Here is a 54,759-nt window from a genome sequence, read left to right as displayed (position 1 = left end):
CGCGGCCCCAGTCGCGGAACGGAATGCCGTGCACGCGCAGGCGCGCCACGCCGCCGTCCGGGTAGATGTTGAAGCGCAGGTGGCTGACCGGCTGGCCGAAGGCGATCGCATGGTAGTGGTGGCTGTTGCCCTGCAGCTCGACGGCCGGGAGAATTTCCGTCCACACGGTGTCGTCGCTCGGGTCGCCGTCAGCGATGAAGCAGGCTTCCAGCGAGGCGGACGGCGGGTAGTTGCCGGTGAAGTGGCTGGTGTCGATGTCCACGCCCTTGATCTGACCCGGCACGCCCAGGCGGATCAGCGCATGGTCGTAACCTTCGAAGCGCTTGCGGCGCGACTCCCAGCCGTCCATCCACTTGCCGTTGTCATCGAACACACCCTCCTTCCATACGGCCGGTGTCGGCTGGAACAACCGGTTGACGTCGGCGAACCAATCGTCGGTGACGGAGAGGGCACGGGTGCCCAGGCGGGCATCGGCCAGGTTGACGTATTTTTCGAAGGGTACGGCATAAGCTTTCATGGACTCGTCTGCCTTGGATGAGAAGCGGTTGCTGTCATTGCTGCCTTTGTTGCGGCTGGTGCGCGCTACATCGCCTGCAGGCGGAACAGGGCGATCGTGTTGATTTCCGCCAGCGCCCGGGCGAATTCCTGTTCGGGACTGTTGTGCATGCGTTCTTCGAGCGCGGCGAGGATCTGATGCCGGTTGCTGCCCTTGACCGCCATGATGAAGGGGAAGCCGAACCTGGCCTTGTAGGCCTCGTTGAGTTCGCTGAAGCGGGCGAACTCCTCCGGCGTGCATTCATGGATGCCGGCGCCGGCCTGTTCCGAGGTGCTGGAGGCGGTCAGCTCGCCACGCACGGCGGCCTTGCCGGCCAGGTCCGGGTGGGCGTTGACCAGTGCCAGCTGAGTGTCGCGGTCGGCGGCGAGCATCGCCTGGGACAGGCGGGTGTGCAGCACCTCGACGTCGTCCAGCGTCGCGTCGACGCCCGCCTGGTAGACGGTGTCAGCCACCCAGGGCGAGTGCTCGTAGACGTCGGCAAAGGCGGCGACGAAGGCGTCACGATCCAGCGTCGAGGGTTTGATCGTCTTGAACGGGGTCATCAGTTGCGCTCCGCGATAAAAGGGTGGGTGGCGTGCCAGTGGCGGGCGATGTCGACACGCCGGGCGTACCAGACCTTCTCGTGGCCCTTCACGTATTCGATGAAGCGGGCCAGCGACGCCAGGCGCGCCGGGCGTCCGAGCAGCCGGCAGTGCATGCCGATGGACAACATCTTCGGCGCGCCTTCGCAGCCTTCGGCGTAGAGCACGTCGAAGGCATCCTTCAGGTAGGTGAAGAAATCGTCGCCGCTGTTGAAGCCCTGCGCCTGGGTGAAGCGCATGTCGTTGGTGTCCAGCGTGTAGGGGATCAGCAGATGCGGCTTGTCCGGCGTCGACGCGGGGTCCCAGTAGGGCAGGTCGTCGTCGTAGCTGTCGGAGTCGTAGAGAAAGCCGCCTTCCTCGCGTACCAGGCGCCGGGTGTTCGGGCCGGTGCGGCCGGTGTACCAGCCGAGCGGGCGTTCACCGGTGATCTCGCCGAGAATGCGGATGGCTTGCTGCATGTGCTCGCGCTCCTGCGCCTCGTCCATGTACTGATAGTCGATCCAGCGGTAGCCGTGGCTGCAGATTTCGTGTCCGGCGCCAGCCATCGCCTTGATCAGCTCGGGATGACGCTCGGCAGCCATGGCCACGGCGAAGATGGTCAGCGGGATGTCGTGCTTGTCGAACAGCTTGAGCAGGCGCCAGACGCCGGCGCGACTGCCGTATTCGTAGAGCGATTCCATGCTCATGTGGCGCACGCCTTGCAGCGGCTGCGCGGCGACCATCTCGGAGAGGAAGGCTTCGGATTCCTTGTCGCCGTGCAGCACGCAGCGTTCGCCGCCTTCCTCGTAATTCAGCACGAAGGACAACGCGATACGCGCATCGCCCGGCCAGCGCGGGTGCGGTGGGTTGCTGGCGTAACCGATCAGGTCGCGTGGGTAGTCGGCGCTCACGGGGTGCTTCCTGTATGGCGGGTCGTCATGGCACGACCGGACGGCTGGATTGTATACAAATTTTTTGAGGCTTTGTAAATAGCAAATTTCATCCTTTCGCTATAGCTGTTCTCTGCCGTGTCGCGATCGGCCACGCTCAAGCCCTTCTGTGGCTTGCAGGTAACGGGCCAAACGATGCCTGGAAAATTGTATACAAAAATATCTGCAGATTGTCTTGAGCGATGTGGGCTGGATGGTTATGCTCGGGGCAGTTTTCATTCAGCAGAGCGGAGGTGCCCGTGGGCCGATTGACCACACACGTACTCGACGCCGCCCACGGTTGCCCGGGCAGCGGAATCAAGGTGGAGCTGTATCGCGTCGAGGGTCAGGCGCTGACCCCGGTCGCAACCCGAGAGACCAATGCCGACGGGCGCTGCGACAGTCCGCTGCTGGAAGGTGCGGATTACCTGTCCGGCGTCTATCAGCTGCAGTTCAGTGCCGGCGACTACTACCGCCGCCGCGGTGTGGTCCTGGCGGACCCTGCGTTTCTCGATGTGGTGGTGCTGCGCTTCGGGATCGATTCGGCGCAGGAGCAATACCACGTGCCGTTATTGGTATCGCCGTATAGCTATTCGACGTATCGGGGTAGCTGAGGTCGCCGGCCGCGCCTCGTAGGGGCGCGGCCGCACCGCGCCCATGCGCGAACCTGGCTCCCTGAGTCCCCGGCCCGCCTTTAATGGCGGTTTTCTTTGGGTTCAGAACGGCTTTCCGGCTCATGCGTTTGTATACAAGAGTTGCACAGCAAATCGGTGGTCTCGCGGAGTGCGCGTGGCCTCTGTGCGTTGAAAGATTCGGAAGGCGAAATCGTGGCGCTGTGTATTGTGCACAAGGTTAACGGTGTCAGTAGAGTAATTTGTCAGCGAACTGCCAGTAGCGGCGCGAACCCCGTAAAGTTCGGCCTTGCCGACCTCATTTGCGAGCCATCGATGAACGAACAGTTGCAACCCCTGAAGAAGCCGAACAAAACCGGCAAGACTCGCACCGGGACGCAGGACGATATCGTTTATGCGCACATCTTCGATGCCATCCTCGAGCAACGTCTGGCGCCGGGGACCAAGCTCAGCGAAGAGGCGCTAGGCGAGATATTCGGCGTCAGCCGCACCGTCATCCGTCGCGCGCTGTCGCGTCTGGCGCATGAGGGGGTGGTACTGCTGCGGCCCAATCGCGGCGCGGTGGTGGCCAGCCCGAGCGTCGACGAGGCGCGGCAGATCTTCTTCGCCCGCCGCCTGGTGGAGCGCGCCATCACCGAACTGGCCGTGCAGCACGTCAGCGACGCGCAACTCGCCGAGTTGCGGCAGATGGTGAGCGATGAGCATGATTGCTTCGACCGAGGCGATCGCGGGGCGGGCATCCGCCTGTCCGGCGAATTTCACCTCAAGCTGGCCGAGGCGGCGAACAACGCACCGCTGGTGAGCTTTCAGCGCAGCCTGGTTTCGCAGACCTCGCTGATCATCGCCCAGTACGAAAGCGGCAATCGCGCGCACTGCTCGTACGACGAACACAATGAACTGATCGACGCCATCGCTGCCCGCGACAGCGACAAGGCGGTGCGCCTGATGATGCACCACCTGGACCACATCGACAGCAAGCTCAACCTCGATGAAGACAGCGCCTCGGGTGACCTGCATGCGGTCTTCGCGAACATCGTAGCTAAAAAACGGAAAGCCGATAAAAGCGCTTGAGGCTGAGGGCTGGGACGGAAAGCGGAAGGCTGATAAAAACGCTGGAGGCTTGAGGCGGGACGCAAAAGCAGCTTTTTCGTCCAGCCTCCAGCGCTTTTATCGATTTTTATCGGCTTTCCCTTTTATGTACTGAAACCCCGGCGGCGAAGGTTTCCTTCACCGCGCGATCGTCGCCAAGGATCATCAGGGCGAAGAGCTTTTCCTGCAGCGTTGTGGCCTGGCTCAGGCGGTAGTCGATCAGCGGCGTCGCCTTGTAGTCGAGCACGGCGAAGTCGGCCTCCTTGCCCGGTTGCAGGTTGCCGATCCGGTCGTCCAGATACAGCGCCCGCGCGCCGCCAAGGGTGGCGAGATAGAGCGCCTTGAACGCATCGAGCTTCTGGCCCTGCAACTGCAACACCTTGTACGCCTCGTTGAGGCTGGCGAGCTGCGAGAAGCTGGTGCCGCCGCCGACGTCGGTGCCCAGGCCGACGCGTACGCCAAAGCCTTCGACCTTGGCCAGGTCGAACAGCCCGCTGCCGAGGAACAGGTTGGAGGTGGGGCAGAACGATACCGCCGAACCGGTCTCGCCGAGGCGCTTGCATTCGTCGTCGCACAGGTGGATGCCATGGGCGAACACCGCGCGCGGGCCGATCAGGCCGTGGTGGTCGTAGACGTCCAGATAGCCCTTGCGCGCGGGGAACAGCTCCTTGACCCATTCGACCTCCTGCCTGTTCTCGGAGATGTGGGTGTGCATGTACAGGTCAGTAAATTCGGCGAACAGCTTGCCGGCCAGGGTCAGCTGCTCCGGCGTGCTGGTCGGGGCGAAACGCGGGGTGACGGCGTAATGCAGGCGACCCTTGCCGTGCCAGCGCTCGATCAACTCCTTGCTGTCGGCATAGCCTGATTCGGCGGTGTCGGTGAGGAAATCCGGCGCATTGCGGTCCATCAGCACCTTGCCGGCGATCATGCGCAGATTGCGCTTCTCGCAGGCCTCGAAGAAGGCGTCCACCGATTGCTTGTGCACCGTGCCGAACACCAGCGCGGTGGTCGTACCGTTGCGCAGCAGCTCGCCGAGAAACAGCTCGGCCTGCTCGCGGGCGTGGGCCATGTCGCTGAAGCGGCCCTCGTTAGGGAAGGTGTAGGTTTCCAGCCAATCCAGCAACTGCGCGCCGTAGGAGCCGATTACGCCGACCTGCGGGTAGTGGATATGGGTATCGATGAAGCCTGGGGTGATCAGCGCGTCCGGGTATTCGATGACTTCGGTGCCCGCTGCCAGCGTCGGTAGCAGCTCGGCAGCGTGGCCGATGCGCGCGATCTTGCCGTCTTCGACCACCAGCAGGCCGTCCTCGAAGTATTCATGGGATTGCTCGATGCCCCCTTCGCGCGGGTCGGCGAGGCAGTGGAGCAGGGCGGCACGGTAGGCTTTGGCTTGGGACATGGTGGTTCTCAAAATCGTGGTGTAAGTGTTCCGGCCCGGAATCAACGGGTAATTCCAAAGGATTGGGTTCTATTCGTAGGAGCCAGCTTGCTGGCGATCCTGTCGCGTTGAGCTCATTCGTAGGCAATCGCGCGCTTACGCTGCGAGCTGTGGCATCGGCCCGGAATCATCCCAGAGGCTTTCGGTTCTATTCGTAGGAGCCAGCTTGCTGGCGATCCTGTCTCGTTGAGCTCATTCGTGGGCAATCGCGCGCTTACGCTGCGAGCTGTGCCGCCTTCCGATATCAGCCCATGCGCGACCGCCTTGATGCCGGAACCAGCATCGGCACCGGCTTTTCACCATCCGCAGTTTTTTCACCGCCCTTTTCACCGAAATGCGCGTTGTAGGTGGCGATCACCTCGCCGGCGATGGACACGGCGATCTCCACCGGCAGCTTGCCCTTCACCTCGGCGATGCCCATCGGGCAGCGCATGCGCTGCACCGTTTCGGCCTGGAAGCCGCGGTCCCGCAGGCGGTGTTCGAACCGGGCGCGTTTGCTCTTCGAGCCGATCAGCCCGTAGTAGGTGAAATCGTTGCGCGAGAGGATCGCGGCGGTCAGTTCCAGGTCGAGCTGATGATTGTGGGTCATGACGATGAAGTAGCTGCCGGCGGGCATGTTATCCACCTCCTCGACCGCATCGTCGTTGACCACCTTTTCCACGCCTCGCGGAATCTCGGCGGGGAATTCGTTTTCACGCGAATCGATCCAGCGCACCTTGCACGGCAGGCTGGCCAGCAGCGGCACCAGCGCGCGCCCGACATGCCCGGCACCGAACACGGCGATATGCGCCTGCGGCTGGCCCATGGGCTCGAACAGCAGCACCGTGGCGCCACCGCAGCACTGGCCGAGGCTGGCGCCGAGGGAGAAGCGCTCGAGGCGGGTGTCGCGGCTGCGCTTTTCCAGCATTTCGCGGGCGATCTGCTGGGCCTTGTATTCCAGATGGCCGCCGCCGATGGTGTCGTACAGGCGCTCACGGCTGACCACCATCTTCGAGCCGGCATTGCGCGGCGTCGAGCCGCGCTCCTCGATGATGGTCACCAGCACGCAGGGTTCGCCTTTGTGTTGCAGCTCGGCGAGTGCTTCGATCCAGTTGTGCATTTCGTTCTCCAGGGGCCGGAACAGCGTGGGGTTGCGCCGGCGCATCCGGGTTGCGGTCATGGTGCTTTGGTGGGCTGAAGCCCACCCTACGGGTCGTTTGCAGCGTGGCTCGTAGGGTGGGCTTTAGCCCACCATTGAGTTTCAGGCCGGTGCGCTTTCCGTGGCGCTTGACCCCGCCGCGGTCCGCTTTAACCTGCGCATCTGTTCCACGCCCCAGAGCACGCGCTCGGGGGTCGCCGGAGCATCGATCTGCGGCTGCGCCCGGTAGTCGGCCAGGCTGGCGACGGCGTCCTTGATCGCGCACCAGACCGAGATGCCGAGCATGAACGGCGGCTCGCCGACGGCCTTGGAGTGGAACACGGTGTCCTCGGGGTTCTTGCGGTTCTCCACCAGCTTCACGCGCAGATCCAGCGGCATGTCCGCCACCGCCGGGATCTTGTAACTGGCAGGGCCGTTGGTCATCAGCTTGCCCTTGTCGTTCCAGACCAGCTCTTCCATGGTCAGCCAGCCCAGGCCCTGGACGAAGCCGCCTTCGACCTGGCCGATATCGATGGCCGGGTTCAGCGAGGCGCCGACGTCATGCAGGATGTCGCTGCGCAGCATCCTGTATTCGCCGGTCAGGGTATCGACGATCACTTCCGAGCAGGCAGCGCCATAGGCGAAGTAGTAGAACGGCCGCCCGCGCGCCTGGCTGCGGTCGTAGTAGATCTTCGGCGTGCGGTAGAAGCCGGTGGACGACAGCGAGACCTGGCCGAAATAGGCCTGCTGGATCAGCTCCTCGAAGCTGATGTAGTGGTCGCGCAGGCGCACCTGGCCGTTCTTGAACTCGACGTCTTCCTCGAAGATCTGCCACTTGCGCGTGGCGAACTCCACCAGCCGCTGCTTGATGGTCTGCGCCGCGTTCTGCGCCGCCTTGCCGTTGAGGTCGGTGCCGCTGGAGGCCGCCGTCGGCGAAGTGTTGGGCACCTTGTCGGTATTGGTGGCGGTGATCTGGATGCGCTCGATATCCACCTGGAACACCTCGGCCACCACCTGCGCGACCTTGGTGTTCAGGCCCTGGCCCATCTCGGTGCCACCGTGGTTCAGGTGGATGCTGCCGTCGGTGTAGACGTGCACCAGTGCGCCGGCCTGGTTGAGGAAGCTCGCCGTGAAGCTGATGCCGAACTTCACCGGCGTCAGCGCCAGGCCCTTCTTCAGGATCGGGCTTGCGGCATTGAACGCGCGGATCGCTTCGCGTCGCTTTGCATAGTCGCTGCTGGCTTCCAGTTCGGCGGTCATCTCCTCGAGCATGTTGTGCTCGACGGTCTGGTAATAGTGGGTGACGTTGCGCTCGGTCTTGCCGTAGTAGTTGCGCTTGCGCACCTCGAGCGGGTCCTTGCCCAGCTCGCGGGCCACGGCATCCATGATCTCCTCGATGGCGACCATGCCCTGTGGGCCACCGAAGCCGCGGTAGGCGGTGTTCGAGGCGAGGTTGGTCTTGCAGCGATGGCCGTTGATGGTGGCGTCGCCCAGGTAGTAGGCGTTGTCGGAGTGGAACATGGCGCGGTCGACGATCGAGCCGGAGAGGTCCGGCGAATAGCCGCAGTTACCGGCCAGATCGATCTCGATACCGTGCAGCAGGCCGTCGTCATCGAAGCCGACGTCGTATTCGACGTAGAACGGGTGACGCTTGCCGGTCATGGTCATGTCTTCCATGCGCGGCAGGCGCATCTTGGTCGGGCGGCCGGTGAGGTGTGCGATCACTGCGCACATGCACGCCGGGCCGGCGGCCTGGGTTTCCTTGCCGCCGAAGCCGCCGCCCATGCGGCGCATGTCGATGACGATCTTGTTCATCGAAACGCCGAGCACTTCAGCCACCAGCTTCTGCACCTCGGTGGGGTTCTGCGTCGAGGTGTAGACGATCATGCCGCCATCTTCGGTGGGCATGACCGAGGACACCTGTGTCTCTAGGTAGAAGTGCTCCTGCCCGCCGATGTGCAGCGAACCCTGCAGCCGACGCGGCGCGCTGGCCAGGGCGGTGGCCGAGTCGCCGCGCTTGTGGGTGTGGCTGTCGAGCACGAAGTGCTTCTTGTGCAGCGCCTCGACCACGTCGAGCACCGGCTCCAGATCCTCGTATTCGATGATCGCGGCCATCGCCGCCTTGCGTGCGGTTTCCAGGCTGTCGGCAGCCACGGCGATCACCGGCTGGCCGATGAACTCGACCTTGCCGTCGGCCAGCAGCGGGTCGCCGGGCAGTACGGCGCCAATGTCCAGCTGCCCAGGTACATCCTGAGCGGTGATGGCGATGGCCACGCCCGGCACCTCATAGCACGGCGCCGTGTCGATGCGGACGATGCGGGCGTGGGCACGGTCGCTCATGCGTGCGTAGATATGCAGCTGGTTGGGAAACTCCAGGCGGTCGTCGACGTACACCGCCTCGCCGGAGACGTGCTTGGGCGCGCTGTCGTGCTTGACGCTGCGACCGACGCCGGTGACCAGATCCTGGGTGAACAGCGCCGCGATTTCTTCCTGGGTGCGGGTGGTTACGTGGTTAGACATAAGCGGTCACCCTCGTTTCGGTTTTCGGTGCGTGTTGTTCGAGGAAGCATTTGCGCAGCAGGTTCTGTGCGACCAGCAGGCGATACTCGCGACTGGCGCGGAAGTCGGTCAGCGGCGTGAAGTCCTCGGCCAGCGCATCGCAGGCCGCTTCCACGGTCTGCTGGTTCCAGGGCGCGCCGTTCAGGGTCGCCTCGCAGGCCGCGGCGCGCTTGGGAATCGCCGCCATGCCGCCAAAGGCGACGCGGGCATCGGCGACCACGCCATCGGTGATCTGCAGGTCGAACGCGGCGCAGACAGCGGAGATGTCGTCGTCCAGTCGCTTGGAAACCTTGTAGGCGCGGAACAGGCGAGCCGGCGAGGCGCGCGGCACGATGATCTTCTCGATGAACTCGCCAGGCTGGCGCGCGGTGACCTTGTAGTCGATGAAGTAATCTTCCAGCGGCAGGGTGCGGCTGCTGGCGCCCTTGCGCAGGATAATTTCGGCACCCAGGGCGATCAGCAGCGGCGGCGAGTCGCCGATGGGCGAGGCGTTGCCGATGTTGCCGCCCAGCGTGCCCTGGTTGCGGATCTGCAGCGAGGCGAAGCGCTGCAGCAGCTCGCCGAAATCCGGGTAGTCGGCGGCCAGCGCGGCGTAACAGTCGGTCAGCGGGGCGGCTGCACCGATCTCGATGCTGCTGGCTGTCACCTCGACCTTTTTCATCTCGGCGATATGGCCGACGTAGATCATTACCGGCAGTTCGCGATGGAACTGGGTGACTTCCAAGGCCAGGTCGGTGCCGCCGGCGAGCAGGCGTGCGTCCGGGTTGGCGCTGTAGATGTCGGCCAGGTCGCCTACCGTCAGCGGCGACAGGCAACGCTTTTCGCCGTCGCTGAGCTCGGCCATTTCACGCGGGGCGATGGCCTTGAGCTGGGCGATGGTCTCGGCTTCGCGGGCATCGAACTGGTCCGGCTGCTTGGCACAGCAGGCCTGTTCGGCGGCTTCGAGGATCGGCCGGTAGCCGGTGCAGCGGCAGAGGTTGCCGGCCAGGGCTTCGTGGGCCTGGTGCGGATCGTATTCATTGACCGCGCCGGCGTTCTTCTGCAAGGCGAACAGGCTCATGACGAACCCCGGGGTGCAGAAGCCGCATTGCGAGCCGTGGCAGTCGACCATGGCCTGCTGGACGCTGTGCAGCCGGCCCTGGTCCTTGAGGTCTTCGACGCTGATCAGTTGCTTGCCGTGCAGGGCGGAGACGAAGGTCAGGCAGGAGTTGAGGGTGCGGTAGCGCAGGCGATCACCGACGAGTTCGCCGACCACCACGGTGCAGGCGCCACAGTCGCCGGAGGCACAGCCTTCCTTGGCGCCCGTCTTGCCGCGGTATTCGCGCAGGTACTGCAGCACCGTGGTGTTGGGGTCGAGAGTCTGCTCGCGGCGCAGCTCACGATTGAGGAGAAACTGGATCACGGTTGCCTCCGGAAAGTTTTTCTGGGCTCTGGCGGTGGAAATTAGCCTTAGCTGACTTTTCGGTCAACTAATTCCTGACTCAAAAGTCAGTGCGGAGACGAGCGAACTTTTTCGCAGCAATGTGCATGCCGCTTTGGCTTGTCTGTCATATGTTGAGTGTGGCTCAGCCACACCAAGATTGCTGCTCGCCTCGACGGGCGCAAGGGGGTGGGCGGAGCGGCGAGTGAGCAACTCGCCGCGTTGTCAAGCGGGTCGAGGCTCGTGCCGTAACCTGGGTCTGTTGCGGCACGACGCCCCGTTAGGAGGCATCGTTCAGCCTGCGATCAGTGCCCGCGCAGCCTGACTGTGGTTGGCAATCAGTTCGGCTACGTCCAGACCTTCGATCTGGCCATCGATCACGCGCCACTTGCCGCCGACCATCACCCGGTCGGCTCGGTCGGCGGCGCACAGCAGCAGCGCGGCGACGGGATCGTGGCTGCCGGAGAAGCGCAGTTCGTCGAGCCTGAACAGGGCGAGGTCGGCCTGCTTGCCGACCGCCAGCTCGCCGATGTCGCTGCGCCCGAGCAGGCGCGCGGAACCGCGGGTCGCCCAGCCGAGAACCTTCTGCGAGGTGATCTTCTCGGCGCCGTAGCGCAGGCGCTGGATGAACAGCGCCTGGCGCGCCTCGAGCATCATGTTGGAGGCATCGTTGGAGGCCGAACCGTCGACGCCCAAGCCGATGATGGCGCCCTTGTCCTCGAGCTCCAGGGTGTGGCAGATGCCCGAGGCCAGGCGCATGTTGGAGCTTGGGCAATGGCAGATGCCCACACCGGCCGCGCCCAGGCGGTGAATCTCCACCTGGTTGAAATGGATGCCATGGGCCAGCCAGGTCCGCGGGCCGAGCCAGCCGACGCTCTGCAGATAGTCCACGGTGCGCATGCCGAAGCGCTTCGCGCAGAACTCCTGCTCGTCCAGGGTCTCGGCCAGGTGCGTATGCAGGCGCACGTCCCGCGCTTCGGCTATCTCGGCACAGGCACGCATGATCTCGGTGGTGACCGAGAACGGCGAACAGGGTGCCAGGGCAATCTGGGTCTGCGCACCGTCGCCGCGCTCATGGTAGCGGTCGATCAGCCGCTCGCTGTCGGCAAGAATCGTCTCGGCGTCCTGCACCACGCTCTTGCACGGGAGGCCACCGTTCTCCTTGGACAGGTTCATCGAACCGCGGGTGAGCATCGCGCGCATGCCCAGCGCGCGAACGGCCTCGACCTGGATATCGATGGCATCCTCGAGCCCGCCCGGAAACAGGTAGTGGTGATCCGCTGCCGTGGTGCAGCCGGACAGCAGCAATTCGGCCAGCGCCACCTTGCTCGCCAGCTGCAACGCCTGCGGCGTGAGCCGCGCCCAGACCGGGTAGAGGGTCAGCAGCCAGTTGAACAGTGGCTCGTTGACCGCCGGCCCCCAGGCGCGGGTGAGGGTCTGGTAGAAATGGTGATGGGTGTTGACCAGCCCCGGTAGCACCACGTGCTCGCGGGCGTCGAAGGTCTCGTCCACCGGCAGCGAGGGCGAGGCCCCGGCAGCGAGCATTTCGACGATGAGGCCGTTCTCGACCACCAGCCCGCCGGGGGCTTTCTGGTCGTTTGCGGTGAACAGGGCGAGGGGATTCTTGATCCAGATTCGATGAGCAGCCATGGCCGGCGTTCTCCTGAAGGGTTGAGTTCAGAGTAGCCAGCTCAGTTATGCCCTGTCTGCTGATCCAGGGAGACGCCTGGTCAGGGACGCCTACTAGTCAGGGATGCCTAGTCGGGAGACGCCTAGGAGACGCCTGGTCGGGAGACGGCTGGTCGGGAGACGTCTAGTCAGGGACGTCTACTAGTCGGGGACGCCTAGTCGGGGCGCTCGATCGGGCGCGCCTAATCGCACGCCTACCAAGGCGCGTGGAGCACCATAATGGCTCGCGGGCAGGTTGTCACTCTCTGCATTTATCTGCGTTTGCCTAAGGGAAGACGATGGGTTGCACCCATCTACCTGGGCGGTGCAACCGTAGGATGGGTGCAACCCATCGCTCCTGAGCGCCATACGGGACCCGTCCAGGGGAGGCCGATTAGCGTCCGAGCCCGCCGATCGGTGCGTCCGTGGAGTTGAATGGGTTTCACCCATCCTACGACAGGGCAATCGCAGCGCTTGCCGCTCGATGAGCCAGGTCCACGTGGGATGGATGCAACCTGTCGTGGCGTTCCCGGTTCCATGAGTTTGATCACGTAGGATGGGTGCTAACCCATCAAGGCAGTGCATCCATGAATGGAGCAGATACGCAACTGCGCAGGCGGAGCCCGTCATGACCTTGATGGGGCACCCATACTACCGCTGCGAGGGGTTTGTTCCAGGCATGAAAAAGCCGGGCTGGTGTCCGGCTTTGTCGGTTCCCTGATCAACCGCCCAGGTAAGCGTCGCGGACCTTGGGATCGCTCAACAGCGCTTCGCCGCTGCCCTGCATGACGATGTGCCCATTCTCCAGCACGTAGCCGCGGTCGGCCAGCTTGAGCGCCTGGTTGGCGTTCTGCTCGACCAGGAAGATGGTCACGCCGTCTTCACGCAGCTGCTCGATGATCTCGAAGATCTGCTGAATGATGATCGGCGCCAGCCCCAGCGACGGTTCGTCGAGCAGCAGCAGCTTGGGCTTGCTCATCAATGCCCGGGCGATGGCGAGCATCTGCTGCTCGCCGCCGGACATGGTGCCGCCGCGCTGCTGGAAGCGTTCCTTCAGGCGCGGGAACAACAGCAGCACCTTGTCCAGCTGCTCCTGAAAGTCCGTGCGGTTGGTGAAGAAGCCGCCCATGACGAGGTTTTCCTCCACGGTCAGGCGGGCGAAGATGCGCCGCCCTTCAGGCACCACGGCAATGTCTTTGCGCATGATGTCACAGGTCTGTTTGCCGACCAGCTCATCGCCTTCGAAGCGGATGCTGCCCGAAGACGCTTGCGGCGTACCGCACAGCGTCATCAGCAAGGTCGATTTGCCAGCACCGTTGGCACCGATCAAGGTGACGATCTCGCCCTTGCGGACCTCGACGTCGACGTTGTGCAGCGCCTGGATCTTGCCGTAGAAGGTCGAGACGCTTTCGAAATACAGCATGGTTACGCCTCCCCCAGATAGGCTTTGATCACGTCCGGATTGTCCCGAATCTGCTCCGGCGTGCCGTCAGCCAACGGGCAGCCCTGATTGATCACGACGATGTGGTCGGAAATGCTCATGACCAGTTTCATGTCGTGCTCGATGAGCAGCACCGTGACGTCATGGGTGTCGCGCAACATGCCGATCAGCGCCTTGAGGTCCTCGGTTTCCCGCGGGTTCAGGCCGGCTGCCGGCTCGTCGAGCATGAGGATGCGCGGGCGCGTCATCATGCAACGGGCGATCTCCAGGCGGCGCTGCTGGCCATAGGCGAGGGTGCCGGCCGGGCGGTTGGCCACGTCGGTGAGGTTGACCTGCTCGAGCCAATGGGCGGCGAAATCCATCGCCTCGTGCTCGCTCTTGCGAAACGCCTTGGTCTTCAACAGGCCGGACAGGAAGTTGGTGTTCAGGTGCCGGTGCTGAGCAACCAGCAGGTTTTCCACTGCGGTCATGTCCTTGAACAGGCGGACGTTCTGGAACGTCCGCACCACGCCCTTGCGGGCGATCTTGTGGCCCGGCAGGCCCTGGATCGCTTCGCCGTCGAGCAGGATCTTGCCGTCGGTAGGCTGGTAGAAGCCGGTCAGGCAGTTGAATACCGTGGTCTTGCCGGCGCCGTTGGGGCCGATCATCGAAACCACTTGTTTGTCCTGTACGCTCAGGCCCACCCCGTTGACGGCTAACAAGCCACCGAAGCGCATGGTCAGGCCGCGTACTTCAAGAATCGGGCGGCTCATCGCTTCAGCTCCAGGTAGGGGCGTTGCATGGGCAGCAGACCCTGCGGACGCCAGATCATCATCAGCACCATCAAGGCGCCGAACATCAGCATGCGGTACTCGCTGAACTCACGCATCAGCTCGGGCAACAGGATCATCACGACGGCGGCGAGTATCACCCCCAGCTGTGAACCCATGCCGCCGAGCACGACGATGGCGAGGATGATGGCTGATTCGATGAAGGTGAACGACTCCGGCGACACCAGGCCCTGACGGGCAGCGAAGAAGCTGCCGGCGAAACCGGCGAAGGTCGCGCCCAGTGTAAAGGCTGAGAGCTTGATCACGGTGGGGTTCATGCCCAGCGCGCGGCAGGCGATCTCGTCCTCGCGCAAGGCTTCCCAGGCACGGCCAATGGGCATACGCAGCAGCCGGTTGATCACGAACAGCGTCAGCAGCACCAGCAGCACGGCGATCAGGTAGAGAAAGATCACCTTGTTGATGGATTGATATTCCAGCCCGAAGAACTCATGGAAGGTCTGCATGCCCTCGGCAGCGCGACGGTCGAACGAGAGGCCGAACAGTGTGGGCTTGTCGATGCCGCTGATGCCGTTCGGACCACCGGTGAGATCGGTCATGTTGCGCAACAACAGACGGATGATCTCGCCGAAACCCAGGGTCACGATCGCCAGGTAGTCACCCCGCAGGCGCAGCACCGGGAAGCCCAGCAGGAAGCCGAACAGCGCCGCCATGGCGCCGGCAATCGGCAACGCCACCCAGAACCCGATCCCGTAGTAGTGCGAAAGCAGGGCATAGGTATAAGCGCCGACTGCGTAGAAACCGACGTAACCGAGATCCAGCAAGCCTGCAAGGCCGACGACGATGTTCAGGCCAAGACCCAGCATCACGTAGATCAGGATCAAGGTCGCGATGTCCACCGCGCCGCGCGAGCCGAAGAACGGCCAGGCGAGCGCCACCAGCACCAGTCCGATGATGATGTAGCGCTGGGTCGAGGGCAGGGTCAGGAAATTCCCTGCTCCGGCCGGTACCCGCGGCAAGTCAGGCGTCGCGGCCCAGCCGGCGGCGGCGTGATGACGGAACAGCTGCCAGAAGAACATGGCCACGGCGCAGGCGGCGATGATCCAGAAGGTATTCGCGTCGCTGCCATGGACTTCGAGGCGAATGCCGACGGTGGTGAGTTTCAGGCCGAACACCGGTACCGCTACGGCAAATACCAGCAGTGCGCTGAAAAACGCCGTGCGCAGATTGCGAGTCATACCTTTTCAACCTCCGGACGGCCGAGAATGCCAGTCGGACGGAACAGCAACACCAGCACCAGCAGGCTGAACGCAACCACGTCCTTGTATTGATCACCGAAAATGTCGGCGCCGAAGGCTTCTGCAACACCCAATACCAGGCCGCCCAGCATGGCGCCCGGGATGCTGCCGATACCGCCGAGTACCGCAGCGGTAAACGCCTTGATACCGGCGAGGAAGCCGATGTGCGGGTTGATCACGCCATATTGCATGCTGATCAGAACGGCCGCGACGGCTGCCAGCGCAGCGCCGATGACGAAGGTCAGGGCGATGATGCTGTTGGTGTTGATGCCTAGCAGGTTGGCCATTTTCAGGTCTTCGGCGCAGGCGCGGCAGGCACGGCCCAGGCGCGAGCGGGAAATGAACAGGGTCAGGCCCAGCATGGCGATGATGGTGACGACGAAGATCAGCACCTGCATGTAGGAAATCACCACCCCGTTCATGGCGCTTTCACCAAAGATGAAGTTGCCGGGCATCAGGTTGGGAATCGCCTTGTCCTTGGAGTCCTGGGCGAGCAGGACGACGTTCTGCAGGAAGATCGACATGCCGATCGCGGAGATCAGTGGGATCAGCCGGTTGCTTCCGCGTAGCGGTCGATAGGCGACCCGCTCGATGCTGTAGCCATAGGCGCTGGTGACGATCATGGCTGCTGCGAATGCGCCGATCATGAGGATGGGCAGCGAATCGAGCCCCATCATGGTCAGCCCGACGATGGCGATAAAGGTGACATACGAGCCGATCATGTACACCTCGCCGTGGGCGAAGTTGATCATGCCGATGATGCCGTAGACCATCGTGTAACCGATGGCTATCAAGGCATAAGTGCTGCCAACGGTCAGGCCATTGATCAGCTGTTGGAAGTAGTGGTAAAGCTCAGGCATTACATTCTCCTGAACACCCAGCAGCCCGTGCTCGACCGCCAAGGCGGACCTGCTTCGAACACGCTGCACGGAGAATGCGGCGCCAAGGGCTATGTGCGGATCACGCACGGGCCAGGTTCGAGGCGGGCCAGCTGTGCAGGCCACTCGCTTGGTTGAAGGTGTTACTGGGGCGTCCCGTGCTTGTGGCCGGGTTGGCCCCGATCAGCTAAAACAAAGCCCACAGCGGAGGCCGTGGGCTTCGGATCGGTTGGTTATGGGTTTACTTGGCTTCGGTCTTGGTGCCGTCCTGGTGCCATTCGTAAACCACGAAGTTGAAGTCTTTCAGGTCGCCCTTCTCGTCGAACGAGAGGTTGCCGGTCGGCGTATCAAAGGTGTTGCTGCGCAGCGCTTCGGCCACCTTGGCGGTGTCGGTGCTGCCGGCTTTCTCTATGCCTTCGGCAATGACCTGGACCGCGGCATAGGCCGGGAACACGAACGGGCCGCTTGGGTCCTGGTTCTTCGCCTTGAACGCGTCGACCAGCTGCTGGTTGCGTGGATCCTGATCGAACGACTTTGGCAGGGTAACCAGCAGGCCTTCGGAAGCCGGGCCGGCAATGGCGGAGATTTCCTTGTTGCCGACGCCTTCAGGACCCATGAAGCGGACGTTCAGGCCCTTCTCCTTGGCCTGGCGCAGCAGCAGGCCCAGTTCCGGGTGATAGCCGCCGTAGTAGACGAAATCGACGTCTGCCTGCTTGAGCTTGGAGATCATCGAGGAGAAATCCTTGTCGCCGGCGTTAATGCCTTCGAACAGGCCGACCTTGACGCCTTTCTCTTCCAGGGTCTGCTTCACCGCGGTGGCGATGCCTTCACCGTACTGCTGCTTGTCGTGGATGACGGCGACGTTCTTCGGCTTGACATGATCGGCGATGAAATTTCCGGCGGTGGGGCCCTGCAAGCTGTCCAGGCCGATGGTGCGGAAAATCAGCTCATAACCACGCGACGTGATGTCCGGGCTGGTCGAAGCCGCGGTGATCATCAGAATGCCTTCGTCTTCGTAGATATCCGATGCCGGTTGGGTCGAGCTGGAGCACAGATGGCCGACCACGAAGCTGATTTCGTCGTTGACGATCTTGTTGGCGACTGCGACCGCCTGTTTGGGGTCGCAAGCATCGTCATACACGACGCCCTCCAGTTGCTGCCCATTGACCCCGCCCTTCTTGTTGATCTGCTCGATGGCCATCCGGGCACCGATGAACTGCATGTCCCCGTACTGCGCGACAGCTCCGGTAACCGGACCGGCCAAGCCGATCCTGAGGTTGTCGGCGGCCAGCGTGTAGCTCGCTGCACCCGTCAAAGCGATAGCCGTGAATAGTTTCGAAAGACGCTGCTTGGTCTTCATATGCGCTCCGCTTGCATCATTATTTTCTAGGATTGTTCGGATCCTGCGCGCTGCAGTGTCGTCAAGGGCTCAGCGCCCCCAAACGGTACGGCAACTGTACCGGCACAGTGTAGAAGCGCCAGCACCCGTTTGCACGGTCAGGAATTCCATCCGATTGATGAGATTTACCCGAGCGCTATCATTGCGCCCTTTTCAGACTGGGTGAAGCTCATGCGCGAAGATTCAAGCACTCTCTATGCCAAGCTGCTGGGTGAGACAGCCTCGACTACCTGGCAGGAGCTGCAACCCTTCTTTGCTCGTGGCGCGCTGCTGCGGGTGGCCAGTGCCCTTGATCTGATCGCGGCGGCACAGGCGGTCGCTGAGGATGATCGGGAAAAAGTGACCGCATGGCTGGCAGAAGGCCATCTCGGCAAGCTTGAGGCAGAACAGGCCCAGGACTGGCTTGAGCGCGATCCGTCACTCTGGGCCGTTGTCGTTGCGCCCTGGGTGCTGGTCCAGGAACGCGGCCCGCAGCCGTCCCTGCACTGATCAGTCCTGCACATTTGAGGTGCAACTCAGGTGCAACGCGAAAACGCCTTCATTCATTGCGCCAGAGCAATTCCCAGGGCGTAGAATGGTTGCAGTTGCCGGCGGGCCTGGCAATCATCCGTCTCAGGCACGGCAGCGGGGGATACCGATATGGAGGCGCTGCTCGAAGGACAGGTCAGTACGGTACGTGGCGCGGTCGTCGACGTACTGTTCGGCGCGGGCTTGCCGGCCATCGGCGATGCGCTCGAGGTGTTGCGCGAAGACGCCGAGCCGCTGTTGATCGAGGTCCAGGCACATCTGTCCGAAACCGCCGTGCGGTGCATTGCGCTGGCCGCGACTGCGGGCCTGCAGCGCGGCGGTCGGGTACGCTCGCGCGGCGGGCCGTTGCAGGTTCCGGTGGGAGAGGCGGTGCTGGGTCGCTTGCTCGATGTCAGCGGTCGGGTCGGCGACAAGGGGCCGGCGCTGCCTGCCGATATTCCGCTTCGGCCGATCCTGCGTTCACCGCCTCCGCTTGCCGCACAGAGCGTCGGACGCGAGCTGTTTGCCACCGGTATCAAGGTCATCGACTTGCTCACGCCATTGGTCCAGGGCGGCAAGGCTGCAATGTTCGGCGGCGCCGGTGTCGGCAAGACGGTGCTGGTGATGGAGTTGATCCATGCCATGGCCGAGCGCTACCAGGGCCTCTCGGTGTTCGCTGGCGTGGGCGAGCGTTCGCGCGAGGGTCACGAGCTGCTGCAGGACATGCGCGATTCCGGCGTGCTCGACAAGACGGTGCTGGTCTACGGCCAGATGAGCGAACCGCCCGGCGCGCGATGGCGTGTCCCCTTGACCGCGTTGAGCATCGCCGAATACTTTCGTGACGAGCGCCGGCAGAACGTCCTGCTGCTGATGGACAACGTGTTTCGCTTCGTCCAGGCCGGTGCCGAGGTGTCCGGCTTGCTTGGCCGGCTGCCTTCGCGGGTGGGCTACCAGCCGACCCTGGCCGATGAGGTGGCGGCGCTGCAGGAGCGCATCGTATCGGTCGCTGGCGTGGCGGTTACCGCCATCGAGGCGGTGTATGTGCCGGCCGACGACTTCACCGACCCCGCCGTCACTGCCCTCGCTGTGCACATGGACAGCATGGTGGTGCTGTCGCGCGCGATGGCGGCCGAGGGTATGTACCCGGCCGTCGACCCGATCGCCTCGTCCTCGATCATGCTCGATCCGCTGGTGGTCGGTCAGGCGCACGTCGACACCGCCATCGAGGTGCGCCGCAGCATCGAGCACTATCGCAGCCTGCAGGACGTGATTTCACTGCTGGGCGTCGAGGAGTTGGGCGTCGAGGACCGCCGCATCGTCAACCGCGCACGGCGATTGCAACGCTTCCTGACGCAGCCGTTCACGGTCACCGAAGCCTTCACCGGCATGCCGGGCTGCTCGGTCAGCGTGGACGAGACGCTGGCTGGCTGCCAGGCGATCCTCGCCGGCAAATGTGACGACTGGCAGGAAAGCTCGCTATACATGGTCGGCACGCTGGATCAGGCCCGGGCCAAGGAACAGCAGCTGCGCGAGGAGCCCAGCGCATGAGTCGCTGCCTGCGCCTGCAGATCAGCACCCCGCGGGAGGTGCTGCTCGAGCTGAATGACGTGGTCGCATTTCGTGGTGAGGACGCCAGCGGGAGCTTCGGCCTGCTGGGCGGCCATGAAGACCTGCTCACCGTCCTGCAGCCCACCGTTCTGCGCTGGCAGCGCGCCGGCGGCGAGCGAGGGTATTGCGCGGTGCAGGGCGGGGTGCTGAGCCTCAGCGGGCAGGCCCTGCGGATTGCCTGCCGTGACGGCTTGATCGGCCCCCGACTCGAACAGCTCGAGGCAGGCATTCAGCGGGCGCAGCAGGCGCAGGTCGACAGCGAACGCCAGGCCCGTGTCGAGCACTTGCGTCTGCACACCCAGGCGGTGCGGCAACTGGTGCGCTACCTGCGTCCCGAAGCAGGGGGCGAATTACCCCAGGACTCCAGCGGAGGGTTGTCGTGACGGATCCGCACGAGGCGTTGCGCGAGGCGGCTCGGCGGGCGGCCAGCCGGGCCGAAGAGGCCGAGCGCGATCCCGAACCCTCGCTGGCGCGGCGTTTGGCGCAGATCGGTGTGCTCGGCTGGGCAATCGTCCTGCCGCTATTGCTGGGGTTGCTGTTGGGGCGCTGGCTTGACCGGCTGCTGGGGACGGGCGTGACCTTCGCCGCGGCGCTGCTCTGCTTGGGCGCAGCGCTCGGTTTGTGGTCGGCCTGGCGATGGATGCACCGCCAATGAACGCGGGCGCCGTTTTGACCCTGCTCTGGCCCCTCGGCTGCGGGCTGTTGGCCGGCGTGCTGGCCGGCGTGCTGCACTTCCATCTGCTGGCGCGAAATGTCCGCCTGTTCACGGCCGGCCGGGTCGGGCCGGGGCTGCTTCTGCAATTGGCGCGGCTGGCGGCGACGGGGACGGTGCTGGTGGCCTTGGCGCGTCTTGGCGCCGGTGCAGTCCTGGCCGGCGCAGTTGGGGTGCTGCTGGCGCGTCACCGCGCACTGCGCCGAGCCGGGAGCGAGGCCTCATGATCGGCTCGCCGCTCGACAGTCACATCCTCTTCCAGCTGGGGCCGGTCCCGATCAGCACCGCCGTAGCGGTGACCTGGGGCCTGTTACTGATGCTGGCGGCGACCAGCGCCTGGCTGACACGCCGGCTGGCGCTGCGTCCGACAGCGCTGCAAAGCCTGCTGGAACTGTTGATCGAAACCCTCGATGGTCAGATCCGCGACACCATGCAAACGGGTCCGGAACGATACCGCACGCTTGTCGGCACGCTGTTCGTGTTCATCTTGGCTGCCAACTGGTCATCACTGATACCGGGCATCGAGCCGCCCACTGCGGTGCTGGAAACCGACACCGCACTGGCGCTGATCGTGCTGCTGGCAAGTATTGGCTACGGCATCGTGGCCAAAGGCTGGACCGGCTACTTGCGGACCTTCGCCGAGCCGAGCTGGGTGATGATCCCGCTGAACATCGTCGAGCAGCTCACGCGCACCTTCTCGCTGATCGTGCGGCTGTTCGGAAACATCATGAGCGGCGTGTTCGTGGTCGGCATAGCGCTGTCGCTGGCCGGGCTGCTCGTACCCATCCCGTTCATGGCGCTGGACCTGCTCACCGGCGCCATCCAGGCCTATATTTTCAGCGTGCTGGCCATGGTTTTCATCGGCGCTGCCGTGGCGTCCTAGCGGCGTTCTGTATTGCGTTTCAACCGGAGGTGAACAGTGGACAACATGATCGAAATCGTCAGCATCATCGCAGCGGCACTTGCCGTTTCGTTCGGTGCGATCGGGCCGGCCCTGGCCGAGGGGCGCGCCGTGGCGGCGGCAATGGATGCCATCGCTCGCCAGCCCGAAGCCGCCGGCACCCTGTCGCGAACCTTGTTCGTCGGGCTGGCGATGATCGAGACGATGGCCATCTATTGCCTGGTCATCGCTGTGCTGGTGCTGTTCGCCAATCCGTTCATCCAGTGAGCGCGGTCGCCCGATGAAGCTCGACTGGTGGACCTTGGGGCTGCAGCTGATCAACGTGGCCGTGCTGATGTGGCTGCTGTCGCGTTTCCTGTTCAAGCCGGTGGCCGGGATCATTGCCGAGCGCCAGCGCGTGGCCGCCGAGCTGCTGGACCAGGCGGCAGCGGCCAAGGCCGAGGCCCAGGCGCTGGGCGACAGCGCGCAGGCGGCCCGCGACGAGCTGGCGCAGTCGCGCGCGGCCGCGCTGGAAGCGGTGCAGCAGGAGGCGGCGGCGTTGCGCAATCAGTTGCTCGAAGAGGCGCGCGCGGCCGCCGCGGAACACCGCGAGCAGGCGCAGCAGGCCTTGCAGGACCAGCAGCAGGCGGCCCGGCGGCGCACGGAGGCCGACGCTGCCCGGTTGGCACTCGACATCGCCCGCAAGCTGCTGGCCCGCCTGCCTGCCAGCGCGCAGGTCGGCGGCTTCGTCGATGGCCTGGTGGCGGGGCTGGCGCTGCTTCCGGAGGGTGTGCGGACCTGCTTGGGACAGGCGCCCCAGCACTTTGAGCTGCGGGCCCCGCGCCCTTTGGTCGACAGCGAGCTGGCCGAGATCCGTCAGGCACTCGCTGCCGCCCTGGGCCAGCCGGTCAGCCTCGAATTGGTGATCGATCCCGAGCTGGTCGCCGGGCTGGAGCTGAGTGGCGGCGCGGCGCTGGTGCGCAACAGCTTCCGTGCCGACCTGGAGCGTGTGCAACACGAGCTGCTGGATGTCGACCATGGCTGAGCGCGAAGCGAACGTCAGCGACTGGCTGGCCCGGAGCCGGGCCGCACTCGAGCGCACGCCGATCGGTGCCGAAGCGGGGGAGATCGGCCGGGTCGAGCAGGTTGGCGATGGCATCGCCCAGGTCTCCGGGCTGCCAGGGGCGCGCCTCAACGAGCTGCTGCGGTTCGGTGAGACCAGTTTCGGCTTCGTGCTGACGCTGGATGCCGAGCGTATCGCTGCCGTCCTGCTCGATGACCCCAGCGCCATTGCGGCGGGCACCGAAGTCCGTGGCACCGGCGAGGTGCTGCAGGTACCGGTCGGCCCGGAGCTGCTCGGGCGCGTCGTCGACTCCCTGGGCAGGCCGCTCGATGGCGGCGCGCCGGTCGAGGCCAAGCAATGGCTGCCCATCGAGCGCCCCGCGCCGGCGATCATCGATCGCGACCACGTCCGTGAACCGGTGGAGACCGGTGTGCTGATCGTCGATGCGCTGTTCGCCATCGGTCGTGGCCAGCGCGAGCTGATCATCGGTGACCGCGCCACTGGCAAGACCTCGTTGGCCATCGACGCCATCGTCAATCAGAAGCACTCCGAGCTGATTTGCGTGTATGTGGCGATCGGCCAGCGTGCCAGCGCGGTACAGCAGGTCATCGAGGCGGTGCGCGAGCACGGCGCGGCACAGCGCTGCATATTCGTGGTCGCGTCAGCATCCGCGGCGCCAGGCATGCAATGGGTGGCGCCCTTCGCCGGCTTCAGCATCGCCGAATATTTCCGCGACCGCGGCCAACATGCGCTGGTCGTGCTCGACGACTTGAGCAAGCATGCCGCTACCCATCGTGAGCTGGCGCTGCTGACCCACGAGGCGCCCGGCCGTGAGGCCTATCCGGGTGACATCTTTTACCTGCATGCGCGGTTGCTCGAGCGTGCCGCCAAGCTGTCCGTGGAGCTCGGTGGTGGCTCGCTGACCGCGCTCCCGATCGCCCAGACCGAGGCCGGCAGCCTGTCGGCGTACATCCCCACCAACCTCATCTCCATCACCGACGGCCAGATCGTGCTGGACAGTCACCTCGCTGCCGCCAACCAGCAACCGGCCGTGGACGTCGGGTTGTCGGTGAGCCGGGTCGGCGGCAAGGCGCAACCGCGGGTTCTGCGAGACGTGGCGGGGCGGGTGCGTCTTGATTACGCGCAGTTCCTCGAGCTGGAACTGTTTACCCGCTTCGGCGGGCTCAGTGACAGCCGGGTCAAGGCGCAGCTTCAGCGCGGTGAGCGCACCCGCGCAGTGTTCGCCCAGCCTCGGTTCGCTGCCTTGCGCCGGATCGACCAGGTGGCATTGCTGGCGGCCCTGTCCGAAGGTGTCTTCGACGCCTATCCGGCTACGTTGCTCAAGACCTTGCGCATACGCCTGCCGGCCTGGCTGGATGCGCGCGCCGCCGCGCTGGCGCAGGAGGCCCGGCGCAGCGGGCAATTGACCGATGCGCAGCGCACCGCGCTGGTCGCCGAAGTCGCGGCCCTGTGCGCCGAACTGGGCGGTACCGCGCCGTGAGCAGCCGCCTCGGCGAGCTGTCGCGCCATCTGGAGACCACCCGGGAACTGGCGGGGGTGATCGGCGCCATGCGCGGCATCGCCGCGGCCCGTTCGCGCGATGCCCAGCAACGCCTGGCGGGTGTACGCGCCTATGCCAGCACCCTGGGCCAGGCGATCGGCGAAGGCCTCGGCCTGCTCGACGAGATCGACCGTCCCGCGGCGCCGGGCAATGGCTTGCACGCCCACCTGCTGCTGGTGATCTGCGCCGAGCAGGGCTTCGTCGGCACCTTCAACGAGCGGCTCATCGAGGTGGCGGCCGAGCGGCTGCAGCAGCGGCCGGGTGATCTGCTGGTGGTCGGCGCACGCGGACAGATGAGCGCCGTCGAGCGTGGCCTGCACCCGGTCTGGGCGCAGCCGATGGCAGTGCATCCGGATGAAACCCAGGCCTTGGCCGGGCGCATCGCCGAGGCGCTCTACGCGCGCCTTGATCCGGTGCAGGCCATGCGGGTCTCGCTGGTACACGGCGTGCCGGGGCAGGCGGGCGCGCAGGCGATCGTCACCCGCTCGTTGCTGCCGTTCGATTATTCACGTTTCCCGGTGTCGCCCGGCCAGCGGGCACCGCGGGTGAATCTCGACCCCGGCCGGCTCGTCCAGCAGTTGGCCGAAGAGTACGTCTATGCCGAGTTGTGCGAGGCGCTGATGCTGTCCTGCGCCGCCGAGAACGAGGCGCGGATGCACGCCATGATCGCCGCCCAGGACAACATCGGGCGTCGCCGGGACACGCTGCAGGCGCAGTTCCGCCGCGTGCGCCAGGACGAGATCACCGACGAAATCATCGAACTCTCCTCCCAGCGGCTCTGAGCGTCGCCGCGGTCAGGGGCGCACCCAGCGCAGCCGGGCCCAGCCGCTCAGCGCGTCGACCGCCAGCACCATCAGCAGCATCGCCAGGATCACCGTTGCCGCCTGCGCTTCCTGGAACAGGCTGAGGCTCATGTAGAGCATTTGCCCCAGTCCGCCGGCGCCGACGAAACCCAGCACGCTGGCCATGCGGATGTTGTTTTCCCAGCGATACAGGCTGTACGCCACGAGTTGCGGCCACAAGCTTGGCAGCGTGCCGTAGAAGAAGGCGCCAACTCGCCCGCTTCCGGCCAGTCGCAATGCCTCGCTTGGCGCGCTCGGCGTATTCTCCAGCGCTTCGGCGAACAGCCGGCCCAGCACACCGGCGGTGTGCAGCGCCAGGGCCAGGGTGCCGGCATTTGGTCCCAGGCCCGCCGCCAGTACCATCAGTGCCGCCCAGACCAGTTCGGGTATCGCCCGAAGCGCATTGAGCAGCAGCCGTGAAGCGCCCTGGGTGACCAAGCCGAAGCGTCCGGCGGCTGGCAGCGCCAGTATCAAACCGAGCACAGCCGCGAGCAGCGTGCCGATGGCCGACATGGCCAGTGTTTCCAGGGCGCCGTTAGCGATTGCGCGCAGGTGCGGCGCTGACAGATCGGGGCTGAGGAAAGCAGCAGCGTATTCGGCCATTTGCGCCGCGCCATCACGGCTCATCAGGGCGCTGGTGTCGAGCTGCAAGTAGGCGAACGAAGCGACCACCGCCATGATTAGCAATAGTGGTAGCGCAGAGCGCGCCAGCGACTTCATACGAACCTCCTGCGCAGCAGCTGGCTGAACAGATCCGCCAGCAGCACCAGCAGGAGGAAGGTCAGCAACATGCTCGCCACTTCGCCGCCGGCGAACATGCGCATCGACAGGTCCATCTGCTGGCCCAGGCCGCCCGCACCGACAAAACCCATGACGACCGAGGCACGGATGGCGCACTCCCAGCGATAGACCGTGTAGGACAGCATCTCGCCCGTTGCCTGTGGCAGCACGCCGTAGGCAAAGGCCTGCAGACGTGAACCCCCCGCGCCGATCAATGCGCGCGTCGGCAGCGGATCGACCGACTCGAAGATTTCTGCGTAGACCTTGCCGAGCATGCCGGCGTAGGTGATGGCGATGGCCAGTACGCCAGCGGTTGGGCCAAGGCCGACGGCCCGCACGAAGAGCAGCGCCCAGACGATTTCCGGCACGCTGCGTAGCAGGATCAGCAGCCCGCGTACGGGCCAGCGAACGGCCTGCGCCCACCAGTGCGGACGGCCGCCGCGACTCAGGGCCGAAATCGACAGCGCGCGCGTTGCCAGAAGCGCACAGGGAATGGCCAGCGCCAGCGCCAGCGTCATACCCGCCGTGGCGATGGCGAGCGTTTCCAGCGTTGCACGCCCCAGCTGAAGTAGAAATGCCGTGTCATGTGCCGGAGGCCAGAAACCGGACAGGAAGGCGCCCATGGTGTCGGCGTTGCTGCCATCGATCAGCACGCTGAGGTCCAGCTCGCTCAATGACAATCCAGGCCAGAGCAGAGCCAGCGCTAGCAGCGTCAGCAACAGGCGTGAGCGAGCGGCAGGGTCGCGCCGGGTGAGGGTGGGGTTCAGCATCGGGGCATATGCAGGCTCTGGCCCGGTGTCGGCTCAACGGGTGCGAAGCCTTGCAACTGGTCGTTGGCATAGAGCGCATCGAGCTCGCCCGGCGTCACAGTGCTGGATGCTTTATCGAACAGGATTCGCCCGTCGCGCACTGCGATCACCCGAGGGAAATGCTCCAGCGCCAGCTCGACCGCGTGCAGGCTGGCTATGAGTGTGGCCTGGCCACGCGTGGCTTCGCGATTCAGTACGTTCAACGAATAAGCCGCCAGCACCGGGTCCATCGCGGATACCGGCTCGTCTGCCAGCATGAGCGTCGGGCTCTGGTACAGCGCACGGGCAATGCCGACGCGCTGCAACTGGCCACCTGACAGCTGATCGCAGCGCTCATAGAGCTTGTCTGCCAGATCCAGCTTACCCAGTACTTCGGTCGCGCCGTTCTTGTCCAGCGGGTAGACCAGACTGAGCAGGCTGCGGCCGAGCGACCATTGCCCCAGCCGCCCGGCCAGCACCGAGGTAATCACGCGTTGGCGAGGGGGCAGCGGCGGTGCCTGATGAATCAGGCCGATGCGACTGCGCAGCTTCTGCCGGGCACCGACTGATAACGTCCAGGGCTGGCAACCGAGCAGTTCGAACTCACCAGTGCTCGGCTGCAGGTGCGTGGCGAGCAAGCGCAACAAGGTGGTCTTGCCTGCGCCAGAGGGACCGATAAGCGCAACGCGTTCGCCTCTCGCGATCTGCAGGTCAACGTCGCGCAGCGCGACGTGACCGTTGGCATGGCAGTAGCTTACGCCGGACAGGCTCAGGGCCGGTTCGGTCTGGTTTGTTAGCGAAGTGCGCGGGCTCGAAGACAGCATCGACACGCTCATTCAAGCGTGCTCGCCTGGCACTGCCCGAGCGGTCCGCAGGGTCGCAGCGGACCGACTGGCATGACTCATTTCAACAGGCCAGCGGCACGCGCGGCTTCCTCGATGCCTTCGTAATTGTCCGGGCGCGTTTCGATGAAGCGCGTTGCGGCCTGCAGGTCGAGGATCTTCCTGTGTTCCGGGTGCTTCGGGTCGAGGTTGAGGAACGCGTTTTTGATCTTCTCGACCAGCGCCGGGTCGAGGTTACCGCGTACGGTCCAGTTGTAATCGTAGTAGGGCGGGGTGGTCGCGATGACCCGCACCTTGTCGGTGTCGACCTTGCCAGCCGCGACCAGCCTGTCCCAAACCGAGGCATTGAGTACGCCACCGTCGGCCTTGCCAGCCTGAACCCAGGCGGCCGTGGCGTCATGGGCGCCGGAATAGGCGATGCGCTTGAAGAACTGCTCGGGGTCGATGCCGTCCTTGATCATGAAGTAGCGTGGCATCAGGCTGCCGGAGGTCGAGGACACGGAGCCAAACGCAAAGGTCTTGCCCTTGAGATCCTGCAGCGTCTTGACCTCGGGATCGGCGGTGATGAATTTGCTGGTGAATCGCTCGTCCTGCTCACGCTGTACCAGCGGCATCGCATCGCCCGTTTTCAGGCGAGTCTGGACGAAGGTGAAACCGCCGAGCCAGGCCAGGTCGAGGCGGTCGGAAGCAAGTGCTTCGACAACTGCCGCGTAATCGGAGACCGGAGTGAATTTCACCGCCATGCCCAGTTCTTTTTCGAGGTATTGGCCCAGCGGTTCGAACTTGCGAATCAGCTCGGTCGGGGCTTCGTCGGGGATGGCCGATACGCGAAGCACGTCGGCGGCATGGGTGGTGGCAATAGACAACGAGAGGGCAAGGCCGGTGACGGCTGCCAGGGGGCGCTTCAGCATTGTGGTTCTCCGGTTCAATAGCGGAAAAAGCGCGCGGATTATAGAGGTAGAAGGCTGCGCCAACGCAAGCGTCTGGCCGAGATGGCGCTGCCGCTTGGCGAAACGGAGATGAACGCCTGGGTGTGGCAAGTTTGGTGCGCTGCCTGTCCGGTCGGGAACCCACATGGACGGCGCCAAGCCCGCGCGTCGGACCAGGTCGAAATGACATGGGTCAAATGATGCTCAGTTTGGAGCAGTGAATAGGCTTTTGCTCTAGCCTGCTGAAAACAGACATCGAAAACCGCCGGCACGACAACGCTGCGCCCTGACCGGCTCAACATGCGTGGATGCCTGCAAGCGAGCTGGCTGAAGGGGGACCCCATGCACAACTCAACCATGCGCCACGGCTTCATTCCGCCTTACATACTCAGCCGGATCATCGAGCACGGCTCCGCGCCACAGCGCGAACGAGCGCTCGGTACCCTGTCCCATATTCGTCATCTGCTGCCCAATCCCGGGCCACCCAACCGTCAGCCAATCGTCAGCGCGTTGCCTGAACGAGACCTGCCCGGTGAACCGCGACGCAGCATTCACGATGCAGGGCAGCAGATGTTGCTGCCTGGGGCACTGGCCAGAATCGAGGGACAGCCGCCGGTCGGTGATGCGGCGGTCGACGAGGCCTACGATGCGTTCGGCAAGGCCTACCAATGCTTCTGGCAGGTGTTCGGGCGCGACTCGATCGACAATCACGGTTTCCCGCTGATCGGCACGGTGCACTACGGTGTCGGCTACGAGAATGCCTTTTGGAACGGCGCACAGATGGTCTTCGGCGATGGCGACGGCGAGATATTCAATCGCTTCACGCGGTCTCTGGATGTCGTGGCGCACGAGCTGACTCATGGCGTCATCGAAAGCGAAGCCGGGCTGCTGTACGTCGATCAGTCCGGCGCCCTGAATGAATCGCTATCTGACGTGTTCGGCGTGTTGGTCAAGCAGTTCAGCCTCAAGCAGACAGCGAACCAGGCCGATTGGTTGATCGGCGCCGAGTTGCTGACCGACAAGGTGAGCGGTTCGGCACTGCGCTCAATGGCCAACCCGGGCAGCGCCTATGACGATCCGCTGTTGGGCAAGGACCCGCAGCCGGCACACATGCGCGACTTTATCGACACCCGTGACGACAATGGTGGGGTGCACTTGAACTCCGGCATTCCCAATCGCGCGTTCTATCTTGCCGCTCGGGCGCTCGGCGGTTACGCCTGGGAGAGGGCTGGGCGCATCTGGTATGACACCCTCTGCGATCGGCGTTTGGCCACGGATGCGGATTTCGTCGCGTTTGCTGGTTTGACGCTCGATAACGCGGTGATCCGCTTCGGTGCCGGCAGTAGCGAGGCGCAGGCGGTAAGGCAGGCATGGACAGATGTCGGTGTCCGTGTGCCGTAAACAGGCCCCAACGAGGAGACGTCATGAAACAGTTACCACCGTTGGACAAGGAAGCAACCGTTCGCCTTTCACGGCAGGGCGGGTTCGCCGCGATGCAGGCACTCGCCCGGCCGCGTGAGATCGATTTCGCCAGCTGTGACGAACGCCAACGCGGCCAGATTTGCTCCGTGCTGCAAGGCTGCCTTCCGTTGGCGAGTGCCGACGCCGGGCAGGGCGACCGTCGTTACTACCAGATCGAGCTTCACTACCGCGAAAACGAGCATGACGGCGAGATGCTGCTGCAGGTCCCCGAAGAGCGGGCGCCCGGGGAGCTGGTGCGCTTGTGGGACAAAGGCGAGCTGCTTTGAGGCCGGCTTGGCCATCGGCCCCTGAGCGGCGCTAGAATCCCGGCCCCGGTTTTAGAGGAACCACCCGCATGTCTGATTTGCCCATGATCGCTTTTGCCGGCATCGGCCTGATGGGCCTGCCAATGTGCCGCCGGCTGCTCGCTGCCGGCTATCGATTGACGGTCTGGAACCGTTCCCCCGAAAAATGTGCGCCCCTGATAGAGGCCGGCGCGCGGCAGGCCAGCAATCCGGCCGACCTGTGCAGCGCCGCAGACCTGGTGCTGCTTTGTCTGGCAGACACCGCGGTGGTACGTGAGGTGGTGTTTGGCTCGGGTGGCATCGTCGAGGGAGCGAAAGCGGGGCAATTGCTGGTCGATCATTCCAGTCTGGAGCCAACGGCCACGCGCGCCATGGCCGCCGAACTCGAATCCCGCAGCGGCATGCGCTGGGTCGATGCGCCGGTGTCCGGCGGTACGGCGGGTGCCGAGACGGGCAACCTGGCAATCATGGCAGGCGGGCGCGGCGAGGATGTCGAACGGGTTCGACCCGTGTTGGCACACCTCGGCCAGCGGTTGACCCACATGGGCGATGTCGGCGCCGGCCAGGTGACCAAAGCCTGTAACCAGATGATCGTCGCCTGTAATGCATTGGTCATCGCCGAAGTGGTGACTTTGGCCGAACGATCCGGGGTCGACGCCACTCTCATCGCGTCGGCACTGGCTGGCGGTTTCGCCGATTCCAAGCCGCTGCAGATCCTCGCGCCGCAGATGGCCCACAGCGAGTTCGAGCCGGTGAAGTGGCGCGTTCGCACCCTGCTCAAGGACCTCGACACGGCCGTGCAGCTCTCTCGTGAAGCAGGCGCAGCCACGCCCATGACCGGACTCGCCGCGCAGCTGATGCGCCTGCACGGCAGTCAGGGCGAGCTGGAAAATGACCCGTCCACGCTGGTCAGGATATTCCGGGAGCAAGATCGATGAAGATTGCAGCCAACCTGTCCATGTTGTTCACCGAACTGCCGTTGGCCGAGCGCATCATGGCCGCTCGGATTGCCGGGTTCGATGGTGTAGAAATCCAGTTTCCCTACGAGCTCCCTGCCCTGCAGCTAAAGGAGTTGCTGGAGCGTGCGGGTCTGCCGCTGGTGCTGATTAACCTGCCGGCTGGCGATTTCATGCTGGGCGGTGCGGGGCTGGCGGCGGTGCCGTCACGGCAGGCTGAGTTCGATGCGGCGCTTCAGGAAGGCCTGACCTATGCGGCCATGACGCGCCCACTGTGCGTCAACGTCTTGCCGGGCCGGCTGGCCGAAGGTGTCACGCGCGAGCAAGCCTTGGAAACCCTGACAGCCAACCTGCGCAAAAGCGCCGAGGCGTTCGCATTGCTTGGCGTTCGAGTGGTGTGCGAGGCGATCAATCCGCTCGACATGCCCGGCTTTCTGATCAATACACCCGCGCATCTGCAAGCGCTGCTGGAGCGTGTCGACCATCCTAATTGCCAGGCTCAGCTGGACCTCTATCACATGGCCCGTCAAGGGCTGGACGTCGCCACGGGTATCCGGCTGCTGGGATCGCGGATCGGTCATGTGCAGTTCGCCGACTGTCCCGGCCGTGGTGCGCCCGGCACGGGTTCGGTAGCGTTCGAACCGCTGCTCGAAGCGTTGCAAGCGGTGGGCTATTCCGGCTGGTTGGCGGCTGAATACCGTCCCGATAGCGCCGACACCTCAACCAGCCTTGGTTGGCTAGAGGCTTGGCGGCAGCGCTGACCCGTCGCATCGGCCGGCATCAGCGCACTGGTGGAGGCGTCGATCGCCACCGGCGTGATCGTCGGCTTGACCGGTTTGATCGGGCTGACCCTCGGCGGTTGGGTTGCCGACCAGATCCACCAGCGTTTCGCCCGTGGTCGGCTGATCTTCGCCGCCATCAGCATGGCGAACCGCGATGGCCCTGTTTTTTGCCGGTCTGTACCTGCTCGGCGGTGGCATGGGCACGGTGATGGTAGGGCTGTTGTCGGATCATTTTGCCGAAGCCGCAATGCTGGCCGCTGGCGCCAGCGAGATGAGCGAAGTCTTCCGCGCCGAAGGTCTACACGGTGCGATGTATCTGATCCCCGGCTCGCTGCTGCTCACCATGGTGTTCCTGTTCCAGGCCTCGCGCACCTTCTGTCACGACTCCAGGCGCATGACCGACGGCATGACCGACTCCGCCGCGGCTGCAGAGGCGGCGCTGGCCTGACCCTCCCTGATGCTGTGGTGAACAACCGCAGCATCAGGCGCAGCCGTGCCCTATCAAAACGACGATTGGCCTGCATTTGCCGGCGGGCTCGCATACACTGCGCGGCCGTTTTTGGCAGTCCGGACCGCACATGTATAACCCGTCCCCCGCCCGCGCCTGCGGCATCGACTTCGGTACCTCCAATTCCACCGTCGGTTGGTGGCGTCCTGACGCCGAGCCGCTGTTGGTGCTGGAAGACGATCAGCAGACCTTGCCCTCGGTGGTGTTCTTCAACACCGAAGAGTGTCGTCCGGTCTATGGTCGCCTGGCCTTGGCCGAATACCTGGAAGGCTACGAAGGGCGGCTGATGCGCTCGCTGAAAAGCCTGCTCGGGTCCAAGCTCCTCAAGAGTGAGACGACCGTGCTCGGCGGCGCGATGCCGTTCAAGGAGATCCTCGGGCTGTTCCTCGGGACGCTCAAGCAACGCGCCGAGATCCAGGCCGAGCGTTCGTTCGACGAGGTGGTACTGGGCCGTCCGGTGTTCTTCGTCGACGACGATCCGCAGGCGGACAGGGAAGCGGCGAATACACTCGCCGCGGCGGCCAACAGGATCGGTTTCAAGGACGTCTCCTTCCAGTACGAACCCATCGCCGCAGCGTTCGACTACGAGTCGCGCATCGAGCGGGAGGAGCGCGTGCTGATCGTCGACATCGGCGGCGGTACCTCGGACTTTTCACTGGTGCGGCTGGCACCGGAGCGGCGGCAGATCGATGACCGTCAGGACGACATCCTCGCCACCTCGGGCGTGCACATCGGCGGTACCGATTTCGACAAGCAGCTCAGCTTGCAGGGGGTAATGCCGCTGTTCGGCTACGGCAGCCGGATGAAAAGCGATGCACCCATGCCCACCAGCACTCATCTCAATCTGGCCACCTGGCACACCATCAACGCGGTCTACGCTCCAGCTTCGCTGCGTGCATTGCAGAGCATGCGCTACGACATCGTCGACCCCACCGGAATCGACCGGTTGTTCAGCCTGATCGAGCAACGCGCCGGGCATTGGCTGGCGATGCAGGTCGAGCAGGGCAAGATCGAATTGACCGAGCATGAGCGCTTCCTGATCGACTTCGCGCGAATCGAACCCGGCCTCGAAGCCACACTCACGCGTCCTGTATTCGAAACGGCGATCAGCCCCCTGCTCGAACGAATCCGCACCACTGTCAGTCAATTGCTCAGGAGTGCCGGGCTCAAGCACGAGGACATCGACACGGTCTTCTTCACGGGCGGCTCCAGTGCGATCCCGGCGCTGCGCCATAGCGTCGCCGCCTTGCTGCCACGGGCACGCCACGTTGAAGGCAACCGCTTCGGCAGTATCGGTAGCGGCCTGGCCATCGAGGCGCGCAAGCGCTACGGTTGAATCGCCCGTCATGCCTGCTGTGCGAGTGTGGCAGCGGGCCTGAACGGGAGGTGTCATGGGCTACAAGCTGCGTCCGCAAGACCCTGCCGCCGAGGTGCGAAAAGTCGCCCGGCAAGGCATCGACAAAGCCATCGAGGCGCTGAGCGTTGCACCCGAAGACCGCGCCGAGGGCGTGCATCAGGCGCGCAAACGGTTCAAGGAGCTGCGGGCGCTTCTGCGCCTGGTGCGCAAGCCGCTGGGAAACGAGTTTCAGCGAGAAAACCACCGTTTGCGGGATCTGGGGCGCGCCTTGGCCGAGTCGCGTGACGCTACTGCCATGCTGGAAAGCTGGGATGCGCTGGCGAAGCGTTTCCCCGACCTGTTCGCCGAGGCGGATTTCAAGCAGACCCGGCATCGCCTGCAGGCTCGGGCGAAGCAGGCCGAAAGTGGCGCTGCCGACCTCGATTCGCGCATCGGCAAAGTGATCGATGAGCTGAAAGCTGCGCGAAGCTGCATCGACACCTGGTCACTTCAAGCCAAGGGCTTCGACTTGCTGGCTGGCGGTGTCAAACGCACCTACTCGGACGGTTGCGCTGAGCTGGCCAAAACCAAGCACGATCTCAGCGACGAACAGCTCCACCAGTGGCGCAAGCGGGTCAAGGATCACTGGTACCAGACCAGGTTACTGACGCCGAGTTGGCCGAAGCTGATGCAGCTGCGCAGCGACTCGCTCAAGGATCTGGCGGATCAGCTGGGCGATGATCATGACCTGGCGGTGCTGACGGAGCTGACGCAGGCTCAGCCGGCATTGTTCGGCGACGACACCCTGCGTGAGCGACTCAACACTGCCATAGCAGAACGTCGTAGCGAGTTGCAGAGCGCCGCGCTCAAGCTGGGGGAGGACATTTATTCGGAGGCGCCGAAGGAGCTGGTGGCACGCTGGCAGCGCTATTGGGACGGCGCCGACGACTGATCAGGCTCAGCTGCACTGCACGGCGAGCCAGGCAGTCAGGCGGCCTGGCTGTTGATCTCGTGAATCTTGAGCATTTTTTTCAGCTCCGTGCGGATGAAATCATCGTTGCAGCCGGGCAGGTACTCACGCAGCTTGCGGATCACCCACTGCTGGCCGCGGTCAACGAAGGTCAGGCGCTCGTCCAGCGACTCGATGGCCATGGCCTTGGCGTAAAACGCACCGGTTTCGCGGTTGGGCTCGATGTTCAGATGATTCAGGCAGTTCAGGACCAGCCGGCAGCTGTCGACCTCGCCCTGGCGGATCTGCTCGAGCACCTTCTGCTGGGCTGGCTCCTTGCACTGCTGCAGGCTTTCACCGGCTACCTTGGCCCCGGCGCGCTCCGCGCTCAGCAACGCTTGAAGCAGTTGTGCTTCCCCTTCGGCGGTGTTCAGCATGTTCTGTTCACTCATGTCAGGTCTCCTGTTCAGCAGCCGGTGCACGGCGGGTGCCGTGCCCACTGTCGATTGACGTGGAAAGGTCAGAGTTTCTTCGCTGAGACAATCTTTACCGGCGTCAGCGGTACGTTCTGCATCATGCTGCGGTTGCCAGTCGGCACCTGGGCGATCTGGTCGACCACGTCCATGCCGCGCACCACCTTGGCGAATACCGCATAGCCGAAGTCGCGGCTGCCATGGTCAAGGAAGCCATTGTCACGGTGGTTGATGAAGAACTGACTGGTCGCCGAATCGACGTTCTGTGTGCGCGCCATGGCGAGGGTGCCACGTACGTTGTGCAGGCCGTTGTCGGCCTCGTTCTTGATCGGCTCACGGGTCTTCTTCTGGCTCAGGCCTTCGTTGAAGCCGCCGCCCTGGATCATGAAACCAGGGATCACGCGGTGGAAGACGGTGCCGTCGTAGAAGCCGCTTTCGACGTATTCGAGAAAGTTCTTCACGCTGACCGGGGCCTTTTCGGCCTCCAGCTCGATTTCGATTTCGCCCATGCTGGTATTCAGCAGTACGTGAGGATTCTCCGCGGCGAACAGGTTGCCGGCGAGCAGCAGTGAGCAGGCGGCGAGTGCGAGTCGTTTCATGGTCTATTCCTGGTATGGGTAAGCCTGGGTCAGCCCGTTCATGCAGGCCGGTTGCACAGGTGCTTCAGCCGTCGTGCTTGATGTTGCTCACCGGCTGAACAGGCGATTGCGCTTGTGCATCGTACGTGCTGATCAGGTCGATGAGAATCTGTGTGGCCGGACCGAGCGGTTTGTCGGGGTTCGTGTAGAGATAGAAAAACGGCCGGCGAACGCTGCCCTGGACCAGCGGCAGCGGCTTGAGGGCTCCTTCGGCCAGTTCGCGATTAATCATGTGCCGAGGTAGCCAGGCAAAGCCCAGGCCGCTGCTGACGAAGCCGACCGAAGTGGCCAGGCTGCCGACCGTCCAGCGCTGTTCGGCTCCCAGCCAGCCGCTGTCGCGCGGCTGACGCTGGCCGGAGTCGCGCACCACCACCTGCATCTGGCTTTGCAGATCCTGGACGCTGAGCTTGCGTTGCAGCTGATGCAGCGAGTGGTTGGGGTGCGCGACAGCGATGAACTCGACAGTGCCCAATTGTTGACCAAGGTAGCCGGTGATATCCAGACCGCTGATCGCCAGATCCGCTGTGCCGTCCTTGAGCACCTCTTCAACACCGGACAGCACTTCTTCACGCAACCGCACCCGGCAACCTCGGCTTTGCGGCATGAACGCGGTCAGCGCACGGATCAGCTTGGCATTGGGGTAGGCGGCATCGACCACCAGCCGCACTTCAGCTTCCCAGCCTTGCTCCATGTGGTGCGCCAACTCTTCCAGCTGCCCGGCCTGGTTGACCAGCTGCCGGGAGCGGCGCAAAAGCACCTCACCGGCATCGGTCAGTACCGCCTTGCGGCCGTCGATACGTAACAGGGGCACGCCTAATTGCGCTTGCATGCGCGCCACCGTATAGCTCACCGAGGATTGCGAACGATGCAGCATCTCAGCGGCCTGGGCGAAGCCGCCATGGTCGATCACCGCCTGCAGGGTTCGCCATTGATCAAGGGTCACACGGGGCACTTTCATTCCTTGTTTTCCGGTTGCGTCGGTCTGGTACGCTGGCGGTCGCCTATTCGAGGAGCCCCATAAAAAATGAAAAGACTCTGCTTCGCTGCGCTCGTCATATTCCCACTGAGTGCGCTTGCCGTCAGCTACCCCGTGGACCTCGAGCAGGAGCTCAACGGCGCCGAGGTGCTGGCAAGCACCGAGACTATCGACCGCGACATGGCTGGCCTGGTACTGCAGAACCTTGGGGACCGTCCGGTGGAGTGTACCGCCTCGTTTCGCAACGGGCCGGAAATGCCGCGCACCCGACGGGTCACGCTCGAGCCAGGGGAACGCAAGCCCATGACCGCCAAGTTCAAGCGTGATGTGATCCGCCTGCGCATCAAGCTGACCTGCGAGCCTCAGTGACGTTGGCCTGACTCGCGCTAGCCAACCAGACGGCGAGCGAAGCCAATGGCGTTTTTCACGGCCTGATCGTCCGGTTCCAGCTGCCGGTCAGCCTGTCGTCGCACAGAACAAAGACGACTCTGCGCGCGTCGGTCGGGTTACTCTATGCCACGTTTTTTTCGACTTGCTTGAGGTGTCACCCTTGTTTGACCAATTCGCCCTCCACGAACGCCTGCTCAAGGCGGTCGCCGAACTCAAATTCGTCGAGCCGACCCCGGTGCAGGTGGCGGCTATTCCCCCCGCGCTGGAAGGACGTGATCTGCGGGTGACGGCCCAGACCGGCAGTGGCAAGACCGCCGCCTTCGTGCTGCCGATGCTCAATCGGCTGATCGGCGATGCCGTGGTGCGTACCGATGTGCGTGCGCTGATCCTGCTTCCGACCCGTGAGCTGGCCCAGCAGACGCTCAAGGAAGTCGAACGCTTCTCGCAGTTCACCTTTATCAAGTCGGCGATGATCACCGGCGGCGAGGATTTCAAGGTCCAGGCGGCGGTTCTGCGCAAGGTGCCGGACATCCTCGTCGGCACACCAGGCCGCATGATCGAACATCTCAACGCCGGTACCCTGATTCTCAAGGATGTGGAATTGCTGATCCTTGACGAAGCCGACCGCATGCTCGACATGGGCTTCGCCGACGATGTGCAGCGCCTGGTGGGCGAATGCGCCAAGCGTCAGCAGACCCTGTTGTTCTCGGCTACCAGCGGGGGCGCCGCGCTGCGGGAAATGAGCGCCGCCGTGTTGCGTGATCCGCTGCACCTGCAGCTCAACCGCGTCAGCGAGCTCAACGAAGGTACGCGCCAGCAGATCATCACGGCCGAAAACACCGAGCACAAAGAAAAGCTGGTGCATTGGCTGCTGGCCAACGAGACCTACAAGAAAGCCGTGATTTTCACCAACACCCGCGTACAGGCAGACCGCCTCTATGGCCGGTTGGTGGCCGAAGGGGTGAAGGCCTTCGTCCTACATGGCGACAAGGATCAGAAGGACCGCAAACTGGCCATCGACCGGGTCAAGGAAGGTGGGGTCAAGGTGCTGGTGGCCACCGATGTGGCCGCGCGTGGGCTCGATATCGAAGGTCTGGATCTGGTGATCAACTTCGACATGCCGCGTTCGGGCGATGAATATGTACACCGGATCGGCCGCACCGGCCGCGCTGGGGCTGAAGGCTTGGCCATCTCGCTGGTCTGCCACAACGACTGGAATCTGATGTCGAGCATCGAGCGCTACCTCAAGCAGCGCTTCGAACACCGCGTCGTCAAGGGTCTGAAAGGCAGCTACATGGGGCCGAAGAATCTAAAGGCCTCGGGCAAGGCCGCCGGCACCAGGAAGAAAAAGGACGACAAGAAAAAAGCCGCGGACAAGAAGGGCAAGGCCGCCGCCAAGCCAGTAGCCAAGCGGCCAAAGAACGCCAGACGCGAAGCGCCGGCGTCACCGCTCGTCAGTCAGGACGGTCTCGCGCCTTTACGGCGAAAAAAGCCCGCCGCAGAGTGATCTGCAACAGCCGGGGCGGCATCGCTGCCCTGGTTCGCTCCCACGCCTAGCGCTTCTCGGCCGGTGCGATATCGGCCTGCTTCTCCGCCTGCTCCACATGCTTGATGCGCTTGTCGTAGGCTTCGCATTCGCTGCCCAACTGCTCGGCAGTCTGCTTGACCTCCATATCGCGCAATTCTTCATTGATCTCCGCGGCGCGCTTCGGATTGCTCTCCGTAAGGGCGTTGACTCGATCGGCGAGCGCCTTGGCCTTGGCATTGATCTCGTCGGTGGTGCATTGGTCGGCGAGCGCTGGCTGGCTGGCCAGCAGGGCGACGGTGAAAGGGATGATCAGGCGTTTCATGGCGCGCTCCTTCATTAACGACCTGTCTGGTGGATCGCCAGTGGCGCGCTTTAGTTCAGCCTTTTGCGGTTGCGCCGGATCGAACCATGCCGCGGCGGATGGGGTCCGAACAGCAATGGCCGCCTCCCCGAAGCGGCGCGACAGGAGAACGGACATGACCTACGACTGGGACTTGATGCTACGCCTGCTGCGCGAAGCGCAGAAATCCGGAAACGAGAGTTTCGCGCCACGTCAGTACGCTGACGAGCATGCCTTGGCGGCGGAAGAGGCCGGCCAGCCAATGCCCAACATGGATTCCTTGAAGGCTGAGGCGCAAAACTACGAGAGCCTGCTGTTCGAAGGTGGGTTCATGGTGACGCGTCCGGAGGAGCAAGGCGGCAATGGCGAGAATTTCGTACTGACCGATCGAGGCGTGCGCCTGATGGAGATGCTTGAGGGTGGGGCAGGTCGAACCGAGAACCGTCGCCGTCTGGACGAAAAAGGTGAGGCGGCTTTGACCCCGGAAGTATTCGACGGCTTGGCGGCAGCAGGCTAGTGCCGGTAAAAAGACGCCCCGCCGATGCGGGGCGCCGGTTGGGTCTTTACCGCAGCGGACCAACGGCCCGGCAGGATTTGTTAGCGGCGTGCTTCTGCGCTATCGGCAACTGAGGGCGAGGTTTGCCGCTTTTTACGTACAGCGACAGCGCATGGTCGCCCACCAAGGCCCGGCTGCCGCGGGCCACCGGCCGCGGCTCGTAGCGGTAGTGCCCGGCGAACGCCAGCAGGGTCGGGTGGAAGCGGACCGTATCGCCACGCCGTTCCAGCACCGCCGACTTCAGGTTGTCATACAGCAGCACCCGCGGCAGCGCATTCCAAGCGGTGCATGCCGCCTCGTGGCCGCGCAGGAAGTCCTCCATGCGCGCATCGAGGAAGAAGCGCAGGAAGATCCTCAGCGAGTACGACAGCACCATCACGAAGGCCATCAGTGGGCGCTCCGCGGCCAGCGGCAGCGAACGAACGGCGAGCAGGCATCGCCGCAGAGTGACAACGCACCGCCGCGGCAATCGCCGGCGCCGGCGGCTTTCTGAGCGGGGGATCAGCCAGCGCGGCGGCGGGCACCGAGGCCGCAGATGAAACCTCGGCCGGTGTCGCGACGGAACCCTGATGCGTCACTTTCTGTCGCCGGGCGCGGTACCGGCGCTGGCGTTCGGCATGCCTGAACCGGCCGGCGCGGCTGCGCTGATGGCGGGCGCCAGCGGACCGCCGCGACGCCGCACGCGCCGCCTGCGCGCACGCCGAATTCCTTCCTTTATGTGGGTGTTCGATTGCTGGTCGGCCGTGCGCTATGGTGCGGCTGAATTCCTTTGACAGTCGACAGGCGCATCCTTAGAATGCCGCGCTTATGTTGAAAGGACCAATACCTCCGCACGTAGATCCGCGCAAGCTCGCTGACCGAGCGGCTGCCCTGAAGGGCGAGCTGCAATTGTCTGGGCTGAAGCGGCTCGTCGATCCTCTTGAGGATGATCAGGGTGTGGTGCGCGCCAGTTTTGATTTTGGGCGCGACGAGCAGCGCACTGTGGTCATCCACAGTGCGCTGGATGTTGAGGTCACGATGATTTGCCAGCGCTGTCTGGAGCCGGTTGTTCTGCCTATTCACAGCGAATGCGACTATGCCGTGGTGAATGAAGGGTCGAGCAGCCAGCACCTGCCTAAGGGTTATGACGTGCTGGAAGTGGGAGAGGATCCTCTGGATCTGCTGGCGCTGGTTGAAGAGGAGCTTCTGCTCGCTCTTCCGATTGTTCCACTCCATGACCCAGAAGTTTGCCAGCCGCCGGCTGGGCCTGATGAGCCCGAGCCGAATGAGGACGAGGTATCGCGGTCCAACCCGTTCAGCGTACTGGCTCAGTTGAAGCGTGACCCAAACGTTTAGGAGTTGATCCCAATGGCTGTTCAGCAGAACAAAAAATCCCGTTCCGCCCGTGACATGCGTCGTTCGCACGATGCACTCGAGCCGAACGCCCTGTCCGTGGAAAAGAGCACCGGTGAAGTTCACCTGCGTCACCACGTTTCCCCGGAAGGTTTTTACCGTGGTCGCAAGGTGATCGACAAGGGCGCTGACGAGTAAACCTTGTCTGCTCCGATCATAGCGATCGATGCAATGGGTGGGGACTTCGGTCCCCACTGCATTGTTCCGGCCAGTGTCCAATGTCTGGCTGAAATCCCCTCGCTTCATCTGGCCCTGGTTGGCCAGTCCTCCCTGTTAGAAGAAATTATCGCTCGGCATCCAGCTGTGGATCGCGCTCGTCTGTCGATTGTCAATGCCGATGAGGTGATCGGCATGGATGAACGTCCAGCGCAGGCGTTGCGTGCCAAGCCCTGCTCGTCCATGCGCATCGCCCTGGAAATGGTGCGTGATGGGCAGGCTCAGGCGTGCGTCAGTGGCGGCAATACTGGTGCGCTGATGGCGCTTGCTCGGCAGGTATTGAAAACCCTGCCTGGGGTGGATCGCCCGGCGATGGTGACTGCGCTTCCTACGCTTGAGGGATCATGCCTGTTGCTTGACCTCGGCGCGAACGTGGATTGCACGGCCGAGCAGCTCTATCAATTCGCTGTCATGGGGTCGGTTGCAGCGCAAAGCCTTGGTATCGAGCAGCCGCGCGTCTCGTTGCTGAATATCGGTACCGAAGCAATCAAGGGCAATCAGCAGGTCAAGGCAGCGGCCGGGCTTTTGCAGCAGGCTAGCGGTATCAACTATCAAGGCTTCATCGAGGGTGACGGGCTGTTCCGCGGCGAGACTGACGTAGCGGTCTGTGATGGTTTCGTTGGCAACATTCTGCTCAAGTCCAGCGAAGGTTTGGCGCATATGGTAGCCCTGCGTGTCGAGCTGCTTTTCCGTCGCTCATTGATTTCACGCCTGGTCGGTGCGCTGGCTCTGCCCTTGCTGCGTCAGTTGCGGGCGGACCTGCGCCCGGCCCGGTACAACGGTGCCAGCTTCCTTGGGCTCCAGGGTATTGTCGTGAAGAGCCATGGTAGCGCAGGGGGCGAGGGGTTTCGGTCGGCTATCCGCCGTGCAGCACAGGATGTGGAGCGAAATCTTCCGGCGCAATTGCGCAGCCGTCTCGAGTACTTGCTTGTGACTGATCGGTCCACAAGCGACCCGGGTGATGTGACTGCACCCGGTGGATCGGCATCCAACTGAACAAGTCGTTGCGCCCTGGTGCGCATTCTTTTCTGACGAACAACCACAAGAGAGCTGTTTTCATGTCCGCATCACTTGCATTCGTCTTTCCAGGCCAGGGCTCCCAGGCCCTGGGCATGCTGGCCGAGCATGGCGCCCGGCAATCGCTGATCATCGATACCTTTGCCGAAGCCTCGTCTGTGTTGGGTTATGATCTGTGGGCACTTTGTCAGCAAGGTCCCGAGGATCGACTGAATCAGACCGACAAGACTCAGCCGGCCATTCTGACCGCTTCGATTGCATTGTGGCGTTTGTGGCTGGCTGAGGGCGGTGCGAAGCCGGCCTTCGTCGCGGGTCACAGTCTGGGCGAGTACTCGGCGCTGGTTGCAGCAGGTAGCCTTCCGTTTGCCGATGCGGTGAAACTGGTCGAGCTGCGGGGTCAGCTGATGCAGCAGGCTGTTCCGGCCGGCACCGGTGGCATGGCCGCGATTTTGGGTCTGGAGGATGCCGAGGTTTTGGCGGCGTGTGGCGAGGCGGCGCAGGGTGAGGTCGTCAGTGCGGTCAACTTCAACGCGCCAGGCCAGGTCGTGATTGCCGGCAACGCTGCGGCGGTCGAGCGAGCCATCGATGTGTGTAAATCCAAGGGTGCCAAGCGCGCGATGCCGCTGCCGGTCAGCGTGCCTTCTCATTGCGACCTGATGCGCCCTGCAGCCGAGCGGTTTGCCGCGGCCGTGACCGGCGCCGCCTGGCAGGCCCCCGAGATCCCATTGGTGCAAAATGTCAGTGCAGCAATCGTTTCGGATCTCGACTCGCTTAGACGCAATCTGCTGGCTCAGCTCTATAGTCCGGTTCGCTGGGTCGAGACTGTTGTTGTGTTAAGCGAACACGGTGTGACCGGTCTGGTCGAGTGCGGTCCGGGCAAGGTGCTTTCCGGTCTCAATAAGCGCTGCGTCAAAGGCGTCAGCACCTACAATCTGGACACCCCAGAAGGTTTTGCGGCCACCCGTGGCGCAGTGCTCTGAACAAGGAGATAGGTATGAATCTGCAAGGCAAGGTCGCGCTGGTCACAGGCGCCAGTCGTGGTATTGGTCAAGCCATTGCGCTTGAGCTTGGACGTCAAGGCGCCATCGTGATCGGCACGGCGACCTCATCGTCAGGGGCGGAGCGCATTGCCGAGACGCTCAAGGAGAACGGCATCGAAGGTGCTGGGCTGGTGTTGGACGTCACCAGTGATGAATCAGTTGCCATCACCCTGGAGCATATTCAGCAGCACCTCGGCCAGCCGGCTATTCTGGTCAATAACGCCGGCATCACGCGGGACAACCTGATGTTGCGGATGAAAGACGACGAATGGCACGAGGTGATCAATACCAATCTCAGCAGCCTTTATCGTTTGACCAAGGGTGTTCTGCGGGGCATGACGAAAGCCCGTTGGGGAAGAATTATCAGTATCGGTTCCGTGGTGGGTGCCATGGGTAACGCCGGGCAGGTAAACTACGCCGCCGCCAAAGCCGGGCTCGAAGGTTTCAGTCGTGCATTGGCACGTGAAGTCGGTTCGCGCGGTATCACGGTCAATGCCGTGGCTCCGGGCTTCATTGACACAGATATGACGCGCGAGCTGTCGAAAGCTCAGCGTGACGCATTGCTGGGGCAGATCCCGCTGGGTCGCCTCGGTCAGGCGGAAGAAATTGCCAAGGTCGTCGCCTTTCTAGCTTCTGACGGCGCCGCCTATGTCACTGGGGCCACTGTTCCAGTGAATGGTGGTATGTATATGAGCTAATGTGATGTCCAACGCATGTGTATGCAGCCATAATGGCTGATTGGTTTCATTATAAAATTGTGGTTTGTTTATAGACAGATGGTTGAATGCAGGTTCATGCTTGCCCGCTTTCAGCTTGAAATGCGGAAAACGCTTTCTATACACTACCGCGCAGACCAGCTGCCTGATTTTTCCATAGGAGTGAAAACAAGGTATGAGCACCATCGAAGAACGCGTCAAGAAAATCGTTGCCGAGCAACTTGGCGTCAAAGAAGAGGAAGTCACCAACAGCGCTTCCTTCGTCGAAGACTTGGGTGCCGACTCCCTTGACACCGTTGAGCTGGTGATGGCTCTGGAAGAGGAATTCGAGACCGAAATCCCGGACGAGCAAGCCGAGAAGATCACCACTGTTCAAGAAGCTATCGATTACATCAACGCGCACGCGCAGTAAGTCGTAGTCCTGCTTCGAACCAGTAAGCCGCACTGCCTCGAAAGGGCAGTGCGGCTTTTGTTTGAGTCAGTTGAATGCAGCTGGTCGTGCCCGTGGCCGACATCTGTGAAGGCGGCTCTCGTTCCGTTACAGATGCTGGCGGAACAGGTCGAGCCGAATGAATGCAAGGAGAATTGCTGTGTCGCGTAGACGCGTCGTAATTACCGGTATGGGCATGCTCTCACCGCTGGGTAACGATGTGCCAAGCAGCTGGCAGGGGATTCTCGCCGGTCGCAGTGGTATCGGCCTCATAGAGCATATGGACCTTTCCGCCTATTCCACTCGCTTTGGCGGATCAGTCAAGAATTTCGATGTCGAGCAATACCTGCCCGCCAAAGAGGCTCGCAAACTCGACCTTTTCATCCAGTACGGACTGGCCGCCAGTTTCCAGGCAGTACGTGATTCCGGGCTGGAAATCACCGATGCCAATCGCGAGCGTATCGGCGTCGTCATGGGCTCGGGCATTGGTGGCCTGACCAATATTGAAAACAGCTGCAAGGCATTGATCGAGCAGGGGCCGCGCCGTATATCGCCATTTTTCGTGCCGGGCTCGATCATCAACATGGTTTCGGGTTTTCTATCGATCCATCTAGGTCTGCAAGGCCCCAACTACGCCATTGCTACGGCCTGCACGACGGGTACCCATTGCATCGGTATGGCTGCGCGCAACATCGCCTATGGCGAGGCTGACGTGATGGTCGCTGGCGGGTCGGAAATGGCGGCCAGCGGGCTTGGAATAGGTGGGTTCGCCGCCGCTCGTGCGTTGTCCACCCGCAACGATGATCCCGCTTCAGCCAGCCGCCCGTGGGACAAGGACCGGGATGGCTTTGTGTTGTCCGATGGCGCGGGCGCGTTGGTCTTGGAGGAGCTCGAACATGCCAAGGCCCGCGGGGCGAGGATCTATGCCGAGCTGATTGGTTTCGGCATGAGCGCAGATGCGTTCCACATGACCTCACCGCCCGATAATGGCGCAGGTGCCACGCGCTGCATCCGTAACGCGATCCTGGACGCGCGGATCGATGCCGGACAGGTCGACTACATCAACGCCCATGGCACCTCGACGCCGGCCGGCGACAAGGCGGAAGCCGCTGCGATCAGAACCGTATTCGGTGATCACGCTTACGACCTGTCGGTCAGTTCGACCAAATCGATGGTCGGTCATCTGCTTGGTGCGGCAGGCGCTGTCGAGGCGATCTTCAGCGTGCTTGCCATACGCGACCAAGTGGCGCCGCCGACGATCAACCTTGATGAACCCGGCGACGGATGCGACCTCGATTTCGTCCCGCATGAGGCTAAGCCGCGGACAATCAATGTCGCTGTATCCAACTCCTTTGGTTTTGGTGGCACCAACGGGTCGCTGGTGTTCCGCCGGTTCGCCGAGTGACGTTGAGCTGGGTGGATGGGCGGCCGGCTGAAGGGCTGCCCATTCATGATCGAGCGCTTGCTTACGGCGACGGCCTGTTTGAAACGATCAAGGTGGTGGCCGGACGGCCCGAACTGCTCGATCGGCATTTGCAGCGGCTGGAACTTGGCTGCCAGCGTCTGGCGATCCCCTGCGACATCAATGGCGTAGGTAGCCAACTCATCGCTTTCAGTGCCGAGCTTGGAGCGGGTGTCGCTAAGCTCATCGTCAGTCGAGGGGAGGGCAAGAGAGGCTATGCTCCGCCCATCCCCTGTATGCCTCGAACGGTCCTTACCGGATCCCCCCTTCCAGACTACCCGAAAGCACATGCCGAACACGGCGTTCGCCTGTACCCCTGTACGACCCGTCTTGCCGAGCAGCCGATTCTGGCTGGCCTGAAGCACCTCAATCGGCTGGAGCAAGTGCTGGCCCGTGCCGAGTGGCAGGATCCTGGTTACGCCGAAGGTTTGATGCGCGACACCTCCGGGCGGGTCATTGAAGGCGTTTTCAGCAACCTGTTCATCGTCGAATCGGGCAGGTTGATGACGCCGTCCCTGGAGCGCTGCGGGGTCGCAGGGGTCATGCGCGAAGAAGTGCTGGAGCGCGCGCGGACTGCCGGCGTGCCGACCCAGGTCGGCGATCTTTCGCTAGGGCAGCTATATCGCGCTGACGAGGTCTTCGTTTGTAACAGCCTGTATGGCATTTGGCCTGTGCGCCAATTGGATGCCAGCGTATGGCCGGTGGGGCCTGTGACACGTAAACTGCAACGCCTGGTGGCTGATCTGTCGAGCAATACGTGATTCGAAAACTGTCTTTTGTGCTCCTTGGCGCCTTGCTGCTCGCTGCGCTGGCGCTCGGCCTGGTCTATTGGAAGCTTCACTCCGCCTTGGGGCAGCCGCTGCAGCTTGGCGCCGCGCAAACGCTTGAGGTTCAGCCTGGGAATACCCCCAGTGGCTTGTTGCAACGGCTGGAGCGAGACGGGGTATTGAGCGATTCGTTCTGGTTGCGGCTGCACTGGCGGCTGAAGCTCTCAGGACACACCTTGCACAGCGGCGAATATCAACTGCGGCCAGAGATGACTGCCCGCGACATGATCGGGCTCTGGCAGCGTGGCGAGGTTGTGCAACATACCCTGACCATCGTCGAAGGATGGAATTTTCGCCAGGTGCGCGCCGCGCTGGAGGCGCTGCCTACGGTACAGCAGACGATTGTTGGTCAGTCGGATGACGAGGTCATGACGCGTCTCGGTCAGGCCGGCTCGCACCCCGAGGGACGCTTTTTCCCTGACACCTACAGCTTCACCCGCGGTGTCACCGATCTCGACCTGCTCCAGCGCGCTTATTCACGACTGGAGACGGTGCTGGCCGAGGAATGGCAACGGCGTAGCGAAGGGTTGCCCTATCAGAACGCGTATGAGGCGCTGATCATGGCTTCAATCATCGAAAAGGAAACCGGGGTTCCGTCAGAGCGCGGCGAGATCGCTGGCGTTTTCGTTCGCCGGCTGGAGCAAGGCATGTTGCTACAGACAGACCCGACGGTGATCTATGGTATGGGCGAACAATACAGGGGTCGGATCACCCGCAGCGATCTGCTCAGGCCGACCCCCTACAACACCTATACCACCAACGGGTTGCCACCGACGCCGATCGCGATGGTTGGCCGGGAAGCGATTCACGCTGCTCTGCACCCGGTCGAAGGAAAAAGCCTCTACTTCGTCGCGCGGGGGGATGGCAGCCACGTGTTCAGTGATTCGTTGAGCGAACACAATCGCGCGGTGCGTGAATATCAACTCAAGCGTCGAGCAGACTATCGTTCCAGTCCACCGCCCCGGCAAGCCCCGGCGCCGATCGAGAATGCCCAGTGACAGGACTCTTCATTACATTGGAAGGACCCGAAGGTGCGGGCAAGAGCACCAACCGGGAGTACCTCGCGCAGCGCTTGCGTGAGCACGGCCTGGACCTCGTACTGACGCGCGAACCTGGCGGCACCCCTTTGGCTGAGCGCATTCGTGAACTGCTGTTGGCGCCTGCAGACGAGCCCATGAACAGCGATACGGAGCTGTTGTTGGTGTTCGCGGCACGCGCACAGCATCTTGCTCAGGTCATTCGGCCCGCGCTCGCGCGAGGCGCTGTAGTGCTGTGCGACCGGTTTACCGATGCCACCTACGCGTATCAGGGCGGTGGCCGCGGTCTCCCCACCCCGCGTATCGAGCAGCTTGAATGCTTTGTTCAGGGTGAGATGCGTCCGGATCTGACGCTGATCTTCGATTTGCCAGTAGAAATCGGCCTGAGCCGCGCCGCTGCACGGGGACGCCTTGATCGGTTCGAGCAGGAAGGGCTCGAATTCTTCGAGGCCGTGCGCAGTGCCTATCTCAATCGTGCGCAGCAGGACCGGCAGCGCTATCGTGTGGTCGATGCAGGCCAGTCGCTAGCCGCCGTGCAACAGAGTCTGGACAGGCTTCTGCCTGAGGTGTTGGAGCGTGCGCTTGGCTGACGGCATTCTTCCATGGCAGGTTGATCTCTGGCAGCTGCTGGCCGGTCATCAACAGCATGCTCATGCGTATTTGCTGCACGGTCCGGCGGGCATCGGCAAGCGTGCGTTAGCCGAACAGTTGATGGCGCTGTTGCTCTGTCAGCGACCGGCGGCGCACCGCGCTTGCGGCAGCTGCAAAGGCTGTCTGTTACTCGCCGCTCATACTCACCCAGACCATTACATTCTGGAGCCCGAGGAGGTCGACAAGGCCATCCGGGTCGACCAGGTTCGGCAACTGGTCGGGTTCGTTACCCAGACCGCTCAATTGGGCGGGCGCAAAGTCGTGCTGATCGAACCGGCCGAGGCGATGAATCTGAACGCTGCCAACGCGTTGCTCAAGAGTCTCGAGGAGCCGGCTGGCGATACCGTTCTGTTGCTGGTCAGTCATCAGCCCAGCCGGTTGCTAGCGACGGTCAAGAGTCGCTGCGTGCAACAAGGCTGCCCCTTGCCCGGGCGCCAGCAGAGCCTTGATTGGCTGGCGGCAAAACTTCCAGACATGTCGCCCGCGCAGCGTGAGGAGCTGCTTGCGTTGTCTGCCAATTCGCCATTGGCCGCGCTCAAGCTGCAGGGTGCGGGCGTACTCGACATGCGGGCGCAAGTCGTCGACGGGGTAAAGAAACTGCTCAAGCGGCAGCAGTCTCCCAGTCAGCTGGCTGAGGCCTGGAATTCACATTCGCTGATCCTGTTGTTCGATTGGTTTTGCGAATGGGCGCATCTGATATTGCGCTTTCAAATGACTGGCGATGAAGAAGGGCTTGGCGCCGCCGATATGCAGAAGGTGATTCAATACCTGGCGGAGAAGTCGTCACCCGACCGGCTGCTGGTGCTGCAAGATTGGTTGCTTGCCCATCGACAGAAGGTGCTGGCTAAAGCCAATCTTAATCGTGTCTTGCTTCTCGAAGCGCTTCTGGTGCAGTGGGCAAGCTTGCCCGGGCCAAGCTAGAATCCATCGAACTGTTGTTAGGAATGAATAGCGCATGAGCCTGCCTGCAAACCTTGGTCCGCGTAACGGCATTCTGTCTCTGACCATCAAGGACAAGTCGGTGCTCTATGCGGCGTACATGCCGTTCATCAAGCATGGCGGATTGTTCATCCCGACCAACAAGAGTTACAAGCTTGGCGACGAGGTGTTCATGCTGCTGAGCCTGATGGACGAGCCGGAAAAGATCCCTGTCGCCGGCAAGGTGGTGTGGATCACGCCCAAGGGCGCCCAAGGCAACCGGGCCGCAGGCGTCGGCGTGCAGTTCAATGAAGGCGACTCGACTGCTCGCAACAAGATTGAAACCTACCTGGCCGGCGCGATGAAATCAGACCGCCCGACGCACACCATGTAGGCGGTAAAGCGGAAAGACGATAAAAGCGCCTGAGGCTGGAAAGCAAGAGTAGATCGGGTCGCTCGTTGTCTATCCAGCAGGCGCAATCGAGCGAATATGACACAGACCTGGCGCCTACGCCTGGCCTCCAGCCTCCAGCCATTTTTCCCCTATAATGCACGGCCCATACGTAACTCGATGAATGGCGTGTCTGATGCTGGTCGATTCCCACTGTCACCTCGATCGTCTCGATCTTACCTTGCACGACAACTCCCTCGATGCCGCTCTGCATGCTGCGCGTCAGCGTGGCGTTGGGCATTTCCTTTGTATCGGTGTCAGCGCTGAGAACACGGCTGCGGTCAAAGCGCTTGCGCAGCGCTATGACGACGTCGATTGTTCGGTGGGGGTGCACCCGCTGGACCTCGAACCCGGTGCCGAACCTGCGCTGGACTGGTTGCTGAAGGAACTGGATGCGCCCGGTGTGGTGGCAATCGGCGAAACCGGGCTTGACTATCACTACGAGCCTGAAGCCGCCGAGCTGCAGCAGCAATCCTTCCGCATGCATCTCGATGCCGCACGGATCTGCGGCAAGCCGGTCATTGTTCATACCCGTGCGGCTCGTGCCGACACGCTGGCGCTGCTTCGCGAAGCCTCGTTGCCCCAGGCCGGCGTACTGCATTGCTTCACCGAAGACTGGGACATGGCCAAGTCCGCCCTGGATCTCGGGTTCTATATTTCGCTGTCCGGCATCGTGACATTTCGCAACGCCGATGCCCTGCGGGATGTCGCTCGCCGTGTTCCTGCGGATCGCCTGCTGGTGGAGACGGATTCGCCTTACCTGGCCCCGATTCCCTACCGCGGCAAACCGAACCTGCCGCAGTATGTGCGCGAGGTTGCCGAGTATCTCGCCGATCTGCGCGGGGTCGGTTTCGAGGTGCTGGCGGCGCAGACCACGAGCAACTTCAAGCGACTGTTTCCCTTGGCGCGCGTCAGGAACTGAAAAGCGCGAGTGCGTGCAAGGCGGTGTGCTTGGGACTTCTCCGCACATGCCGTGTACAATCCGCGCCGCTTCATGCACATGCCGGTTACTGGCATGCGGATACGAGGTGTGGGTTGGCGCTCAAGCATAGCCTTCCGTCAGTCCCGCCATTTCTTCGTCACAGACCAAACCAGGTGACGCCATGTCCGGCGATACGCTGCACACCGGGCCGCTTCAGCGCGGCCTGAAAAACCGGCACATTCAGCTGATCGCGCTCGGCGGGGCTATTGGAACGGGGCTCTTCCTTGGCTCAGCCGGCGTGCTGCGCAGCGCCGGGCCGTCGATGATCCTCGGCTATGCCATCGGTGGGATGATCGCCTTTTTGATCATGCGCCAGCTCGGCGAGATGATCGTCGAGGAGCCGGTCGCGGGATCCTTCAGTCACTTCGCGCACAAATACTGGGCGCCTTATGCGGGCTTTCTCTCCGGTTGGAACTACTGGGTGTTGTATGTCCTGGTGGGGATGGCCGAACTGACCGCAGTCGGTAAGTACGTCCAGTTTTGGTGGCCGGAGGTGCCGACCTGGGCCACCGCTGCGGTGTTTTTTGTGCTGATCAATCTGATCAACCTGGTCAACGTCAAGACCTTCGGCGAGACCGAGTTCTGGTTCGCGATCATCAAGGTCGGAGCCATTGTCGGCATGATTGCGCTCGGCCTGTATCTCTTGCTGAGCGGTGCCGGTGGTGAACAGGCTGGTTTCAGCAACCTCTGGAGCCACGGCGGATTCTTCCCCAACGGTATCAGCGGGATGGTCATGGCCTTGGCGATCATCATGTTTTCATTCGGCGGCCTGGAACTGGTGGGGATCACCGCAGCTGAAGCATCCGACCCGAAGACAGTCATTCCCAAAGCCATCAACCAGGTCGTTTATCGGATTCTGATCTTCTACATCGGCGCGCTGAGCGTTCTGCTGGCGCTCTATCCTTGGGACAGCCTGCTGGAAACGCTGGGTTCGGCCGGTGACCCCTACAGCGGCAGCCCTTTCGTGCAGATCTTTTCACTGATCGGCAGTGACACGGCGGCGCACATCCTTAACTTCGTGGTGCTGACGGCGGCCCTCTCGGTGTACAACAGCGGCGTGTACTGCAACAGTCGCATGCTCTACGGCCTGGCGGAGCAGGGCGATGCGCCGAAGGTATTGATGAGGGTGAATCGCCGCGGGGTGCCGGTGCTGGCGATCGCTCTTTCGGCCCTGGTCACCATGCTCTGCGTGCTGGTGAACTACCTGCTGCCGCAAACTGCCCTCGAATTGCTCATGTCGCTGGTGGTTGCGGCGCTGCTGATCAACTGGGCGATGATCAGTCTCGCCCACTTGCGATTTCGCAAGGCAATGAAGGCGCAGGGCGTCGAGCCTTCGTTCAAGGCTTTCTGGTATCCATTCAGTAATTATCTTTGCCTGGCATTCGTGGCATTGATTGCCGCCATCATGCTGTCGATGCCCGGTCTGCGAACCTCGATCATCGCGATACCATTTTGGGCGCTGTTTATCTGGCTGTGCTTCCGGTTGCGGCTTTCGAACCGGCGTGCCGCGCATGGTTGATACGCTGATTCGTATCGCCAGAGCGGACAAAAAAACCCGGCGTCGCGAGGGGCCGGGTCAAGACCATTAGGAGTATGAGGTCACGTTCCTCGCTCCCTCAGCTGGCCGAGCAGTGGGGGGATTGCGCGGCCAGTGATGGAAGTATTGGTCCGGATCCTTAACCCTGCTGGGCGATTGCGGCGATTTTTAAACGGATTTGGAATAGTCACGACCAGGCTGATCGCTCACTTCGCGAGCAGCCCGCGAACCACTGCCAGGCTCTGCTCGATGACCGCCGGCCGCGTGTAGAAATGCGGTGAGAATCTGATCCCTCCACCACGAAGCGCACAGACGACCTGCTCCTCCTTGAGGCGTTGAAACAGCGTCGGGTTGTCGATCCCATCGATCCGGAACGTGAGGATACCGGCTCGCCGAGCTGGATCGGTTGGGCTCAGCACTTCTACTCCCGGCATGGCCGATAGCTCTCGCTGGAGATGGTCGATGCGTTCGGCCAGTGCCTGTGCCACCGCGATCATTCCCACTTCTTCCAGCAAGGACAGGCTGGCTTCCAATGCCATGGCGCCGAGCAGGTTCGGGCTGCCGCACTCGAAGCGCTGCGCGCTGGATGCCGGCTGCCAATCGCTGCGGTCATAATCGCCGGCGTGCTCGAGCATATGCCAGCCGTACTCGTGAAGCTTGAGCTGATCGCGCAAGTCGCTGCGGCAATAGAACACACCCAGGCCCTCTGGGCCCAGCAGCCATTTGTGTCCGTCGGCCATGGCGAATGCACACCGGCATTGCTGAGCATCGAATGGCAGCGCGCCCAGCTGTTGGATTGCATCGATGCACAGCAGTACGCCACGTTGTTCGCAGCCTTCACCGAGTCGTGGCAGGGCGAGCCGCAGGCCGCTCGCATACTGCACGGCGCTGATCGCCAGCAAGCGAACGTTCGGCCCGCAGGCCGCGAGCAGGTCGCCTTCGGGATCTTCACCCTTGAGGCTGACCTGGATGACCTCAACCCCTTGCGGCCGCAACGCCTCCCACACTACACGGTTGGAGGGAAATTCCTCGTCGCTGATGACGACCTGGTCACCGGGCTTCCACTCCAGTCCGAAGGCTACATACGACAGTGCTTCGGAGGTGTTCTTGACCAGCGCTATGTCTGCTGGTGTGGGTGCGTTCAGCAATCTGGCCAGGCGATTTCGCAGGCGGGTTTCGACCGCCAGCCACTGCGGGTAGTCGCGCGCGCCAATCGTGATGTTCTGTTGGGCAAACCTGATTACCGCATCGCTCGCACGGCGAGGCCAGGGCGAGACGGCCGCGTGATTCAGGTACCGCAAGCCGTCGATTTGGGGAAATTCGTCATTTAATGTACTCATAGCAATCTTCCGTGCATTTTCTGACTAAACAGGCATAATCATCTGCTTCGATTTTTCACACTGCAGCCACTCATGCAAAACGAATCCCGCAAGGTCCGCGAATTTCGCCGTCGCGAACAAGAGATTCTCGACGCGGCGCTCCAGTTGTTCCTCGAACAGGGAGAAGACAGCGTCACCGTCGAGATGATCGCCGACAAGGTCGGGATCGGTAAAGGCACCATCTACAAGCACTTCAAATCAAAGGCCGAAATCTACCTGCGGCTGATGCTCGACTACGAGCGGGATCTGAACGAGCTGCTGCATTCACCGAGTCTCGATCAGGACAAAGAAGCGCTGTCTCGTGCCTACTTCGAGTTTCGCATGGGCGATCCCCAGCGCTATCGGTTGTTCGACCGTCTCGAGGAAAAGGTGGTCAAGGGCAATCAGGTACCGGAAATGGTCGAGGAGCTGCACCGTATCCGTGCCTCCAACTTCGAGCATCTGACCCAGCTGATCAAAGGGCGCATCGCCGAAGGAAAGCTGGAGGACGTGCCGCCTTATTTCCACTATTGCGCAGCCTGGGCCTTGGTACATGGGGCTGTAGCGCTCTACCATTCGCCGTTCTGGAGCAGCGTCCTCGAAGACCAGGAAGGGTTCTTTCAGTTCTTGATGGATATCGGCGTACGCATGGGCAACAAGCGCAAGCGCGACCAGTAAGTCCCGGCAGCGAGGTGGCGTTTCTGACGATGGGGTGTGGCGCATTCACTTGATCGAGCAAGGGCCGATATTGGCAAGTGAAGCGCACTCGTCAGTCGTTCCGTCGACATGGAGAATCGGACTGTTTGGATTGCCGCCGCACCTTCGCGAAGGTTCCGATTGTTACCTGATGGAAAACAACCTCGGCAGATGGACGACAGCTGCCCGCGTCCCGGCGATGTTTCAACGTTTCACTAACGGGAGTCTCACGACCAGCTCACTTCCTTTACCGCTTCCCTCACTCCTGCCGGTCACCGTGCCGCCGTGTGCTTCGACCAACTCGCGCACTACCGTCAGACCGATGCCCAGCCCTGCGCCGTTGAAACCAACCGCATTCACATCCTGTACGAATGGCTCGAAGATGAACGGTAGCGCTCGTGCTGTGATCCCGATGCCGTTATCGCGAATGCTGATCTCCACCATGTCCCTTTCGGCAGTAGCCAAAAGGCTGACCGAGCCACCGACCGGCGTGTACTTGGCCGCATTACCCAACAGGTTGCCAAGAATCTGGGCGAGCCGCATGGGGTCGCCATTTATTGGTGCGCCA

Annotated in this window: 61 protein-coding genes and 1 pseudogene (1 of these 62 only partly in view); 38 read left to right on the top strand and 24 right to left on the bottom strand. The window is 62.9% G+C overall.

Features of this window, described 5'->3' with window-relative positions:
- The 3 genes from alc to puuE all read right to left on the bottom strand — a co-directional run.
- Positions 1 to 517: the 5' portion of an allantoicase gene (gene alc, locus NA637_RS05600; protein ID WP_256071342.1), read on the bottom strand. It extends 479 nt beyond the left edge of the window; the window shows 517 of its 996 coding nt (coding positions 1-517); the start codon lies at positions 515 to 517; its stop codon lies off the left edge, out of view.
- Between the two features lie 65 nt (positions 518 to 582).
- On the bottom strand, positions 583 to 1,098 hold the full coding sequence (gene uraD / locus NA637_RS05595; RefSeq protein WP_256071341.1) for a 2-oxo-4-hydroxy-4-carboxy-5-ureidoimidazoline decarboxylase: 516 nt from the start codon (positions 1,096 to 1,098) through the stop codon (positions 583 to 585).
- Positions 1,098 to 2,027, bottom strand: coding sequence for an allantoinase PuuE (gene puuE / locus NA637_RS05590; protein ID WP_256071340.1), 930 nt, complete (start codon positions 2,025 to 2,027; stop codon positions 1,098 to 1,100). Before puuE ends, uraD begins: the two co-directional genes overlap by 1 nt.
- Positions 2,028 to 2,305: 278 nt before the next feature.
- Between puuE and uraH the strand changes: the two genes are divergently transcribed.
- Both uraH and NA637_RS05580 read left to right on the top strand, forming a co-directional pair.
- Positions 2,306 to 2,659 (top strand): hydroxyisourate hydrolase, encoded by a 354-nt coding sequence (gene uraH / locus NA637_RS05585; protein ID WP_256071339.1) that lies wholly within the window; start codon positions 2,306 to 2,308, stop codon positions 2,657 to 2,659.
- 333 nt (positions 2,660 to 2,992) lie between these two features.
- Positions 2,993 to 3,748 carry a GntR family transcriptional regulator gene (locus NA637_RS05580; RefSeq protein WP_256071338.1) on the top strand — a complete coding sequence of 252 codons (756 nt, stop codon included), beginning with the start codon at positions 2,993 to 2,995 and terminating at the stop codon, positions 3,746 to 3,748.
- 106 nt (positions 3,749 to 3,854) lie between these two features.
- On the opposite strand, the gene guaD is transcribed toward NA637_RS05580, so the two are convergent.
- From guaD to NA637_RS05530, 10 genes are all read right to left on the bottom strand, one after another.
- Positions 3,855 to 5,165: a guanine deaminase gene (gene guaD / locus NA637_RS05575; protein ID WP_256071337.1), complete on the bottom strand. Its 1,311-nt coding sequence runs from the start codon at positions 5,163 to 5,165 to the stop codon at positions 3,855 to 3,857.
- A 283-nt stretch (positions 5,166 to 5,448) separates the two neighbouring features.
- Positions 5,449 to 6,303, bottom strand: a complete 855-nt coding sequence (gene xdhC / locus NA637_RS05570; RefSeq protein WP_256071361.1) for a xanthine dehydrogenase accessory protein XdhC — start codon at positions 6,301 to 6,303, stop codon at positions 5,449 to 5,451.
- Positions 6,304 to 6,444: 141 nt separating this feature from the next.
- A complete protein-coding gene (xdhB, locus tag NA637_RS05565) occupies positions 6,445 to 8,841 on the bottom strand; it encodes a xanthine dehydrogenase molybdopterin binding subunit (RefSeq protein ID WP_256071336.1) in 2,397 nt (798 codons plus the stop codon).
- Complete coding sequence (gene xdhA / locus NA637_RS05560) at positions 8,834 to 10,282, bottom strand: xanthine dehydrogenase small subunit (RefSeq protein ID WP_256071335.1); 1,449 nt, start codon at positions 10,280 to 10,282, stop codon at positions 8,834 to 8,836. The genes xdhB and xdhA overlap by 8 nt, the downstream gene beginning before the upstream one ends.
- Before the next feature lie 312 nt (positions 10,283 to 10,594).
- A complete protein-coding gene (locus tag NA637_RS05555) occupies positions 10,595 to 11,950 on the bottom strand; it encodes an 8-oxoguanine deaminase (RefSeq protein WP_256071334.1) in 1,356 nt (451 codons plus the stop codon).
- A gap of 739 nt (positions 11,951 to 12,689) precedes the next feature.
- Complete coding sequence (locus NA637_RS05550) at positions 12,690 to 13,391, bottom strand: ABC transporter ATP-binding protein (protein WP_256071333.1); 702 nt, start codon at positions 13,389 to 13,391, stop codon at positions 12,690 to 12,692.
- 2 nt (positions 13,392 to 13,393) lie between these two features.
- Positions 13,394 to 14,161 carry a high-affinity branched-chain amino acid ABC transporter ATP-binding protein LivG gene (gene livG / locus NA637_RS05545; RefSeq protein WP_256071332.1) on the bottom strand — a complete coding sequence of 256 codons (768 nt, stop codon included), beginning with the start codon at positions 14,159 to 14,161 and terminating at the stop codon, positions 13,394 to 13,396.
- Positions 14,158 to 15,414: a high-affinity branched-chain amino acid ABC transporter permease LivM gene (locus NA637_RS05540; protein WP_256071331.1), complete on the bottom strand. Its 1,257-nt coding sequence runs from the start codon at positions 15,412 to 15,414 to the stop codon at positions 14,158 to 14,160. The genes livG and NA637_RS05540 overlap by 4 nt, the downstream gene beginning before the upstream one ends.
- Positions 15,411 to 16,334: a high-affinity branched-chain amino acid ABC transporter permease LivH gene (gene livH, locus NA637_RS05535; protein WP_256071330.1), complete on the bottom strand. Its 924-nt coding sequence runs from the start codon at positions 16,332 to 16,334 to the stop codon at positions 15,411 to 15,413. Before livH ends, NA637_RS05540 begins: the two co-directional genes overlap by 4 nt.
- Before the next feature lie 259 nt (positions 16,335 to 16,593).
- Complete coding sequence (locus NA637_RS05530; RefSeq protein ID WP_256071329.1) at positions 16,594 to 17,712, bottom strand: branched-chain amino acid ABC transporter substrate-binding protein; 1,119 nt, start codon at positions 17,710 to 17,712, stop codon at positions 16,594 to 16,596.
- Positions 17,713 to 17,922: 210 nt separating this feature from the next.
- Between NA637_RS05530 and NA637_RS05525 the strand changes: the two genes are divergently transcribed.
- The 10 genes from NA637_RS05525 to NA637_RS05480 all read left to right on the top strand — a co-directional run bounded on the left by NA637_RS05525 (position 17,923) and on the right by NA637_RS05480 (position 24,864).
- Entirely contained in the window at positions 17,923 to 18,240 is a 318-nt protein-coding gene (locus NA637_RS05525) for a DUF2288 domain-containing protein (RefSeq protein ID WP_256071328.1), read from the top strand.
- Between the two features lie 150 nt (positions 18,241 to 18,390).
- A complete protein-coding gene (atpD, locus tag NA637_RS05520) occupies positions 18,391 to 19,806 on the top strand; it encodes a F0F1 ATP synthase subunit beta (RefSeq protein WP_423836700.1) in 1,416 nt (471 codons plus the stop codon).
- Positions 19,803 to 20,249, top strand: coding sequence for a F0F1 ATP synthase subunit epsilon (locus NA637_RS05515; protein ID WP_256071327.1), 447 nt, complete (start codon positions 19,803 to 19,805; stop codon positions 20,247 to 20,249). Before atpD ends, NA637_RS05515 begins: the two co-directional genes overlap by 4 nt.
- On the top strand, positions 20,246 to 20,521 hold the full coding sequence (locus NA637_RS05510; protein WP_256071326.1) for an AtpZ/AtpI family protein: 276 nt from the start codon (positions 20,246 to 20,248) through the stop codon (positions 20,519 to 20,521). The genes NA637_RS05515 and NA637_RS05510 overlap by 4 nt, the downstream gene beginning before the upstream one ends.
- Positions 20,503 to 20,805, top strand: coding sequence for an ATP synthase subunit I (locus NA637_RS05505; protein ID WP_256071325.1), 303 nt, complete (start codon positions 20,503 to 20,505; stop codon positions 20,803 to 20,805). The genes NA637_RS05510 and NA637_RS05505 overlap by 19 nt, the downstream gene beginning before the upstream one ends.
- A complete protein-coding gene (locus tag NA637_RS05500) occupies positions 20,802 to 21,461 on the top strand; it encodes a F0F1 ATP synthase subunit A (protein WP_256071324.1) in 660 nt (219 codons plus the stop codon). Before NA637_RS05505 ends, NA637_RS05500 begins: the two co-directional genes overlap by 4 nt.
- Before the next feature lie 45 nt (positions 21,462 to 21,506).
- A complete protein-coding gene (locus NA637_RS05495) occupies positions 21,507 to 21,746 on the top strand; it encodes a F0F1 ATP synthase subunit C (RefSeq protein WP_256071359.1) in 240 nt (79 codons plus the stop codon).
- 13 nt (positions 21,747 to 21,759) lie between these two features.
- The gene (locus NA637_RS05490) at positions 21,760 to 22,503 is read left to right on the top strand and encodes a F0F1 ATP synthase subunit delta (RefSeq protein WP_256071323.1); all 744 of its coding nucleotides are present in this window, start codon (positions 21,760 to 21,762) and stop codon (positions 22,501 to 22,503) included.
- Positions 22,487 to 24,022 (top strand): F0F1 ATP synthase subunit alpha, encoded by a 1,536-nt coding sequence (locus NA637_RS05485; protein ID WP_256071322.1) that lies wholly within the window; start codon positions 22,487 to 22,489, stop codon positions 24,020 to 24,022. The genes NA637_RS05490 and NA637_RS05485 overlap by 17 nt, the downstream gene beginning before the upstream one ends.
- On the top strand, positions 24,019 to 24,864 hold the full coding sequence (locus tag NA637_RS05480; RefSeq protein WP_256071321.1) for a F0F1 ATP synthase subunit gamma: 846 nt from the start codon (positions 24,019 to 24,021) through the stop codon (positions 24,862 to 24,864). The genes NA637_RS05485 and NA637_RS05480 overlap by 4 nt, the downstream gene beginning before the upstream one ends.
- A gap of 12 nt (positions 24,865 to 24,876) precedes the next feature.
- Here NA637_RS05480 and phnE read toward each other — a convergent pair whose 3' ends face one another.
- The 4 genes from phnE to NA637_RS05460 form a co-directional block, all read right to left on the bottom strand.
- Entirely contained in the window at positions 24,877 to 25,644 is a 768-nt protein-coding gene (phnE, locus tag NA637_RS05475; RefSeq protein WP_256071320.1) for a phosphonate ABC transporter, permease protein PhnE, read from the bottom strand.
- Positions 25,641 to 26,474, bottom strand: coding sequence for a PhnE/PtxC family ABC transporter permease (locus NA637_RS05470; RefSeq protein WP_256071319.1), 834 nt, complete (start codon positions 26,472 to 26,474; stop codon positions 25,641 to 25,643). Before NA637_RS05470 ends, phnE begins: the two co-directional genes overlap by 4 nt.
- Positions 26,468 to 27,328, bottom strand: coding sequence for a phosphonate ABC transporter ATP-binding protein (locus tag NA637_RS05465; protein ID WP_256071318.1), 861 nt, complete (start codon positions 27,326 to 27,328; stop codon positions 26,468 to 26,470). Before NA637_RS05465 ends, NA637_RS05470 begins: the two co-directional genes overlap by 7 nt.
- Before the next feature lie 65 nt (positions 27,329 to 27,393).
- Positions 27,394 to 28,245, bottom strand: coding sequence for a putative selenate ABC transporter substrate-binding protein (locus NA637_RS05460; RefSeq protein ID WP_256071317.1), 852 nt, complete (start codon positions 28,243 to 28,245; stop codon positions 27,394 to 27,396).
- Between the two features lie 360 nt (positions 28,246 to 28,605).
- Here NA637_RS05460 and NA637_RS05455 point away from each other — a divergent pair, with 360 nt between their 5' ends.
- From NA637_RS05455 to NA637_RS05425, 7 genes and pseudogenes are all read left to right on the top strand, one after another.
- On the top strand, positions 28,606 to 29,664 hold the full coding sequence (locus tag NA637_RS05455; protein WP_256071316.1) for a M4 family metallopeptidase: 1,059 nt from the start codon (positions 28,606 to 28,608) through the stop codon (positions 29,662 to 29,664).
- A gap of 23 nt (positions 29,665 to 29,687) precedes the next feature.
- Positions 29,688 to 30,011 (top strand): protealysin inhibitor emfourin, encoded by a 324-nt coding sequence (locus NA637_RS05450; RefSeq protein ID WP_256071315.1) that lies wholly within the window; start codon positions 29,688 to 29,690, stop codon positions 30,009 to 30,011.
- Between the two features lie 68 nt (positions 30,012 to 30,079).
- Positions 30,080 to 30,967, top strand: coding sequence for an NAD(P)-dependent oxidoreductase (locus tag NA637_RS05445; protein WP_256071314.1), 888 nt, complete (start codon positions 30,080 to 30,082; stop codon positions 30,965 to 30,967).
- A complete protein-coding gene (locus NA637_RS05440; RefSeq protein WP_256071313.1) occupies positions 30,964 to 31,746 on the top strand; it encodes a hydroxypyruvate isomerase family protein in 783 nt (260 codons plus the stop codon). Before NA637_RS05445 ends, NA637_RS05440 begins: the two co-directional genes overlap by 4 nt.
- 27 nt (positions 31,747 to 31,773) lie before the next feature.
- Positions 31,774 to 32,215: pseudogene (locus NA637_RS05435) on the top strand (MFS transporter); the annotation flags it as partial.
- 130 nt (positions 32,216 to 32,345) lie between these two features.
- Positions 32,346 to 33,611, top strand: coding sequence for an Hsp70 family protein (locus NA637_RS05430; RefSeq protein WP_256071312.1), 1,266 nt, complete (start codon positions 32,346 to 32,348; stop codon positions 33,609 to 33,611).
- Between the two features lie 55 nt (positions 33,612 to 33,666).
- Positions 33,667 to 34,563, top strand: a complete 897-nt coding sequence (locus tag NA637_RS05425) for a CHAD domain-containing protein (protein ID WP_256071311.1) — start codon at positions 33,667 to 33,669, stop codon at positions 34,561 to 34,563.
- 35 nt (positions 34,564 to 34,598) lie between these two features.
- Here the strand turns inward: NA637_RS05425 and NA637_RS05420 are convergent, their stop codons facing one another.
- The 3 genes from NA637_RS05420 to NA637_RS05410 form a co-directional block, all read right to left on the bottom strand.
- Positions 34,599 to 35,012, bottom strand: a complete 414-nt coding sequence (locus NA637_RS05420; RefSeq protein WP_256071310.1) for a DUF6306 domain-containing protein — start codon at positions 35,010 to 35,012, stop codon at positions 34,599 to 34,601.
- Positions 35,013 to 35,080: 68 nt separating this feature from the next.
- Complete coding sequence (locus NA637_RS05415) at positions 35,081 to 35,632, bottom strand: peptidylprolyl isomerase (RefSeq protein ID WP_256071309.1); 552 nt, start codon at positions 35,630 to 35,632, stop codon at positions 35,081 to 35,083.
- A gap of 64 nt (positions 35,633 to 35,696) precedes the next feature.
- Positions 35,697 to 36,629 (bottom strand): LysR family transcriptional regulator, encoded by a 933-nt coding sequence (locus tag NA637_RS05410; protein WP_256071308.1) that lies wholly within the window; start codon positions 36,627 to 36,629, stop codon positions 35,697 to 35,699.
- Positions 36,630 to 36,695: 66 nt separating this feature from the next.
- Here NA637_RS05410 and NA637_RS05405 point away from each other — a divergent pair, with 66 nt between their 5' ends.
- Positions 36,696 to 37,016, top strand: coding sequence for a 3-phosphoglycerate kinase (locus tag NA637_RS05405; protein ID WP_256071307.1), 321 nt, complete (start codon positions 36,696 to 36,698; stop codon positions 37,014 to 37,016).
- 181 nt (positions 37,017 to 37,197) lie between these two features.
- Positions 37,198 to 38,544, top strand: coding sequence for a DEAD/DEAH box helicase (locus NA637_RS05400; protein ID WP_256071306.1), 1,347 nt, complete (start codon positions 37,198 to 37,200; stop codon positions 38,542 to 38,544).
- Positions 38,545 to 38,590: 46 nt separating this feature from the next.
- Here the strand turns inward: NA637_RS05400 and NA637_RS05395 are convergent, their stop codons facing one another.
- Positions 38,591 to 38,887, bottom strand: coding sequence for a hypothetical protein (locus NA637_RS05395; RefSeq protein ID WP_256071305.1), 297 nt, complete (start codon positions 38,885 to 38,887; stop codon positions 38,591 to 38,593).
- A 154-nt stretch (positions 38,888 to 39,041) separates the two neighbouring features.
- Between NA637_RS05395 and NA637_RS05390 the strand changes: the two genes are divergently transcribed.
- Positions 39,042 to 39,422 (top strand): transcriptional regulator, encoded by a 381-nt coding sequence (locus NA637_RS05390; RefSeq protein ID WP_256071304.1) that lies wholly within the window; start codon positions 39,042 to 39,044, stop codon positions 39,420 to 39,422.
- 46 nt (positions 39,423 to 39,468) lie between these two features.
- On the opposite strand, the gene NA637_RS05385 is transcribed toward NA637_RS05390, so the two are convergent.
- Complete coding sequence (locus NA637_RS05385; RefSeq protein ID WP_256071363.1) at positions 39,469 to 39,849, bottom strand: hypothetical protein; 381 nt, start codon at positions 39,847 to 39,849, stop codon at positions 39,469 to 39,471.
- 181 nt (positions 39,850 to 40,030) lie between these two features.
- Here NA637_RS05385 and NA637_RS05380 point away from each other — a divergent pair, with 181 nt between their 5' ends.
- The 15 genes from NA637_RS05380 (at position 40,031) to NA637_RS05310 (ending at position 52,119) form a co-directional block, all read left to right on the top strand.
- Positions 40,031 to 40,234, top strand: a complete 204-nt coding sequence (locus NA637_RS05380) for a hypothetical protein (RefSeq protein ID WP_256071303.1) — start codon at positions 40,031 to 40,033, stop codon at positions 40,232 to 40,234.
- 34 nt (positions 40,235 to 40,268) lie between these two features.
- A complete protein-coding gene (locus NA637_RS05375; protein WP_256071302.1) occupies positions 40,269 to 40,796 on the top strand; it encodes a YceD family protein in 528 nt (175 codons plus the stop codon).
- A 12-nt stretch (positions 40,797 to 40,808) separates the two neighbouring features.
- Positions 40,809 to 40,991 (top strand): 50S ribosomal protein L32, encoded by a 183-nt coding sequence (gene rpmF / locus NA637_RS05370; RefSeq protein WP_019342480.1) that lies wholly within the window; start codon positions 40,809 to 40,811, stop codon positions 40,989 to 40,991.
- A 3-nt stretch (positions 40,992 to 40,994) separates the two neighbouring features.
- Positions 40,995 to 42,065 (top strand): phosphate acyltransferase PlsX, encoded by a 1,071-nt coding sequence (gene plsX, locus NA637_RS05365; protein WP_256071301.1) that lies wholly within the window; start codon positions 40,995 to 40,997, stop codon positions 42,063 to 42,065.
- A gap of 62 nt (positions 42,066 to 42,127) precedes the next feature.
- Positions 42,128 to 43,066 (top strand): ACP S-malonyltransferase, encoded by a 939-nt coding sequence (gene fabD, locus NA637_RS05360; protein WP_256071300.1) that lies wholly within the window; start codon positions 42,128 to 42,130, stop codon positions 43,064 to 43,066.
- A gap of 14 nt (positions 43,067 to 43,080) precedes the next feature.
- Entirely contained in the window at positions 43,081 to 43,824 is a 744-nt protein-coding gene (fabG, locus tag NA637_RS05355) for a 3-oxoacyl-ACP reductase FabG (protein ID WP_256071299.1), read from the top strand.
- Positions 43,825 to 44,017: 193 nt separating this feature from the next.
- The gene (gene acpP, locus NA637_RS05350; RefSeq protein ID WP_003283670.1) at positions 44,018 to 44,254 is read left to right on the top strand and encodes an acyl carrier protein; all 237 of its coding nucleotides are present in this window, start codon (positions 44,018 to 44,020) and stop codon (positions 44,252 to 44,254) included.
- 178 nt (positions 44,255 to 44,432) lie between these two features.
- Complete coding sequence (gene fabF, locus NA637_RS05345) at positions 44,433 to 45,677, top strand: beta-ketoacyl-ACP synthase II (protein ID WP_256071298.1); 1,245 nt, start codon at positions 44,433 to 44,435, stop codon at positions 45,675 to 45,677.
- A gap of 2 nt (positions 45,678 to 45,679) precedes the next feature.
- On the top strand, positions 45,680 to 46,495 hold the full coding sequence (pabC, locus tag NA637_RS05340) for an aminodeoxychorismate lyase (RefSeq protein ID WP_256071358.1): 816 nt from the start codon (positions 45,680 to 45,682) through the stop codon (positions 46,493 to 46,495).
- On the top strand, positions 46,492 to 47,559 hold the full coding sequence (gene mltG / locus NA637_RS05335) for an endolytic transglycosylase MltG (protein WP_256071297.1): 1,068 nt from the start codon (positions 46,492 to 46,494) through the stop codon (positions 47,557 to 47,559). The genes pabC and mltG overlap by 4 nt, the downstream gene beginning before the upstream one ends.
- Positions 47,556 to 48,188: a dTMP kinase gene (gene tmk, locus NA637_RS05330; RefSeq protein ID WP_256071296.1), complete on the top strand. Its 633-nt coding sequence runs from the start codon at positions 47,556 to 47,558 to the stop codon at positions 48,186 to 48,188. Before mltG ends, tmk begins: the two co-directional genes overlap by 4 nt.
- Positions 48,181 to 49,170: a DNA polymerase III subunit delta' gene (locus NA637_RS05325; protein WP_256071295.1), complete on the top strand. Its 990-nt coding sequence runs from the start codon at positions 48,181 to 48,183 to the stop codon at positions 49,168 to 49,170. Before tmk ends, NA637_RS05325 begins: the two co-directional genes overlap by 8 nt.
- Before the next feature lie 34 nt (positions 49,171 to 49,204).
- Positions 49,205 to 49,561: a PilZ domain-containing protein gene (locus NA637_RS05320; RefSeq protein WP_025241024.1), complete on the top strand. Its 357-nt coding sequence runs from the start codon at positions 49,205 to 49,207 to the stop codon at positions 49,559 to 49,561.
- A 193-nt stretch (positions 49,562 to 49,754) separates the two neighbouring features.
- Positions 49,755 to 50,540, top strand: coding sequence for a TatD family hydrolase (locus tag NA637_RS05315; RefSeq protein ID WP_256071294.1), 786 nt, complete (start codon positions 49,755 to 49,757; stop codon positions 50,538 to 50,540).
- 181 nt (positions 50,541 to 50,721) lie between these two features.
- A complete protein-coding gene (locus NA637_RS05310; RefSeq protein WP_256071293.1) occupies positions 50,722 to 52,119 on the top strand; it encodes an amino acid permease in 1,398 nt (465 codons plus the stop codon).
- 224 nt (positions 52,120 to 52,343) lie between these two features.
- Here NA637_RS05310 and NA637_RS05305 read toward each other — a convergent pair whose 3' ends face one another.
- Positions 52,344 to 53,477, bottom strand: coding sequence for an aminotransferase class V-fold PLP-dependent enzyme (locus NA637_RS05305; protein ID WP_256071292.1), 1,134 nt, complete (start codon positions 53,475 to 53,477; stop codon positions 52,344 to 52,346).
- 72 nt (positions 53,478 to 53,549) lie between these two features.
- Here NA637_RS05305 and NA637_RS05300 point away from each other — a divergent pair, with 72 nt between their 5' ends.
- Positions 53,550 to 54,173 (top strand): TetR/AcrR family transcriptional regulator, encoded by a 624-nt coding sequence (locus NA637_RS05300; RefSeq protein ID WP_256071291.1) that lies wholly within the window; start codon positions 53,550 to 53,552, stop codon positions 54,171 to 54,173.
- Between the two features lie 222 nt (positions 54,174 to 54,395).
- On the opposite strand, the gene NA637_RS05295 is transcribed toward NA637_RS05300, so the two are convergent.
- Positions 54,396 to 54,759: sensor histidine kinase (locus NA637_RS05295; RefSeq protein WP_256071290.1), on the bottom strand; the 364-nt coding region annotated here is incomplete at its 5' end.

Origin of the sequence: Stutzerimonas stutzeri (assembly GCF_024448935.1) — a bacterium.
In the GTDB taxonomy this organism is placed as follows: domain Bacteria; phylum Pseudomonadota; class Gammaproteobacteria; order Pseudomonadales; family Pseudomonadaceae; genus Stutzerimonas; species Stutzerimonas stutzeri_AO.
This window is presented reverse-complemented; position numbering and strand designations above follow the sequence as displayed.

Excerpts from the sequence above, each read along its gene's own strand:
- uraD (WP_256071341.1), bottom strand. The coding sequence starts at position 1,098 with ATGACCCCGTTCAAGACGATCAAACCCTCGACGCTGGATCGTGACGCC.
- NA637_RS05580 (WP_256071338.1), top strand. The coding sequence starts at position 2,993 with ATGAACGAACAGTTGCAACCCCTGAAGAAGCCGAACAAAACCGGCAAG.
- guaD (WP_256071337.1), bottom strand. The coding sequence starts at position 5,165 with ATGTCCCAAGCCAAAGCCTACCGTGCCGCCCTGCTCCACTGCCTCGCC.
- xdhC (WP_256071361.1), bottom strand. The coding sequence starts at position 6,303 with ATGCACAACTGGATCGAAGCACTCGCCGAGCTGCAACACAAAGGCGAA.
- xdhB (WP_256071336.1), bottom strand. The coding sequence starts at position 8,841 with ATGTCTAACCACGTAACCACCCGCACCCAGGAAGAAATCGCGGCGCTG.
- NA637_RS05555 (WP_256071334.1), bottom strand. The coding sequence starts at position 11,950 with ATGGCTGCTCATCGAATCTGGATCAAGAATCCCCTCGCCCTGTTCACC.
- NA637_RS05550 (WP_256071333.1), bottom strand. The coding sequence starts at position 13,391 with ATGCTGTATTTCGAAAGCGTCTCGACCTTCTACGGCAAGATCCAGGCG.
- livG (WP_256071332.1), bottom strand. The coding sequence starts at position 14,161 with ATGAGCCGCCCGATTCTTGAAGTACGCGGCCTGACCATGCGCTTCGGT.
- NA637_RS05540 (WP_256071331.1), bottom strand. The coding sequence starts at position 15,414 with ATGACTCGCAATCTGCGCACGGCGTTTTTCAGCGCACTGCTGGTATTT.
- livH (WP_256071330.1), bottom strand. The coding sequence starts at position 16,334 with ATGCCTGAGCTTTACCACTACTTCCAACAGCTGATCAATGGCCTGACC.
- NA637_RS05530 (WP_256071329.1), bottom strand. The coding sequence starts at position 17,712 with ATGAAGACCAAGCAGCGTCTTTCGAAACTATTCACGGCTATCGCTTTG.
- NA637_RS05525 (WP_256071328.1), top strand. The coding sequence starts at position 17,923 with ATGCGCGAAGATTCAAGCACTCTCTATGCCAAGCTGCTGGGTGAGACA.
- atpD (WP_423836700.1), top strand. The coding sequence starts at position 18,391 with ATGGAGGCGCTGCTCGAAGGACAGGTCAGTACGGTACGTGGCGCGGTC.
- NA637_RS05515 (WP_256071327.1), top strand. The coding sequence starts at position 19,803 with ATGAGTCGCTGCCTGCGCCTGCAGATCAGCACCCCGCGGGAGGTGCTG.
- NA637_RS05505 (WP_256071325.1), top strand. The coding sequence starts at position 20,503 with ATGGATGCACCGCCAATGAACGCGGGCGCCGTTTTGACCCTGCTCTGG.
- NA637_RS05500 (WP_256071324.1), top strand. The coding sequence starts at position 20,802 with ATGATCGGCTCGCCGCTCGACAGTCACATCCTCTTCCAGCTGGGGCCG.
- NA637_RS05495 (WP_256071359.1), top strand. The coding sequence starts at position 21,507 with ATGATCGAAATCGTCAGCATCATCGCAGCGGCACTTGCCGTTTCGTTC.
- NA637_RS05490 (WP_256071323.1), top strand. The coding sequence starts at position 21,760 with ATGAAGCTCGACTGGTGGACCTTGGGGCTGCAGCTGATCAACGTGGCC.
- NA637_RS05485 (WP_256071322.1), top strand. The coding sequence starts at position 22,487 with ATGTCGACCATGGCTGAGCGCGAAGCGAACGTCAGCGACTGGCTGGCC.
- phnE (WP_256071320.1), bottom strand. The coding sequence starts at position 25,644 with ATGAAGTCGCTGGCGCGCTCTGCGCTACCACTATTGCTAATCATGGCG.
- NA637_RS05470 (WP_256071319.1), bottom strand. The coding sequence starts at position 26,474 with ATGCTGAACCCCACCCTCACCCGGCGCGACCCTGCCGCTCGCTCACGC.
- NA637_RS05465 (WP_256071318.1), bottom strand. The coding sequence starts at position 27,328 with ATGAGCGTGTCGATGCTGTCTTCGAGCCCGCGCACTTCGCTAACAAAC.
- NA637_RS05460 (WP_256071317.1), bottom strand. The coding sequence starts at position 28,245 with ATGCTGAAGCGCCCCCTGGCAGCCGTCACCGGCCTTGCCCTCTCGTTG.
- NA637_RS05455 (WP_256071316.1), top strand. The coding sequence starts at position 28,606 with ATGCACAACTCAACCATGCGCCACGGCTTCATTCCGCCTTACATACTC.
- NA637_RS05450 (WP_256071315.1), top strand. The coding sequence starts at position 29,688 with ATGAAACAGTTACCACCGTTGGACAAGGAAGCAACCGTTCGCCTTTCA.
- NA637_RS05445 (WP_256071314.1), top strand. The coding sequence starts at position 30,080 with ATGTCTGATTTGCCCATGATCGCTTTTGCCGGCATCGGCCTGATGGGC.
- NA637_RS05440 (WP_256071313.1), top strand. The coding sequence starts at position 30,964 with ATGAAGATTGCAGCCAACCTGTCCATGTTGTTCACCGAACTGCCGTTG.
- NA637_RS05430 (WP_256071312.1), top strand. The coding sequence starts at position 32,346 with ATGTATAACCCGTCCCCCGCCCGCGCCTGCGGCATCGACTTCGGTACC.
- NA637_RS05425 (WP_256071311.1), top strand. The coding sequence starts at position 33,667 with ATGGGCTACAAGCTGCGTCCGCAAGACCCTGCCGCCGAGGTGCGAAAA.
- NA637_RS05420 (WP_256071310.1), bottom strand. The coding sequence starts at position 35,012 with ATGAGTGAACAGAACATGCTGAACACCGCCGAAGGGGAAGCACAACTG.
- NA637_RS05415 (WP_256071309.1), bottom strand. The coding sequence starts at position 35,632 with ATGAAACGACTCGCACTCGCCGCCTGCTCACTGCTGCTCGCCGGCAAC.
- NA637_RS05410 (WP_256071308.1), bottom strand. The coding sequence starts at position 36,629 with ATGAAAGTGCCCCGTGTGACCCTTGATCAATGGCGAACCCTGCAGGCG.
- NA637_RS05405 (WP_256071307.1), top strand. The coding sequence starts at position 36,696 with ATGAAAAGACTCTGCTTCGCTGCGCTCGTCATATTCCCACTGAGTGCG.
- NA637_RS05395 (WP_256071305.1), bottom strand. The coding sequence starts at position 38,887 with ATGAAACGCCTGATCATCCCTTTCACCGTCGCCCTGCTGGCCAGCCAG.
- NA637_RS05390 (WP_256071304.1), top strand. The coding sequence starts at position 39,042 with ATGACCTACGACTGGGACTTGATGCTACGCCTGCTGCGCGAAGCGCAG.
- NA637_RS05385 (WP_256071363.1), bottom strand. The coding sequence starts at position 39,849 with ATGGCCTTCGTGATGGTGCTGTCGTACTCGCTGAGGATCTTCCTGCGC.
- NA637_RS05380 (WP_256071303.1), top strand. The coding sequence starts at position 40,031 with ATGCGTCACTTTCTGTCGCCGGGCGCGGTACCGGCGCTGGCGTTCGGC.
- NA637_RS05375 (WP_256071302.1), top strand. The coding sequence starts at position 40,269 with ATGTTGAAAGGACCAATACCTCCGCACGTAGATCCGCGCAAGCTCGCT.
- rpmF (WP_019342480.1), top strand. The coding sequence starts at position 40,809 with ATGGCTGTTCAGCAGAACAAAAAATCCCGTTCCGCCCGTGACATGCGT.
- fabD (WP_256071300.1), top strand. The coding sequence starts at position 42,128 with ATGTCCGCATCACTTGCATTCGTCTTTCCAGGCCAGGGCTCCCAGGCC.
- fabG (WP_256071299.1), top strand. The coding sequence starts at position 43,081 with ATGAATCTGCAAGGCAAGGTCGCGCTGGTCACAGGCGCCAGTCGTGGT.
- acpP (WP_003283670.1), top strand. The coding sequence starts at position 44,018 with ATGAGCACCATCGAAGAACGCGTCAAGAAAATCGTTGCCGAGCAACTT.
- NA637_RS05320 (WP_025241024.1), top strand. The coding sequence starts at position 49,205 with ATGAGCCTGCCTGCAAACCTTGGTCCGCGTAACGGCATTCTGTCTCTG.
- NA637_RS05315 (WP_256071294.1), top strand. The coding sequence starts at position 49,755 with ATGCTGGTCGATTCCCACTGTCACCTCGATCGTCTCGATCTTACCTTG.
- NA637_RS05310 (WP_256071293.1), top strand. The coding sequence starts at position 50,722 with ATGTCCGGCGATACGCTGCACACCGGGCCGCTTCAGCGCGGCCTGAAA.
- NA637_RS05305 (WP_256071292.1), bottom strand. The coding sequence starts at position 53,477 with ATGAGTACATTAAATGACGAATTTCCCCAAATCGACGGCTTGCGGTAC.
- NA637_RS05300 (WP_256071291.1), top strand. The coding sequence starts at position 53,550 with ATGCAAAACGAATCCCGCAAGGTCCGCGAATTTCGCCGTCGCGAACAA.